Origin of the sequence: Sorangium sp. So ce1504 (genome assembly GCF_051521635.1) — a bacterium.
Lineage (GTDB): Bacteria > Myxococcota_A > Polyangia > Polyangiales > Polyangiaceae > Sorangium > Sorangium cellulosum_B.
In genome coordinates this window covers 9467922-9525142 of record NZ_CP150365.1, presented here as the reverse complement: position 1 = coordinate 9525142, position 57221 = coordinate 9467922, and the positions used below count along the sequence as shown (strand labels likewise).

Annotated in this window: 44 protein-coding genes and 2 pseudogenes; 25 read left to right on the top strand and 21 right to left on the bottom strand. The window is 70.8% G+C overall.

The features are described 5' to 3' along the window. Positions 1–434: 434 nt before the first annotated feature. Both WMF39_RS35930 and WMF39_RS35925 read right to left on the bottom strand, forming a co-directional pair. Positions 435–650: an IS66 family transposase gene (locus tag WMF39_RS35930; RefSeq protein WP_437740984.1), complete on the bottom strand. Its 216-nt coding sequence runs from the start codon at positions 648–650 to the stop codon at positions 435–437. Between the two features lie 137 nt (positions 651–787). Beyond that, positions 788–1456 (bottom strand): annotated as a pseudogene (locus WMF39_RS35925) (efflux RND transporter permease subunit); the annotation flags it as partial. Between the two features lie 88 nt (positions 1457–1544). Between WMF39_RS35925 and WMF39_RS35920 the strand changes: the two are divergent. After that, positions 1545–1838, top strand: a complete 294-nt coding sequence (locus WMF39_RS35920) for a hypothetical protein (RefSeq protein WP_437740983.1) — start codon at positions 1545–1547, stop codon at positions 1836–1838. Between the two features lie 13 nt (positions 1839–1851). Here the strand turns inward: WMF39_RS35920 and WMF39_RS35915 are convergent, their stop codons facing one another. The 3 genes and pseudogenes from WMF39_RS35915 to WMF39_RS35905 all read right to left on the bottom strand — a co-directional run. Continuing rightward, positions 1852–2271, bottom strand: coding sequence for an outer membrane protein assembly factor BamB family protein (locus tag WMF39_RS35915; RefSeq protein WP_437740982.1), 420 nt, complete (start codon positions 2269–2271; stop codon positions 1852–1854). 491 nt (positions 2272–2762) lie between these two features. Then, positions 2763–3824, bottom strand: coding sequence for an aldo/keto reductase (locus WMF39_RS35910; RefSeq protein ID WP_437740981.1), 1062 nt, complete (start codon positions 3822–3824; stop codon positions 2763–2765). Between the two features lie 16 nt (positions 3825–3840). Continuing rightward, positions 3841–4002, bottom strand: a pseudogene (locus tag WMF39_RS35905) (3-beta hydroxysteroid dehydrogenase); the annotation flags it as partial. A gap of 115 nt (positions 4003–4117) precedes the next feature. Here WMF39_RS35905 and WMF39_RS35900 point away from each other — a divergent pair. Beyond that, complete coding sequence (locus WMF39_RS35900; protein ID WP_437740980.1) at positions 4118–5035, top strand: LysR family transcriptional regulator; 918 nt, start codon at positions 4118–4120, stop codon at positions 5033–5035. A gap of 80 nt (positions 5036–5115) precedes the next feature. On the opposite strand, the gene WMF39_RS35895 is transcribed toward WMF39_RS35900, so the two are convergent. The 3 genes from WMF39_RS35895 to WMF39_RS35885 form a co-directional block, all read right to left on the bottom strand. Beyond that, positions 5116–5754: a YdeI/OmpD-associated family protein gene (locus tag WMF39_RS35895; RefSeq protein WP_437740979.1), complete on the bottom strand. Its 639-nt coding sequence runs from the start codon at positions 5752–5754 to the stop codon at positions 5116–5118. A gap of 175 nt (positions 5755–5929) precedes the next feature. Further along, positions 5930–6328 (bottom strand): hypothetical protein, encoded by a 399-nt coding sequence (locus tag WMF39_RS35890; protein WP_437740978.1) that lies wholly within the window; start codon positions 6326–6328, stop codon positions 5930–5932. 22 nt (positions 6329–6350) lie between these two features. Then, entirely contained in the window at positions 6351–7256 is a 906-nt protein-coding gene (locus WMF39_RS35885; RefSeq protein WP_437740977.1) for a LysR substrate-binding domain-containing protein, read from the bottom strand. Positions 7257–7583: 327 nt separating this feature from the next. Here WMF39_RS35885 and WMF39_RS35880 point away from each other — a divergent pair, with 327 nt between their 5' ends. Both WMF39_RS35880 and WMF39_RS35875 read left to right on the top strand, forming a co-directional pair. Continuing rightward, positions 7584–8039, top strand: coding sequence for a DUF6640 family protein (locus WMF39_RS35880; protein ID WP_437740976.1), 456 nt, complete (start codon positions 7584–7586; stop codon positions 8037–8039). A 16-nt stretch (positions 8040–8055) separates the two neighbouring features. Beyond that, on the top strand, positions 8056–8688 hold the full coding sequence (locus WMF39_RS35875; protein ID WP_437740975.1) for a HupE/UreJ family protein: 633 nt from the start codon (positions 8056–8058) through the stop codon (positions 8686–8688). A gap of 554 nt (positions 8689–9242) precedes the next feature. On the opposite strand, the gene WMF39_RS35870 is transcribed toward WMF39_RS35875, so the two are convergent. Beyond that, a complete protein-coding gene (locus tag WMF39_RS35870; protein WP_437740974.1) occupies positions 9243–10238 on the bottom strand; it encodes a TetR/AcrR family transcriptional regulator in 996 nt (331 codons plus the stop codon). Positions 10239–10300: 62 nt separating this feature from the next. Between WMF39_RS35870 and WMF39_RS35865 the strand changes: the two genes are divergently transcribed. Beyond that, complete coding sequence (locus WMF39_RS35865; RefSeq protein ID WP_437740973.1) at positions 10301–11683, top strand: hypothetical protein; 1383 nt, start codon at positions 10301–10303, stop codon at positions 11681–11683. 96 nt (positions 11684–11779) lie between these two features. Here WMF39_RS35865 and WMF39_RS35860 read toward each other — a convergent pair whose 3' ends face one another. The 3 genes from WMF39_RS35860 to WMF39_RS35850 form a co-directional block, all read right to left on the bottom strand. After that, positions 11780–13588, bottom strand: coding sequence for an FAD-dependent monooxygenase (locus tag WMF39_RS35860; protein ID WP_437740972.1), 1809 nt, complete (start codon positions 13586–13588; stop codon positions 11780–11782). Continuing rightward, on the bottom strand, positions 13585–14037 hold the full coding sequence (locus WMF39_RS35855; RefSeq protein WP_437740971.1) for a hypothetical protein: 453 nt from the start codon (positions 14035–14037) through the stop codon (positions 13585–13587). The genes WMF39_RS35860 and WMF39_RS35855 overlap by 4 nt, the downstream gene beginning before the upstream one ends. A gap of 173 nt (positions 14038–14210) precedes the next feature. Continuing rightward, entirely contained in the window at positions 14211–15575 is a 1365-nt protein-coding gene (locus WMF39_RS35850; protein WP_437740970.1) for an endo-1,4-beta-xylanase, read from the bottom strand. 214 nt (positions 15576–15789) lie between these two features. Between WMF39_RS35850 and WMF39_RS35845 the strand changes: the two genes are divergently transcribed. Further along, positions 15790–19026, top strand: coding sequence for a hypothetical protein (locus WMF39_RS35845; RefSeq protein ID WP_437740969.1), 3237 nt, complete (start codon positions 15790–15792; stop codon positions 19024–19026). A gap of 84 nt (positions 19027–19110) precedes the next feature. On the opposite strand, the gene WMF39_RS35840 is transcribed toward WMF39_RS35845, so the two are convergent. Together WMF39_RS35840 and WMF39_RS35835 are read right to left on the bottom strand one after the other, a co-directional pair. Continuing rightward, positions 19111–20349, bottom strand: coding sequence for a winged helix DNA-binding domain-containing protein (locus WMF39_RS35840; RefSeq protein WP_437740968.1), 1239 nt, complete (start codon positions 20347–20349; stop codon positions 19111–19113). A 555-nt stretch (positions 20350–20904) separates the two neighbouring features. Next, a complete protein-coding gene (locus tag WMF39_RS35835; protein ID WP_437740967.1) occupies positions 20905–24231 on the bottom strand; it encodes an outer membrane protein assembly factor BamB family protein in 3327 nt (1108 codons plus the stop codon). Positions 24232–24414: 183 nt separating this feature from the next. Here WMF39_RS35835 and WMF39_RS35830 point away from each other — a divergent pair, with 183 nt between their 5' ends. Next, positions 24415–24702 (top strand): DUF1993 family protein, encoded by a 288-nt coding sequence (locus WMF39_RS35830; protein WP_437740966.1) that lies wholly within the window; start codon positions 24415–24417, stop codon positions 24700–24702. Here WMF39_RS35830 and WMF39_RS35825 read toward each other — a convergent pair. Beyond that, positions 24649–26187, bottom strand: a complete 1539-nt coding sequence (locus WMF39_RS35825) for a hypothetical protein (RefSeq protein WP_437740965.1) — start codon at positions 26185–26187, stop codon at positions 24649–24651. The genes WMF39_RS35830 and WMF39_RS35825 overlap by 54 nt on opposite strands. Positions 26188–26611: 424 nt before the next feature. Between WMF39_RS35825 and WMF39_RS35820 the strand changes: the two genes are divergently transcribed. After that, the gene (locus tag WMF39_RS35820) at positions 26612–27559 is read left to right on the top strand and encodes a glycosyltransferase family 2 protein (protein ID WP_437740964.1); all 948 of its coding nucleotides are present in this window, start codon (positions 26612–26614) and stop codon (positions 27557–27559) included. A 67-nt stretch (positions 27560–27626) separates the two neighbouring features. Here the strand turns inward: WMF39_RS35820 and WMF39_RS35815 are convergent, their stop codons facing one another. Beyond that, positions 27627–28565, bottom strand: a complete 939-nt coding sequence (locus tag WMF39_RS35815) for a UDP-glucuronic acid decarboxylase family protein (RefSeq protein WP_437740963.1) — start codon at positions 28563–28565, stop codon at positions 27627–27629. 104 nt (positions 28566–28669) lie between these two features. Here WMF39_RS35815 and WMF39_RS35810 point away from each other — a divergent pair, with 104 nt between their 5' ends. The 3 genes from WMF39_RS35810 (at position 28670) to WMF39_RS35800 (ending at position 31501) form a co-directional block, all read left to right on the top strand. After that, complete coding sequence (locus WMF39_RS35810) at positions 28670–29758, top strand: radical SAM protein (protein ID WP_437740962.1); 1089 nt, start codon at positions 28670–28672, stop codon at positions 29756–29758. Then, entirely contained in the window at positions 29751–30551 is an 801-nt protein-coding gene (locus WMF39_RS35805) for an SDR family NAD(P)-dependent oxidoreductase (RefSeq protein WP_437740961.1), read from the top strand. Before WMF39_RS35810 ends, WMF39_RS35805 begins: the two co-directional genes overlap by 8 nt. Before the next feature lie 62 nt (positions 30552–30613). Next, a complete protein-coding gene (locus WMF39_RS35800; RefSeq protein ID WP_437740960.1) occupies positions 30614–31501 on the top strand; it encodes a sugar transferase in 888 nt (295 codons plus the stop codon). Between the two features lie 52 nt (positions 31502–31553). On the opposite strand, the gene WMF39_RS35795 is transcribed toward WMF39_RS35800, so the two are convergent. After that, positions 31554–32819, bottom strand: a complete 1266-nt coding sequence (locus WMF39_RS35795) for an oligosaccharide flippase family protein (RefSeq protein ID WP_437740959.1) — start codon at positions 32817–32819, stop codon at positions 31554–31556. 152 nt (positions 32820–32971) lie between these two features. Between WMF39_RS35795 and WMF39_RS35790 the strand changes: the two genes are divergently transcribed. From WMF39_RS35790 to WMF39_RS35765, 6 genes are read left to right on the top strand one after another with little or no spacing between them, the layout of a single operon-like run. Further along, positions 32972–34387: a radical SAM protein gene (locus tag WMF39_RS35790; RefSeq protein ID WP_437740958.1), complete on the top strand. Its 1416-nt coding sequence runs from the start codon at positions 32972–32974 to the stop codon at positions 34385–34387. Then, entirely contained in the window at positions 34384–35163 is a 780-nt protein-coding gene (locus WMF39_RS35785; RefSeq protein WP_437740957.1) for a WecB/TagA/CpsF family glycosyltransferase, read from the top strand. Before WMF39_RS35790 ends, WMF39_RS35785 begins: the two co-directional genes overlap by 4 nt. Continuing rightward, positions 35160–36326 (top strand): DegT/DnrJ/EryC1/StrS family aminotransferase, encoded by a 1167-nt coding sequence (locus WMF39_RS35780; protein ID WP_437740956.1) that lies wholly within the window; start codon positions 35160–35162, stop codon positions 36324–36326. Before WMF39_RS35785 ends, WMF39_RS35780 begins: the two co-directional genes overlap by 4 nt. Positions 36327–36350: 24 nt before the next feature. Next, on the top strand, positions 36351–36977 hold the full coding sequence (locus WMF39_RS35775) for a YdcF family protein (protein ID WP_437740955.1): 627 nt from the start codon (positions 36351–36353) through the stop codon (positions 36975–36977). 2 nt (positions 36978–36979) lie between these two features. Next, the gene (locus tag WMF39_RS35770; protein ID WP_437740954.1) at positions 36980–37390 is read left to right on the top strand and encodes a hypothetical protein; all 411 of its coding nucleotides are present in this window, start codon (positions 36980–36982) and stop codon (positions 37388–37390) included. Further along, complete coding sequence (locus WMF39_RS35765; RefSeq protein WP_437740953.1) at positions 37387–38649, top strand: MFS transporter; 1263 nt, start codon at positions 37387–37389, stop codon at positions 38647–38649. Before WMF39_RS35770 ends, WMF39_RS35765 begins: the two co-directional genes overlap by 4 nt. A gap of 15 nt (positions 38650–38664) precedes the next feature. On the opposite strand, the gene WMF39_RS35760 is transcribed toward WMF39_RS35765, so the two are convergent. After that, complete coding sequence (locus WMF39_RS35760; RefSeq protein WP_437740952.1) at positions 38665–39546, bottom strand: NAD-dependent epimerase/dehydratase family protein; 882 nt, start codon at positions 39544–39546, stop codon at positions 38665–38667. Positions 39547–39638: 92 nt separating this feature from the next. On the opposite strand from WMF39_RS35760, the gene WMF39_RS35755 reads away from it, so the two are divergent. The 4 genes from WMF39_RS35755 (at position 39639) to WMF39_RS35740 (ending at position 45289) form a co-directional block, all read left to right on the top strand. Beyond that, positions 39639–40574 carry an AraC family transcriptional regulator gene (locus WMF39_RS35755; RefSeq protein ID WP_437740951.1) on the top strand — a complete coding sequence of 312 codons (936 nt, stop codon included), beginning with the start codon at positions 39639–39641 and terminating at the stop codon, positions 40572–40574. A gap of 375 nt (positions 40575–40949) precedes the next feature. Then, a complete protein-coding gene (locus tag WMF39_RS35750; RefSeq protein WP_437740950.1) occupies positions 40950–43709 on the top strand; it encodes a protein kinase domain-containing protein in 2760 nt (919 codons plus the stop codon). Positions 43710–43862: 153 nt separating this feature from the next. Then, positions 43863–44558, top strand: a complete 696-nt coding sequence (locus WMF39_RS35745) for a hypothetical protein (protein ID WP_437740949.1) — start codon at positions 43863–43865, stop codon at positions 44556–44558. Further along, on the top strand, positions 44555–45289 hold the full coding sequence (locus tag WMF39_RS35740; RefSeq protein WP_437740948.1) for a ferritin-like domain-containing protein: 735 nt from the start codon (positions 44555–44557) through the stop codon (positions 45287–45289). The genes WMF39_RS35745 and WMF39_RS35740 overlap by 4 nt, the downstream gene beginning before the upstream one ends. Before the next feature lie 85 nt (positions 45290–45374). On the opposite strand, the gene WMF39_RS35735 is transcribed toward WMF39_RS35740, so the two are convergent. After that, positions 45375–46037: a TetR/AcrR family transcriptional regulator gene (locus WMF39_RS35735; RefSeq protein ID WP_437740947.1), complete on the bottom strand. Its 663-nt coding sequence runs from the start codon at positions 46035–46037 to the stop codon at positions 45375–45377. 100 nt (positions 46038–46137) lie between these two features. On the opposite strand from WMF39_RS35735, the gene WMF39_RS35730 reads away from it, so the two are divergent. The 4 genes from WMF39_RS35730 to WMF39_RS35715 all read left to right on the top strand — a co-directional run bounded on the left by WMF39_RS35730 (position 46138) and on the right by WMF39_RS35715 (position 52407). Further along, positions 46138–47490 (top strand): alpha/beta hydrolase family protein, encoded by a 1353-nt coding sequence (locus tag WMF39_RS35730; protein ID WP_437740946.1) that lies wholly within the window; start codon positions 46138–46140, stop codon positions 47488–47490. Beyond that, entirely contained in the window at positions 47487–48533 is a 1047-nt protein-coding gene (locus tag WMF39_RS35725; protein WP_437740945.1) for a DUF6268 family outer membrane beta-barrel protein, read from the top strand. Before WMF39_RS35730 ends, WMF39_RS35725 begins: the two co-directional genes overlap by 4 nt. Positions 48534–48641: 108 nt before the next feature. Next, positions 48642–51476: a serine/threonine-protein kinase gene (locus WMF39_RS35720; protein WP_437740944.1), complete on the top strand. Its 2835-nt coding sequence runs from the start codon at positions 48642–48644 to the stop codon at positions 51474–51476. Between the two features lie 88 nt (positions 51477–51564). Then, positions 51565–52407, top strand: coding sequence for an alpha/beta fold hydrolase (locus WMF39_RS35715; protein ID WP_437740943.1), 843 nt, complete (start codon positions 51565–51567; stop codon positions 52405–52407). Positions 52408–52817: 410 nt separating this feature from the next. Here WMF39_RS35715 and WMF39_RS35710 read toward each other — a convergent pair whose 3' ends face one another. Then, positions 52818–54152, bottom strand: coding sequence for a sigma 54-interacting transcriptional regulator (locus WMF39_RS35710; RefSeq protein WP_437740942.1), 1335 nt, complete (start codon positions 54150–54152; stop codon positions 52818–52820). A 245-nt stretch (positions 54153–54397) separates the two neighbouring features. Further along, positions 54398–56956, bottom strand: coding sequence for an RCC1 domain-containing protein (locus WMF39_RS35705; RefSeq protein ID WP_437740941.1), 2559 nt, complete (start codon positions 56954–56956; stop codon positions 54398–54400). Positions 56957–57221: the final 265 nt, after the last annotated feature.

The following is a 57221-nucleotide window of genomic DNA, read 5'->3' as shown; positions in this document are numbered from 1 at the left end:
CGGTCGCTTCGCCAGCATCGCCGGATTCTTGACGAAATCGTCTCCGGTGGACAGCACCCAGGATTTCACGACAGCCGTCGAACAAACGAGGGCTGTCGCGTCCTCTATTGGATCGCTCTTGGCAAAACGCCGATCACCATCGATCAGCAATCGCTTCCGCGACGACCGCGCGAACAGGATCGGTGTAAAAATCGACTGAATGGATCATATTGACGAAGAGCTCGGTGCTCAGGAGGACCCGAGCAAACCGAAACAAAGGGGTGGTCCTCGACTGGAATGTGAACGCTCACATTGCCGGTGTCAATTCCAATCGACCGGCCCGCGGGTATCTTCGGGCCCGAGGGAGGACATGGCTGGCAGGGCTCCTTCGGAGCGCCGCGTTAAGAGGGGTGGACGCCGGACCGCGGCCATCGCCGGACTGCCCGACCACAATCCTACTGCCAGCCTGTCATGTTGCCGCGGCCGATGCGGAAACCGTGCCGGTCCGACTCCACGTCTTGTCGGTAGCAGGGCGTGTGGTAGTCGAGCTCGTGGACGAACAGGTGGGCCAAGAGGCTCCGATCGGCAAGGCACCTGTCCATCGGGCGCTCCGGCAGCGAGGCGATCATCACCGGTCCGCCGCTGCCCGCGATGGGCCAGACGATCTCCATGGGGCCGCCACGCCGGTAACGCCGCCGGTGGAGGGAAGGCGCCGCTATGGCTGCGGCGTGGCCGGGTGCGCCGTGCTGGCGGGCGCGCTTCGCCCTGCGCGCCGCGTCCGGAGCCGCGCGACGCGGCCCTGCACGTCGGTCTGCCCGGCGAAGAGCAGCGCGAAGGCGGCGCCCGCGATCGACAGGGGCAGGATCGTCAGCACCGTGACCGGGTGCAGGAACGAGTTGAGCTGGGACGCGAGGACCATGTAAGCGACCAGGATCCCGAGCACGAGCGCGAAGAGGAGGCCGCCCATCGACGCGCGGAACGTCACGCTCGGGCCGCCGAGCACCAGGCGGTAGCCGGCCGGCAGGTCCCGGCCGAGCGCCTCGACCCGCGCGACCGCCTCGCCCTGCGAGTGCCCCGGCGCGACGTTGCCGAAGATCGAGATCGCGCGCTCGCGATCGCGGCGCGTGATCGTCTGCAGCGCGGGGAGCTCCTCGTAGCTGACCACCGACGTGAGCGGCACCAGCGCCCCCGACGCGCTCCTCACCTGGATGCGCGCGAGGTCCTCGGGCCGGCTCCGCTGCTCCGCGAGCAGGCGCGCGCGGACGTCGATGCGGCGCCCGTTGTCGTTGTACTTGGCGATGCGCCCGCCGCCGAGCAGCGTGTTCAGCGTCGTCGCGATCGCCTCGACGCTCACGCCGAGATCCGCGGCGCGCGCCCGGTCGGGCACGATGCGGAGCTCGGGCGAGGTCACCAGCCGACTCTCTTCGCAGCGCTCGCACCGGAGCCGCGCGAACCCGCGGCAGAGCAGCCCGCGGTCGAGGTAGGCTTCGAGCTCCTTCTTCGCGTGCTTGGGTATCCGGACGGCGATGGCGCCGTCGTCGATGGCCCCGTACAGCGTGTCCACGTTGTCGCGCACGATCTCGCAGAGCGTCGTCTTCTCGGGGCGACGGCTCCTCGCGCGGCGGCTCCGGGACGCGGCCGAGCCGGAGCAGGCGTTCGCGGCCTTCGAGCGTCTGCGGCGGCCGCGCGTCGAGGCGATCGTCCGCCAGGCGCGGCGGTACGGCAGCCGCAAGGCGGTCGCCGGTCCGGTGGCCGAGTGGTTCCGCGACCGGGCGCTGCCGCTGTTCCTGCGGCTCGGCGCGGCGGCGCAGGCGCGCGTGCACGCGTACCGGATCGACTGGGAGGCGCGGGCGGCGTAGCGCCGGGGGAGCGTCAGTCCTTGTCGTCCGGCTGCGCCACATTGTCCGGCACGCCCAGGGCGACCGGGCCCATCCCCTTGCTCTTGAACTGGTTGTGCCAGAGGCTCTTTCCGGTGAGCGAGAAACACTCCACCTCGCCCTGCTTGGCGACGAAGAGCCGGTCTCCCTCCAGGAGGAGCGTGGCGCGGCCCTGCGTGGCGGCCTTCACCTCCCAGAGCAGCTCGCCCGTCGGGTAATGCAGACAGGCGACGCGGCTGAAGCTCGCCGCGTAGATCGCCGCAGGCGTGATCAGGAGCGCTGTGGAAGAGAAACCGACCCCGGCCTGCTTGTACCCCCAGAGCACGCGCCCGGTGGCCGGGTCGACGCCGAAGATCTGATCCCGGAACGCCGCCACCAGCACCGGCGCCGCCGCGATTGTTCGGTATTCGCTCATACGTCCCCTCGCTTCCTGATTGCGCCCAGCGAGCTATCAGCGGGGGGGCGGCGCGGCAAGCTGCGAGCGCCTGCAGGGTCGCGAGCCGCGCGCACGGCGAAGATGCGAGCTCGCATGGGCTCCTGGCGGAAAGGTGATGCGGGGAGCGAGCTCATCTCGAGCGGCTCCTCGCTGCGCTCCTCCGGCGCAATGGTAGTCCATCGGAACACCTCGGAGAGCGCGGGGGTGGCTCCGCTCGCGAGGGCTCGGCGCCGCTCGCGGAAGATCGACAGGTCGCCCGCGTTCGCTCCACCTCCTCCGCCTCCCGGGCTTCGATGAAAGACACTGCACCGACGCAAGATCAGGCCATGTGCTTCTATCGAGCCGCGCTCCCGGCGGCGCAGCTGATCGACCGGGCCGCCGAGCCCCGCGCCCCGGGCGCTCGCCGAGCACCCGGCTCGCGCTCTCCCTCTGGACGCGCGAGGTAGCTCAGGGCGGCGGCGCCCGGCCCTTCAGGGCCCTTGGCCGCTCGATGCGCTGCTCGACGGCGCAGGCCGCCTCTGCTGGGAGCGCTCGCTGTCGAGCATCGCCATGTGGGCTTCCGGGTAGCGCGCGCCGACGATTTCGCTCGCGGGCACCGCGGCCTCGAGCGCGGCGACCTCCGACACGTCGAGCGAGACATCGAGGCCCGACAGCGCCTCCACGAGCTGTTTGCGCGTGCGAGCCCCCAGCGTCGGGACGATCGTCACGCCCTGAGCCGCGCCCTTCGCGCGGACCCACGCGATGGCGAGCTGCGCCGGGGACACGCCCTTTTCCGTCGCGAGGCGCGCGAGCGCATCGACGAGGGGCTGGTTCCTCTCGGCGTTGCCCGCGGAGAAGCGGGGCATGTGCGCGCGGTAGTCGCCCTCGCCCGAGGGCTTTGCGCCCGTGAGCAGCCCGCGGGACAGGACGCCGTACGCTGTCATCGCGATCCCGTGCTCGCGCAGGGCCGGGATGATGCTGGCTTCCACGCCGCGGCTCACCAGCGCATATTCGATTTGCAGGTCGCAGATCGGATGCACGTCCGCCGCACGCCGGATCGTCTCCACGCCGACCTCGGACAGGCCGATGTAGCGGACGTACCCCGCCTTCACCATGTCGGCGATGGCGCCCACCGTCTCCTCGATCGGAACACGGGGATCGAGGCGCGCCGGTCTGTAGATGTCGATGTGGTCGACCCCGAGGCGCGACAAGCTGTGCGCCAGGGCGTTCTTCGTCGCGGCCGGACACGCGTCGTGCCCGAGCATCTCGCCGTCCGGCCCGCGGAGCGCTCCGAATTTGACGCTGAGGAGCGCCTTGTCGCGGCGGCCTCGCAGCGCCTTGCCGACGAGGAGCTCGTTCTTCCCCATGCCGTAGAAGTCGCCGGTGTCGAGGACGTTGACGCCGCGCTCGAGCGCCTCGTGGATGGTCGCGATGCTCTCGGCCTCGTCCGCTGCCCCGTACCAGCTCCCAGCCCCCATGCCCATGCACCCGAGGGCGATGGGAAACACCGAAGGACCGCCAGTGCCCAACCTTACTTCGCTCGTCGTGGTCATGTGATGCCCTCTCTTTTCAGGTTTCGAAATAACGCCCCTGCTCGAGGTCGGCGATGAGCCCAGGCTGCCGCGGACTCCATCCCAGCCGCTCTCGCGTCCGCGTGCTCGAGGCCGGGTTGTCGAGCGCAAAGAAGCGCGCGAGCCAGGCAAAATGCTCGGCCGCTCGTGACAAAGACACGCATGGTGTGCGTCCCCTTGTAGAAGAGCTGTCCGCCGCGCTGCCGCGGCGCCGGTCGCAGGAGAGATTGGAGTTCCGTCGAGCCTGCTGCACGTGTATCCTCGGAAGCCTGAGCATGACCAAGAGTAGGTCTCGTGGTTTCGACACGCGCTCGCTGGACGGTCTCGGCGTCCTCCGCGCGGTCGTGGAGGCCGGGAGCTTCGTGCGCGCGGGGGAGGCGCTCGGCCTCACGCAATCCGCGGTCAGCCGTGCGATCGCGCGCCTAGAGGACCGCGTCGGCGTACGCCTGTTCCGCCGCACCGCCCGCTCCATCTCGCTGACCGACGAGGGCCTCCGCTACTACGAGTCGGTGGCGCCGCACCTGGCCGCCATCGAGGACGCGACGATCGAGGCGGGGGGCTCCTCGGCCAAGGTTCGCGGCCTCCTGCGCGTGAACGTCGACGGGAGCGCCGGGCAGTTCGTGCTGACACCCCACCTGGGACCGTTCCTCGCGCGCCACCCCGACCTCTCCGTGGAGATCGCCGAGCGCGATCGCATGGGCGATCTGGTCCGCGATGGCTTCGACGTCGCCGTCCGGTTCGGTCGCCCGGAGCCGTCGGCATTGAAGTCTCGCCTGCTCCTGCGAACGCGCGTCGTCACCTGCGCATCGCCGGCGTACCTCGCGCGCCACGGGGTGCCACGCCGCCCCAGCGACATCGAGAAGCATCCGTGCGTTCTGATGCGAGATCCGGCCACGGGGAGCCATTTCGCCTGGGAGTTCGTGCGCGGGAAGAAGGTCGTCCCCGTGAACGCCTCTGGACAGCTGATGGTGAACGGGGTCGCGCTCCTCGTGGCGTGCCTCGCCGGACATGGGATCGCGCAGGTGCTCGAGGTCCACGCGCGCGATCTCCTTGCCGACGGACGGCTCGTTCAAGTGCTGCCGGAGTGGGCCGAGGAGACGTATCCCCTCTACGCGTACCATCATGCCGCACAGCTCATGTCGGCCAAGGTCCGCGCCTTCTTGGAGTTCGTCGTCGCGCTGACGCGCGCCTAGGCGGGCGGGCGGGCCGTGCGCGTCGATGCGACGGGCACCTGCGCCGACGTCTGCAAGGGCAGCTGATCGGCCCGTCTCGCCTACTCTGTCGCGGGCCGGGCCGCCTTTGACGGCCCACCGCGCTCCGGCACGATGGTCTCACCGCGCGCCAGCATCGCCACCAGCGCAGCGATCTTCCTCGCGCGACCCGCGGGCGTCTTCATGTTGTTCGTGCGGAACGCCAGCGCGAACAGGTTCTGGCGCCCCAGCGTCTGGAACGTCTCACGCGCTCGTGGGTCCGCCTCGATCGCGGCGCGGAGGTCGTCGGGGATGGTGGCTTCGGTCGCGCTGCGGATCGGCGCGTACGCCGCATCCCAGCGACCATCGGCCCTGGCCGCGTCCACGTGCCGCTGCCCGTGGGGCGTCATGCGCCCCGCGGCGGTCAATCGGGCGATGTGGTCGCGGTTGATCTGGCTCCAGACGCTCCTCGCCTTGCGCGGCGAGAGCCGCTGCAAGAACGAGGATTCATCCAGGGCTTTTCGAGTCCCGTCGATCCATCCCCAGCAGAGGGCCACGTCGAGCGCTTGCGCGTAGGTCACCGTCGGTACGCCGGAGCCCTTCTTGTAGATCCGGAGCCACAGCTCCGTCTCCCGCGCGTGGTTTGCGGCCAGCCACGCTTCGAACGCGGCCTCGTCAGGGAAGCTCTTGATCTTCTTCTTGTCGGGGACGATCGGCGCCATCCGGTCTGCCTCGCAGCGCGGCCATCCTACAGCGAACCGGCCGAGACGTCAGCGCCCGGATCGTCGAAGGCCGACTCACCCGACCCGCCGCCCTGGTCCCACGGCCGCCGCCGCACCGGGGTACGCCCGAGCTCGGCGCGCGGCACCTCGACATGGCGCCCTTCCCCCATGGGTTTCAGGGATTGAACGTCGCGACGAAGATGTCGGAGCCGTCGGCGTGGGGGATGGGGCCGGTCCCGAAGTCGACCGCCGCGCTCGCAGCCCCTGTGAGGGCGATCACGCCGCTCGGCGAGATCGTGATGCCATGAGCGCTGGCGCCGAAGCTGAGGGTCCAGAGCACGGCGCCGGTCGGGTCGCGCTTGCTGACCGCGAGATTCCCTGCGGCGGACTCCGGCGCGGTGACGGTCAGCGCGTTGCCGGCGCTGTCGATCGCGAGATCGGCGTTGTAGAGCGGGTGGTCGTACTCGTCGGGAGGGGGTGTGATCTTGTGGTTCCAGAGGACATCGCCGCCAGGGCTCAGCTTCAACAGGTAGGCACCGTCCGTCCAGACATCGAATCCGTTCTGTGCGTGCATGACGACATCGACGAAAGGGAGCTTACGACCGTGAGGTGGCCCGATCCGAGGAGCCGGATGCTAGCTTCACGAAGGCGCGTACAGCGCCGGCGGTCTCGTCAGCGCGGCCGAGCAGGAGCAGCTCGGCGAAGACGTTCTTCGGCGCGACGAACGGACGATAGACGATGCGGGGAACCTTCACCTGAATCAGCGGTTTTGGAGCCAGCGCCACGCCCAGGCCTGCGCCGGCCAACGACAGCATGCTCAAGGTGGTGTCGGCGCGGTGGACCCGGCGCGGCTCGCGTCCTATCACGAGAATCAATCTCTTCAGCACCTCGTCACCGGCCTCTTCCGATGGGAACATGATGAGCGGCTCTCCGGCGAGCATCTTCGGCGTCACGCGCCTGTGCGCCGCGAGCGTGTGCTCCTCTGCCATCGCGACCACCAGCGGCCAAGCGCCGATCGGTTGGACGCTCAACCGCGGATCTACCTTGAGAGCGAACGCCGAGCAGTAGCCGACGTCAACCTCGCCGGTCAACACGGCTTCCGCCTGCCTCGAAGGTGGCATCTCGCGCAGCTCGATCTCCGCGGCAGGATGGGCTTTGCGGAACGCTCGCAGGTGGTCCGTCATCTTGCCAGTGAGGATCGCGTTGCCCGCGTAACCGATGCGAACTTTGCCGATGTCGCCGCGCAGCGATTGCTGGACGATCGCCTTGGCCCGCTCCGCCTGCGCGACCGCCCGCTGCGCCTCGACGACCAGCAATGCGCCGGCTTCGGTCAGCTCGACGCGCCGACTCGTCCGCACGAACAGCGCGCCGCCGATCTCGTTTTCGAGCGCCCGGATCTGCATGCTCAGCGCCGGCTGAACGATGTGCAGTCGCCGCGCGGCGCGGCCAAAATGGCGCTCTTCGGCGACGGCCAGGAAATAGCGAAGGTGTCGTAGGTCCACGACATTCGACCGTACCATGGATCAATCAGACGATCAAATCGATCGATTGGATCAATATATTGTTAGTTGGGTGAATGGGCGGCTATGATCTCCGTGATTCACCGCGGAGAGCCCATGGATCATCATGTGCGGAAGGAAAAGCTCGGGCTCACGGCCATGTCGGTCGCATCGTTTTCAGGGACGTTGGCTTCGTGCAGCTGCGAAGACTGCACTGTCCCAGTCAGCGCCGCGGCCACGTGCCATCGTTACTATGAATTCAACGCAAGGTGGCCGCGCTGATGAGGGAAGCCGGCTATTTCCACCAACGAGAGTCAGGAGCCTATCACCATGGACCGAAGTACCCTGGGAAGAGTCGTTCTCACGTTCGTTCTGGCGAGCGGCGCCATCGTCGCTGTCGGCGTGGACTGGAATAAAACCCACCTGTTCAACCCTGAATGGCATGAGCATGCGCGCTTTCATGACGCCCTCATGCTGCTCATCCTGTGTGGCGTGACGATCGTCGGATTGTGGATGGTGTGGCGGCGGTCCATGGAGCCGCAGGTCGGGTTCAACGTGGCGGCCTGGATCGTCGTCATCATCTGGACGCCCTTCTTCTACATCACGTGGCTCATCCCGGGGACCAGCCTGCTCGCGGGACCCGACGTGCCGCTCCCGGTCGTCGCGGGCGTCCCGCTCTACCCGAACGTGCTCATCGCAGGTACCGAGCTCTTGCTCGCGGCGCTCGCCTACAAGCTCTTCCACAGCGATCCTGCATCGACGGCGGCGCGCGTGGCGAACGCCTGACGAGGAGAGGCGCTTCATGAGATCCACGATCCAGAAGACGATGGGATGGGCTTCATGTCCCGGCGCGCGCGCCCTGCTCGTCGCCACGCTCGTCTCGTGGCCCTCCGTGAGCTGGGCGCACCCGGGCGGCGCCGATGCGGGATTTCTGAAGGGCCTCTTCCATCCGGTGTTCGGCGCGGACCACCTGCTCGCGATGGTGAGCGTCGGTGTCGTCAGCTCGCAGCTCGGCGGAAAGCACCTCCTCCGGATCCCCGCCACGTTCGTCGCCGCGATGCTGGTCGGCGGCCTCCTGGGAATGGCGCAATGGCCCATGCCCCTGGGCGAGCTTTGCATCGCGGCGTCGGTCGCGGCGCTCGGTCTCGGCATCGTCACCACGACCCGTGGCTCCTCACCGTTCCTGCTCTCCGGATGCGTGGCGATGTTCGGTGTCTTTCACGGACATGCCCACGGCCTGGAGATGCCTCATGCGGTAAGCCCGGCGCTGTATGCCATGGGCTTTCTGCTGAGCACGACCGTGCTTCACCTCTGCGGTCTCGTCCTCGGCGAGCTCGCCGCCGGTCGAGAGTCCCTGTCGCGGGGGCTGCGCTATGCCGGCGCCGCCGTGATGGGGACGGGGATGGTCCTTCTGGCGCGCGGGGCCGGCATCTGACTGGAAGCGGCTCGCCGCGACGGATGCGGCTTCAGCGGGGATGGCCGCGATTGGAGCCACGTGGCCGACGCCAACAGCTGCCTGTTCATGCAGGGCGGGGCCTACGACGAGGCGCACGATCGGGTGGTGGTGCTCAGCGGTCTCGCGGCCGACCACGTCGGCGCCGACCGCTCGCGGAGCACGAGCACGCGTCGCCGTGGTCGTCGGGCGCCACGTACACGCTCGCGGGGGCGCGCGCGGGCCGCCGACGTCGTTGCCGCCGCCGCTGCCACGGTTGCCGCCGCCCTCGTTGCCGGCGCCGCCGTTGCCCGCACTGCCGCCGCTGCCCCACCATCCGATGCGAGACGGCACATCGATGCCTCGACAGCGCTGCATGCAACTGCACCATACCCCTGCTTCCTGGCACGGCTCGCTACTGGCCACAGCCGGAGTGCGTCAATGCATGCAGGAAAAAATCTCAGAGACGAGTGGTCGCCGAAAACAGTGGGCCTGGATGCTGACGGCGCGCTGAGGGGTACGGCCACGCTCCGGCGTCAGGCGCACAGGGGCGGCGATCACCGCCCGTCGGACGCGTTGCGCGCCCGGTATGCGCGCTGCTGGCACGCCCGCGAGCAGTAAGCCCGCGGCCGCCCCGTGGCAGGCTGGGCGATCTCGCGGCCGCACTGCGCGCACGTCGGCCCCTCGTCACGCCGGGGGGCGTCGCCGGGAGTTTCGTCACCAACGCGCGCCGGGGGTCGTGACGTTTCGGGACTTTCGTCACACTGACCGGAGCGCGACCGGACGAGCGCCTCGATGCCGTCGAGCACGCGCTGGAGGCCGAACAGGAACACGTCCTCCGTGAACGGGTGGTCGTCGAACGCGCCCGAGCGCATCAGCTTCGCCATCGTCGGGTGGCGCCCCGGGTCGAAGAGCTTGTCCCAGAAGTACGCGCGCTCGGACCACCACTGCTCGTCGGTGACGCCGGTCTCCTGCTCGGCCTCGACCGCGTCCACCGAGAGCCTCGCCGCGCCTCGGACGTACCCGTCGACGAGGTGGACGGCGGCGAGCACCTCGCGGGCGGTGAGGCCGATCCCGCAGACCGCGCGGAGCTCCGCGTCGTACGCCGCCATCCCGTTCGGCCCCATCACGGGGCGCACCGGCGTCACGTGCAAGAACCACGGGTGGCGGTGGTAGAGCGCCCAGTCGGCGTGCGCCGCCGCCTCGAGCTTGGCCCGCCATCCCCCGGGGACGCTGTCCACGAGGGGCAGCTCCCCCGCCACGGTGTCCAGCATGAGATCCAGGAGCTCGGCCTTGCCCGGCACGTACCGGTACAGCGACATCGTGGTGAACCCGAGCTTCCCGGCGACCCGCTGCATCGACAGCGCCGAGAGCCCCTCGCCGTCGGCGAGCTCGATCGCGGCCCGCACGATCTGATCGAGGCTCAGGCCGGGCCTGGGCCCCCGGCTCGGCCGCTTCCTGACCCCCCAGAGGAGCTTGAGGCTGCGCACGGCGTCGCCGCCCCCGCTGTACTCCGTCGCAGTTTTTCGCCGTCTCTTTGGTTTGACAGCCATCCTTCAACTGCGTATACCACACACAATACCGTGTACGACGTAAACAGTTGCTGGAGGTCCGCTTGAAACAGCACGACGAGAGGCCATCGAGGCGAACGACGACCCTGCTCCTCCACGCGCGCGGCCTCGCGGCCTCCGTGCCGCTCCTCGCGCTTTCCCTCGGATGCGCGGCGCAGGAGGCGGAGACGGCGCAGGAGCCGACGTTCTGGCAGGACGTCGCGCCGATAACGGCGTCCAAGTGCACCGCGTGTCACCAGGAGGGCGGGCTCGCGCCCTTCCGCCTCGACGACTACATCTCGGCGAAGGCGCGCGCCGGCGCGATCGACGACGCGGTGCGGGGCGGCCATATGCCCCCTTTCCTTGTGAAGCACGACGGCTCGTGCGGCGACTTCAAGGACGACGAGACGCTCACCGCCGAGGAGCTCGACGTCATCCATCGCTGGGCGACCGGGGCGCGCGCCGAGGGTGATCGCGCGGGCGCGCCGCCCACCCCGCCCGTGCCAACGCTCGAGGGCGGGGTCGACTACATGACGCCGCCGATCACCCCCCTGGTCGACCCCGCCGATCCCCTCGCGGCCCACGACGAGTGGAGGTGCTTCCCCGTGGACCCGAGCCTCGACGCGGACCGCTTCATCACCGGATATCAGGTGACGCCCGGGGTCCGGTCCATCGTTCATCACGTCACGGTCTATCGGGTGACCCCCTCGGAGGCGTCGCTGGCGGAGGGCAAGACGAACCAGGACGTGATGACGGAGCTCGACGATGCCTCGCCGGACCGGCCCGGCTGGGAGTGCTTCGGCGGACCGGCCGACGAGCTGCCGTTCCAGCCGCTGTTCGCCTGGGCGCCCGGGCAGGATGTGGTCGAGTTCCCCGGCGGCACCGGGGCGCCGGTCTCCGCGAAGGACGCCTTCGTCGTCCAGGTGCATTACAACATCCATGACCACGCGGGCGCCTCCGCCGAGGACTCGACGCGGCTCCGGCTCCGCTACGAGGACACCGTGGAGCGGCGCGCGGTGTTCGTCGGGGACGACGGCTTCATGACGACCCTCTTCGAGCCGGACGGCCCGGACACGCTGCCGCCCGGCCAGCAGGACGCCGCCTACACATGGCGCAGGACGCGGGCGGAGCTCGCGCTCGACCCGGGGCTGCCGCCGATCGAGGTGCTCGGCGTGATGCCGCACATGCACGAGCGCGGGCGCACCTTCGACCTGCGCGTGGCCTCGGGGACGCAGGAGAGCTGCATCGCGCGCGTGAACGACTGGGACGTCCACTGGCAGGGCGTCTATTGGTATCGCACGCCGCCGCTGCTCGACCCGAGCTCCTCGCTCGAGGTGACATGCACCTTCGACACGCGCGACGCCGAGGCCCCGGTGCTGCCGGGGTGGGGCACGCAGAACGAGATGTGCAACCTGAACCTCCTGGTCGCGCTGCCGATGACGCCGTGACGCCGCGACCGCCCCTGATTCATTCCTTTCTGCGGCTTTGCGTCTCTGCGTTGAAACCTCTCTCCGGATCCCTGGCAGGACTCCTGGTGGGCGGAGCTAGACCCCGTAAACTTGCTCCACGATCGACGCGATCAGATCCATGGATAGCGTCACGCCGCGCTGCTGGCGCCACGCGACATGCCCGTCCGGCCGGATCAAGAGCGCGCCGTCCTGCTCGATCTGCGAGAGCGCGTGCACCGCGGCCTGGTGACAGGCAGGGATGTCGGCCGCGCCGAGCCTGAACAGCCGGACGCCGTGGCGCGCCTCGACATCCTCCAGCGCTTCGATGTCCGCGGGCAGCGCCTCGACGGCCGCGCCGAGCAGCAGGATCGACGCGCCGTAGTCGATCATGGAGCGGCTGCCGCGCTGTCTCCTGTTGCCGTCCAGCCAGAAATGGGGGAATCGCGCGCCCGGCCGCGTCGACGGGAGGTACGAGGACACCCGGTCATCGACCTCCGGCGCCCTGGTGCCGTCGCCGAGGAGCGCGCCCTCTTCGTACGTGTAGCCGAGGTCGAGCCCGATCCGGTCGAAATGGGACCTCTGCTGCGCGATGGCCGCGAGGACGCGCTCTCGCACCGAAGGATCGCGATGGTACCGCGAGAGGATGCTCTCGCCGTAGTGCTGGACCTGCCGCTCGGTCCAGGCGCGGAGCGGGGCAGGCAGCGCGCGCATCGTGGAGCTCGCCAGCTTCTCGTTGACCCACTGGGCTTCCTCGACCTCGATCCCGAAGGCCTCCGCGACCTCGCTCATCCTCTCGAAGTTGAGCCGGCTCTCGTCGCAGTTCGTCTCGATGACCGGGCGGCGCTCGGCCTCGTAGCTGTCGAGCAGGCCGGGCGCGGCCCGCCGCTCGATCACCATGGCGAGCTTCCAGGCCAGGTTGTGCGCGTCGCCGATGCCGGAGTTCATGCCGAGCCCGCCCGTGGGCGGGAAGCGATGGGCGGCGTCGCCGACCAGGAAGACGCGCCCGCTGCGGAAGCGCTCCGCCACCTGCGCTGTCATGCGCCAGTGGCTCATCGAGGTGATCTCGATATCGACGTCGTCCCGCCCGAGCGCCGCCTTGATCTTCTTCTGCATCACCTCGGGCGTGTACTCCTCGATCTTCTCGTGCGGCGTCGCCACGGGGAGGTGAAAGACCCAGCGCTTCTCGACGTGGTGGGCGATGAACACGCTGCCCGGCGCCTTGGGGGAGAAGATGAAGTAGAGCTTGCCCCGGGTGCGGACCACGCGGCGCAGATCCGCCTGAAAATACGCGTTGACGACGTCGAGCAGCTTGTCCGGGCCCTTCATCTCGATCCCGAGGGCCTTTCGGCTCCGGCTCCCGGCGCCGTCGGAGCAGATGACGTACTGGCTCCGGACCGCGAAGGTCTCACCCGTCGTCCTGCTGGTGATCCGGCTCGTGACGCCCTCCGCGTCCTGCTCGAAGGACTCCCACTGGTGGTGATGGAGCGCCTGGATCCGCGGCGACGCCGAGACGCGCTCGCGGAGGAGCTTCTCCAGCTCGACCTGCGAGATGTTGAGGTAGGGCAGGGGCGCCTCGAGGTGCTCTCGGTACTTGCGCCCGACGCCATTGGCTCGCAGATCGATGCAGCCGAACTCCTCGCCGATCGTGCCGCAGAACAGGATCTTGGCGGCGTCCTCCTCCGGCGACGCCTCCGCGGACAGCTCGCCATGACCGAGCCCCAGCTCGTGGAGGATCTCGATCGAGCGCGCCGAGAGCTCGTGGGCCTTGGGGTGATTCTCCAGGCCCGGCCGGCGCTCGATGAGCACGCAGTCGACGCCGCGCCTGGCGAGGCACAGCGCGCTCACCATCCCCGAGGGGCCAGCGCCGATGATGAGGACGGGAGCAGAGACGGTGCGATGGCTCATGTGGCGGCCCCTTTCCTGTGACACAGGGAGACGCCGGCGAAGAGCAGGGCTGCAGACGTGCCCAGGTGCAGCATGTTCGGCGGGAGGAAGCCGAGCAGGACCCGGCCACCGGCGTCGAACTCGGCGCCGGCGGCGCTCGTGAAAGCGGCGGCCAGGATGAACCCGCCGATATGGAGGGCACCCAGGAAGGTGCCTGTCCGGACACGCTCCACGGTGCGCGGCGTGGCCGTCCAGAAGAGGTAGATGGAAGCGAGCGCGCCGAGGGCGCCGGCGCCGATCTGCCAGAGCAGGTGGAACCTCGCGTGTCCGGGCCAATCGGGGTTCCGGAGGTGATGAGGATCGAGGATGTCGATCAGCCCGGTCAACAGGCCGTAAGCGACGGCCGAAAGGATGCAGAGGGCCTTGCCCACGGCCCACGCCGTGGAGGATGGCGCGTGTTCGGAGCTCATGGCAGAGGGATAAAGCACGGGAATCACGTGCACAATGGCCATGAGTGGCCATGGGGTGGCCGGAAATGGCCACGCCCGTGGGAGGCGGGAGGCTCAGGTCATCGCCCGCTGTGCGGGCGCGCTTCGGCGAGCGCGAGCCGGGCCACGCCGGCTCGTCTGGCCATCATGACCCCTCAGAAGCCCACCACGGCGTCGTAGGCGGGCTTGGGGTTGTGGTTGCCATCGAAGAGCAGGGGGAAGTCCTTGCGCCCCGAGCTGAACTCCGACAGCCAGGTGTTGTCGTCCGCGATGCCCCAGAAGGTGACGCCCGTGATCACGGACTTGTGTTTCCGGAACAGCTCGAAGAACTCCCGGTAGCGCGCGGCCTGCTTGGCCTTCAGCGCGTCGGTGAAGGTCGCGGTCGTGTAGAACGTGCTCTGGTTGTACGTCACGCCGGGGATGTACAGCGAGATGTCGAGCTCGGTGACCTGCACATCCAGGCCGAGTGATGAATAGAGCTCGATCGCCTTTCCCATGTTGGCCACGTTCTGGTGAACCGCCTGGTTCGTGGTCACCGTGGAGGGCTCGATGTTGAGGTGGGCCTGCAGCCCGACGCCGTGGACCGGCACGCCCTGATCGAGCAGGCCCTTGAGCATGTTGTAGATGCCCTGCTGCTTCGCGGGGATGTAGTTGTAGAAGTCGTTGTAGTACAGCTTGGCGTCTGGATCGGCCTCGTGCGCGGCCTTGAAGGCCTCCGCGATGTAGCTCTCGCCGAGGATCTCGTGCCAGCGGCTCCTCTGGCCATCGGCCAGGTTGCCCGTGCGGTACGAGCCGTCCTCCATCATGGCCTCGTTCACGACGTCCCACGCGTAGACCTTGCCCCGGAAGTGGCGCACGACGTTGCTGATGTGGTTTTTCATGCGTGTCAGCAGGGTCTGCCTCGACACGGTGCCGCCAGAGCCGTTCGAGAACAGCCATGCCGGGTTCTGGCTGTGCCAGACAAGGGCGTGCCCGCGGACCTTCATCTTGTTCGTGACCGCGAAGTTCACGATGCGATCCGCCGCGTCGTAGGTGAAGCTGTTCTCGTTCCTCTGCAGCGACTCGAACTTCATCTCGTTCTCGGCGGTGATGCTGTTGAAGTGCGTCTTCAGCAGCGCGGCGTGCGTCATGTACGACTGCGAATCCACCGCTGCCCCGATCGGGAAGAGGCTCGCGTACTTCTCCGCGAGGTTCTTGGGGCCTTCATCAGGCATGCCGCCCGTGCCCGCGCCGCCTGCCCCCGCGCCGCCCGTGCCTCCGGAGGTAGCGCTGTCCGTGCCGCCGCCTCCACCCTCGTTCGTCTCACCCCCACCGGCCGACGTGCTGCCGCTGCCTCCAGCGTCGCTGCCGCCCGCGCCACCCCCGGCGCTCGCCGATGTTCCGCTCGTTTGAGCCGTGCTCGCGGCGCTGCTGGTGGTGGTGGCGCCCGTGGCCGCATCATCGTCCGGAGCCGACGTGGACGAGGTGCAGGACCAGAGCAGGCAGCTGAGCAAACCAATCGAAATCAAATTCTTGCGCATCGGTGCGATCCCTCGGACACGCACCCTACCCGATACGTGCCGGCGACAGCGAGTCAGGGCGTCCAGTACCGTTTGTTAAGTAACGCTACTTACAAAGTGTCTCGGTGTAGGTGTTCTTTTCTCCTTCCGCACGCGGGTGAACCCGGACGGGATCCAGCTTTCTCGTGAATGTCCTGCCGAGCTGGCGCAACAGAGCGAGCTGGGTGGAGGATGCATGTGCGCGAAGGATGAGTCGCGAGGGCGGTGTCGATCGGTCCGCGGGGCGCGACGGCTGACAAGGACAGCTGTCCTGCTGGCCATCACCGCGCCCGCGCTGGCCTGCGACGTCGGTGAGCAGGGCGGCTCCAGCACCGGAGCGGGATCATCTCCGGCTGCCAGCGAGGCGAGCGCAGGGGGAGCGGGCGGCGGTGCCAGGGGCACGGCCGGCGCCGGCGGTGCGGGCGGAACGGACGGTGTCGGGGGAACAGGCGGCGCTGGCGGCGCCGGCGGCGCTGGCGGCACCGGTGCCGTCGGGGGAACAGGCGGCCCCGGCGGCGCTGGCGGAACAGGCGGTGTCGGGGGAACAGGCGGCGCCGGCGGTCTGCTGTTCTGCACGCCAGGCAGCGAGCGGGCCTGCTACGCCGGACCGAAGGGAACCGAAGGCGTCGGCCTCTGCCGTGCGGGCACGCAGCAGTGCAATGCCGCGGGGGACGCTCATGGTCCCTGTGTCGGCGAGGTCCTTCCGACAGAGGAGCAGTGCGAAACGGCGTCCGATGAGGACTGCGATGGAGTCGCGTCGGCGTGCCCGCCCGCGGGAGGCCATCTCTGGAGCAAGCGCTTCGGCGGCGCCCACGCGCAGGTCGCCGCCGACGTCGCCATCGATCCGGACGGCGGCATGATCGTCACCGGCCACTTCGCGGGAGCCATGGATCGCAACGGCTGGCGCTCGATGTACAGCGCTGGCGGCGATGATGCCTTCGTGGTGAAGTTCGTGCGCGACAGCGACGATCCCGAATGGGAGTACATACCCCTCTGGTCCCGGCGGTTCGGCGGCCCCGGCGGACAGCGGGCGCGCGCCGTCACCGTGGACGCCGCCCGGAACGTCGTCGTGGTCGGCGTGTTCCAGGGAACCGTGGATCTCGGCGGCGCCCCGCTCACGAGCGCCGGCGGCGACGATATCTTCGTCGTCAAGCTCGACGCCGACGGCCAACACGTCTGGAGCCGGCGCTTCGGCGACGCCGCAGATCAGCGCGGCGAGGCGATCGCGGCGGACAGCGAAGGAAGTATCCTCGTGACCGGCCGGTTCCAGGGGACGGTGGACCTCGGCAGCGGCCCGCTCGTGAGCGCCGGCGGCGACGACGTGTTCGTCGCCAAGCTCGATCCTGACGGCAATGCCGTCTGGAGCCAGCGGTTCGGCGACGCCGCGGACCAGCGCGGCGAGGCGATCGCGGTGGACAGCGCGGACGACGTCATCGTGGCCGGCGATCTGCAGGGGCAGGCGGAGTTCGGGGGCGGCCCGCTCGTGAGCGCGGGCGGCGATGACGTGTTCGTGGCCAGGCTCGATGCCCATGGCGAGCACCTCTGGAGCAAGCGCTTCGGCGATGCCCAGGACCAGCATGTCGGGGACCTCGACGCGCGCGAGACGGGCGAGGTGCTGCTGATAGGCGACCTGGAGGGACAGGCAGATTTCGGCGGGGGGCCGCTGGTGAGCGCGGGAGGCCGCGACGTCTTCGTGGCCTGGCTGAGCGTGACCGGGGACCACCTCCACAGCGCGCGCTTCGGAGACGAGGCCGATCAGCGCGGCAAGGCCATCGCCCCTGCAGAGGGGGACGTGTCCCTGCTCGCGGGCGAGTTCCAGGGCCAGATCGATCTCGGCGGGGGGCCGCTCACGAGCGCCGGCGGTGACGACCTCTTCTACGCCGCGCTCGACGGGAGCGGCGCGCCTCTCTGGAGCCGCCGCGCAGGCGACGCCCAGGACCAGCGCGCAGCGGGGCTCGCCTGGAAGGTCACCGAACAAGGTCCGCGGGGGATGCTCGCGGGCCGCTACGACGGTCAGTTCCAGCCAGGCGATCTCATCGAGTGCCGCGATCACAACTTCCCCGGCTGCTCCCCCGGCTGGGATGACAGCTTCGTGGTGGAGTTCGCGCCATCGACCGGCGGGGATGCGTCGCACTGCCACCTCGGCGAAGGGAGGCAGGACAACGGCGTGCAGCACTCCATCCTGGAGGTGGCAGCGGACGGCGACGGCAACGCGGTGTTCCTGGGCGCGCTCGGCGGCGCCGTGGATCTCGGTGGCGGAGAGCTCGCGCCGGGGGGCCCCGCGATCTTCCTGGGAAAGCTCTCTCCGGCCGGCGAGCATCTATGGAGCAGGGCCTTCGACGTGGGCTCGCCGCTCTCGCCAACCCCGATCCGGCGCATGGTCGTGGACAGCGCTGGCAACATCGTCGTCCTCGTGGGCGCCGAGGCATCGCTCGACCTCGACCTCGGCGGCGGGCCGGTCGGCCGCGGCATCCCGGCGATCGCCATGGCGAAATACGACCCGTCCGGCGCCCACCTCTGGAGCAAGCGCTTGAGCACCGGCGGCGTCAAGTCGCTCGATGCGCTGGCGGTCGACGGCGCGGGGAACATCTTCCTGTCCGGCAGCTCCGACACGGGCATCGATTTCGGCGGCGGCCGCGTCCCTCCGAGGAACACGGTCGGCCACTATGCGTTCCTCGTGAAGCTCTCTCCGGGCGGCGAGCACCTCTGGAGCAGAGGCTTCGTGGGGACGGACTACATGCACCCGTGGAGCGCGACCGCTGATGGGGCCGGCAACGTGATCGTGGTGGGCGCGCTGCGGGGGAGCGCCGATTTCGGCGGTGGGCCGCTGTCGAAGGCCACGCGGCGCTCGGACGACGTCTTGATCGTGAAGTACGACGCGCTCGGCAATCACCTGTGGAGCAAGAACTTCGGCGACGACGCGTGGCAGTCCGGCCGGGCCGTCGCGGTGGACGCGGACGACAACCTCTTCGTGATGGGCAAGTTCGGGTCGACCCTGGATCTCGGCGGCGGGCCGCTGTCGAGCTTGCCAGAGGCCAACGAGTCCTTCCTGGCGAAGCTCGATCCGCTCGGCAACCACCTCTGGAGCAAAGGTCTCGGGCTGCACGTGTGGGTATCGAGCATCGCGAGCGACGGGGCGAACGTGCTGCTCGGCGGCAGCTTCTATGGGTCGGGCGAGCTCGCCGGGAGCCCCTTCTCCACCGGGAGCCAGAGCGACTACGACGCCCTCGCGGCCAGATTGAGCGGCGCGGGCGACCTGCTGTCGGTCGTACAGCTCGCCGGTCCCGACGTCCAGCTGGGCTTGTCGATCGCCGCGGACAGCGCGGGTCACGTGTTCGTCGCTGGCAGCACGGTGGGGGAGGTCGACCTCGGCGGGGGAGCGCTCGCCGCGGACGGCACGGAAGACGCTTTCCTCGTGAAGCTGGCGCCGTAGGTCGAGCGACTCAGCAGGTCGGTTGCAGCGACCCGAGTCATCGTCTATCGCCCGGGAAGCCACGTCGATGCGACGCCCGGCGCTTCATCCCTTGGCCTTCGCCCGTGCAGCCGGCGCCTTCGCGGCTGCGCCGCTCTTCGCCTTCGCCCGCGCCGCCTGCGCCTTCGCGGCTGCGCCGCTCTTCGCCTTCGCCCGCGCCGCCGGCGCCTTCGCGGCTCCCGCCTTCCCGAAGCGCACCTCGAACGTGCCGGCGTCCTCCTCCATGAATCGGAGGAGCGCCTCGCCTTCCTCGGCGAGCTGCTCGCGCGCCGCCTTGCCAAGCGCCTCGAACGGCTCGACCACGAGCGCGGCCGTGGCCTTCTTCCGCTCGATCGTCCATGTGCCGGCCACGAAGCCGTCCACGAGGAACGTCGGCAGGATGCGCAGGTTGGCGGACATGACGATCCGCGGGCGATGCTCGTCCGCGATGACCCGCGTGCGGTCGTCGTGCGCGAGCAGGAGGTTGTCGTAATCGGGTAGAAACCGGGCCGGCGCGGCGGTGTCCGCGGGCGGCCGCGGCGCGTCGGGCAGGTCGAAGAGCTCCCGGCCCCGCTCGTCGCGGAACACGCAGAGCTGCTCTCGCAAGGCGTGGAGCACCTCCTTGACGCGGGTCAGGCCGGACCACGTTTGCACATCGGTCGCTGTCGCCGGGCCGAACGACGCGAGAAAACGGAGCACGAGCGCCTGCGGCGCGCCGCCGTCGCGGAGCGGCTTGCCGAGCCAGGACGCCGCCGGGGCGAAGTCCGCCGTTCCGGGATATGCCCACGGGGTCTCGCCGGGCACCTGGACGACCGGCAGGTGCATGCGAACCGCGAGGGCCATGGCCCGCACGTCGCCGCCGGCGTGGAGCTCGGCCAGGTGATCGCGCAGCTCGTCCATGGTCCGCGGCTCCGCGTCGAAGTACGCGCGCGCCTCGGCGACCAGCCGAGCGACGTCGAGGGCGTCCGCGCGCTCGCGGAGGACCGATCGCATCCCGGCGTGGAGCACCGGCGCGATGACCGGGTGCAGATCCAGGTAGTCCCTTGCGCTCACGAGGTGCAGCGTGCCGCGCAGGAACGGCGCCCGGACGACCTCGCGGCGCACGACGAGCTGGACGAGCTGCTCGCGCCGGAACGCCGCGAGCCGGGACCACAGCCCGATGAACGGCGGCCGAGCCAGCTGGGCCTGGAGGGCAATCAGCCGCTCGATCCCGTGGACGGCCGAGGACTGCTCCCGCGCGAGCAGCATCTGCCGCGCGAGCGTGGCCCGGTTGAGGTCTCTTCGTGTCAGCGTCGGGGTGGGCATGCAGCCCGCGAGCTTACGCGAACCGAGGTTCGCACTCCACGGGCCGCATGCGGCTATCCGCCCGCGGGCACGGTGTAACCAGGGCGTGGCGCCGCGCGACACCACCGACTCGCCCCGGATCGTCCCGCCGGGCGCGGTGCCGGGGCGGTGTGGCTCCGTCAGAATCGATAGAGCACGTCAGCTCGGTCGCGCGGTCGACGATGCCGAGCTGGTAGTACTGATCGAGGAACACGATGCGTGTCGCGTCGAAATCGACGATGGCGCCGGGGGCGCGCTGCACCACGGTGAGCTTCGGGCTCTCGACTCATGGAGACTCGCGCGAGAGCAGCCGTCGTCGCGAGGGATGTCAAAGATAGAACCGCCAAACCCATGAGCGCGCGGGGCATGGTCATGCGTCCTCCATGGATCCATGGTTACGCCCAGCTTCGATGCCGGCTCTGCCCGTCTCATTCAAGCGCTCGACGTGGGGATGTCATGGGCGGGAGCAATCCAGGCGAGGGGAGCGATGCTCCCCGCACCTCGCGCGCTGCCGGAGCGTGCGATGGAACGGTGTCGTCAGGGATTGAACGTGGCGACGAAGATATCGTCACGCCCCGCGTAAGGGATCGGGCCGGTGCCGAAGTCCACTGGCGTGTCCGTCGAGCCGACAATCGCGACCGTGCCGTTCGGAGACAGGACGATGTCCTCCACTGTAATGCCGGAGATACTGCCCGAAAGCGGCTCGAAGTCGACCGACCAGAGCTCTGTCCCGCTCTCGTCGAGCTTCGCGAGCCCGCCGGCCCCTGCGACGAACATTCCGCCGGAAGGATCGAGCAATATCCTTTCGTAGAAGGGAACCGAGCGGCTGGAGACAACCTCCCCTGCAGCGTCCAGCTTGAGCAGCACGTATTCCAAACTCTCGCCGTCGCCAAAGTCGACGGTTCCATCCGTGATACCTGTCACGAGGACTTCGTCCGCCGCATTGACCGCCAGTGAGTAGGCCCACTGCACGGGGGTAGTCGACCTGGAAGCGAACTCCCGTCGCCACAGCAGAGCGCCCGTCGGATCAAGCTTGGACACGGTAAAATCCCCCCAGCCGAGGTTCATGCCGTTGTGGAATGTTCCGGTCGACACGAGCACATCGCCGGCGCTGTCGACCGCGAGGCCGCCCCCTCCTCGCTCGTAGCCGTAGTATCCTGGCAAGCGTGTTGTCCATAGGAGGGCGGCACCTCCGGCGCTCACCTTTGCCAGATGGTAGCCCTCCTCGATGAGGTAGAGCATGTACACATTGCCCGCGCCATCGACGACCGTCCGCTGCACTCTCCAAGGGAATACGGGGACTCCGACAGAAAAACCGTTGCTCCAGACGTGATTGCCTTCGGGATCGAATTGGGCCGCGAAGAGTGCGGAGCCTTCGGCTGGCGGAATCCGGCCCCCGCCGAAATCCGGGCCTGGCTTAAAGGGCATTAGATCGCCGCCGTAGACGCCGGTGAGAAGAATGTTTCCGCTTCCGTCGACGGTCATGGTTGCGCTCCCATCGTAAAACTCGGTCCCGAAGCGCCTGTTCCAGATCACCGCGCCAGCGGGATCGAGCTTGAGGAGGAAGATGTCGGATCCCCCTGCGCTCGTGAGAGGTACGGCGCCGAAGTCGACCGTTCCTACGAAGTCACCCGAAACGTAGTAGTTGCCCGAGGCGTCGCTCACGATGGACCTGCCGCGATCGTAGTCAGGGCCGCCGTATCCCCGTGCCCACGGCGGGAGCCGAGGGCAATGAGGCACACCGTCGCAGCTCTCGTCCACCGGCGTGGCGCAGCGCTCTGCGGCGGGAGTCACGTCATCTGTACAGGGGCCGTACCCGAGACCATCGGAGCGACAGGTCTGCGTCCCGGTAGCACACTGGCCCATGCCAACGGTCCCGGCGGGGCCGGTGTAGCAGACGAGGACCGAGCCCGGCGTGCACGAGCCTGGCATGCCGCCGCCGCCGCCCTCACCGGAGCTGCCACCCGCGCCGCTGCCGCCCGCGCCGCCGCCGCCCGCAGCTTCGCAATCGCCCTCGCCGTCGTCGCAGACATGGTTGAACGTGGCGACGAAGACATCGCGATCCGCCGTATAGGGGATCGGGCCGGTCCCGAAGTCCACCGGTCCGAGCATGCTTCCGGTGATCGCAACCGTGCCATTCGGTGAGATCGCGACATCCTCCACGAGAGGATCGAAGTCGACCGACCAGAGCTCCGTTCCGCTCGCGTCGAGCTTGGCAAGGCCGTGCCCGGCGGCGAACAATCCACCCGCGTGATCCAGGCTGATCTTGTCGCCGAAGCGAACCGAGCGGCTGAGGAGATGCTGGCCTGCAGCATCCAGCTTGACGAGCACGGGCCCTTCGGGAAGCACGCCGCCGCCGAAGTCGATGGTCCCGTCCGTGAAGGCCGTCACGACGACCTCGTCCGCCGCGTCGACCACCACCGAGGCGGCCGCTGCCACCGCGGATCCGTCGGTCGAGCTGGACGCGAACGATCGTCGCCACAACAGGACACCTGTCGGCGCGAGCTTGGAGACGGTGAGCTCGAGCGGACCGGGGTGCAGCTCGGTCGTTGGGCTCTCGTTCGCCACGAGCACGTTGCCGGCGCTGTCGATCGCGAGGCTTGCTGCTCCATTGACGACGTCTCCTGACAGAGTCTCTCGCCAGGAAAGAGCGACACCTCCGGTGCTCACCTTCGCTAGATAGGTGGTATCGTGGAGAGTGTAGGTGTGATCGGTGAGGCTGTAGAGCACGTATGCATTGCCGGCGCCATCGACGGCGACCTGCGCTACCTTCCCGGGGAAGGCGCCGGATATGCCGGCCTGGAACCCGTTGCTCCAGATGTGGTTGCCTTCGGGATCGAATTGAACCATGAAGAGCGCGGCGCCCTCAGCGGCCGTGATGGGATTCCCTCCGAAATCTGGGCCCGGTTCCCAAGGATATACATAGCCGCCGTAGAGGCCAGCGAGGAAGATGTTTCCGCTTGCATCGATGGTCATGGTGGCGCTCTCGTCTTCGAACTCGGTCCCGAAGCGCCTGCTCCAGATCACCGAGCCAGAAGGATCGAGCTTGAGCAGGAAGATGTCCGACTCCCCTGCGCTGGTCAGAGGTCCGGCGCCGAAGTCAATGGTTCCTTCGAAGTCGCCCGAGACGTAATAGTTGCCCGAGGCGTCGCTCACGATGGACAGGCCGTTGTCCTGACCTGGACCGCCGTATCCCCGCGCCCACGGCGGGAATCGAGGGCAATGAGGTACGCCGTCGCAGCTCTCGTCCACCGGCGTGACGCAACGCTCTGCGACGGGCGTCACGTCACCTGTACAGGGGCCGTAGCCGAGGCCATCGGAGCGACAGGTCTGCGTTCCGGTTTCACATGCCCCGATGCCAACGGTCCCGGTGGGGCCGGAGTAGCATGCGAGGACCGAGCCGGGGACGCACGTGCCTGGCACGCTGCCGCCCGCGCCGCCGCTGCCGCCGTCACCGATGCTACCGCCCGCGCCGCCACCGCCTACGCTGCCACCGCCCTCACCGGTGCTACCGCCCGCGCCGCCACCGCCTACGCTGCCACCGCTCTCACCGGTGCTACCGCCCGCGCCGCCACTGCCCGCCACGCTGCCGCCGCCGCCCGTACCGTCGCTTCCGCTGCCGCTCACGGAGTCGCAGTCGCCTGCGCTGCCATCGCCGAGCGCGCCATGAGCGCTTTCCGCTCCAGCGCCGCCGTCGTCCACCGCGCCTCCACGCACAGCCGGCTCGCACGCCGTGGAGGCCAGGACGGCCGCGATGATCGAGGCGGTCGAAGCGCCTCGGTTGGGCTTGAATGACACTGAATCCATTCCCTCAAAGTCTCTGGTCATGCCGTCTTCGTTGCTCGGCGGGGGCAGCACGTTCATGCTCCGCCGCGGGATCCCAACGAGCGGAGGCGAGGTGCTCGGACATGAGACGTTGTCGGGCGCAGCGGCCGCGATCTCTGCGTCGGTGCCAGGTGCCGGCCATGACGCCGCACGCAGGCTTGACGCGCGGCGGCCGCGGGTCGAAGGACAGCGACGACTGGCTTCACGAGCAGGGAGAAGAGCATGAGCCTTTCCGACAGTTCGTTGCCGGAGATGGCGCGCATGCTCGCCCAGGTGCTGGTCTGGCTCGACAAGGCCCAGGCCTACGCCGAGCAGAAGAAGGTCGACCCGGAGGTGCTCCTGACCGCGCGCCTCGCGCCCGACCAGTCCTCGCGGCGCAGGACCAGCTGGACGAGCTGCTCGCGCCGGAACGCCGCGAGCCGCGATCAGAGCCCGATGAAAGGCGGCCGCGCCACGTCAGAATCGATAAAGCACGTTGTCCTTGTCGCCAGAGACATAGATCGTCCCTGACGGGCCCACGGCGACGCCGCTCAACGCATAGGTCGGCACCGTCCCCGTGACCGCCTCGAGCCCCACCTTGAGGTGCTTTTTCACGACCCAGGTGTCCCCCGTCGACGGGTCCACGCGCAGCAGGCGGCGCTTCCCGACCTCCACGACGAGCAGGGTGCCGTCCAGATCGACCGCCATCCCCTCCGGCTGATCCAGGCCGTCGGCCACCACGAGCGGCGGAGAGAGCGTCACGCCCCCCGCCGCCACATGGAGGATCTGGCCCGTGGCCCAGTCGGCAGCCCAGAGGTCGCCTCCCGACACCGCGAGGCCCGAGGGCACGGTCATCGGCGCGAGCGTCACGGGGCCGCCGCCCGTCTGGCGGGCGACGCGCGCCGCGCCCGGCCCCGCGCCGAGCTCGGCCACCACGAGATCGCCCCGGAACCGGACCGCGTTGAGCGGCGAGACGAAGTTGCTGTACGTCTCGAGGACCGTCGCCGTCGCCGGGTCGTAGGTCTGAACCACGCTGCTGAACCACGCGGTCAAGATCAGGTTCGAGCCGTCCGCCGACACCGTGGCAGGCGCGTGAAACTCCGACTCTCCGAGGAACGACCGCTCGACGCCCAGCGGAGCCCCCGTGTCTCCATCGAACTTCCGGAGCGACGACAGATCGCCCACATAGACCGACTCGGCCCCTCCTTCGGTCGTCACGGCCACGCCGCCGGGCATGATCATGCCGCCGGGCATGATCGTGCGCACCTGGCCGTTCGGCCTGATGCGGACGAGGAAGCCGTCGCTGGCGCTCGACACGTAGAGATTGCCCTGCGGGTCGAAGGCGAGGTTGTCGAGCCCCGGCGTGAGCTCCGCGATGACCTCCTTCTCGCCCGTCTCGATGTCGATCCGCACCACCTCGCCGTTCTGATCGACCACGTGGAGCCGGCCGAGCCCGTCGAACTTGGCCGCCGCGGGGATGAAGAAGCCGTCCGCGACCGTCTGGAGGTCGCACTCGACCTCCGGGTCGACGGCGCCGGTGCAGGAGTCCACATCGATGCTGATCACCCTGCCTTGCGTCCAGATCGGCCCATACAACCTGCCGTCGGGCCCCCAGTCCATGCCGTTCAGGAAGCCGAGGTTGCTCGCGATGTGGCGCGGCGGAGCCGACAGCTCCGGATCGACCTCGTAGAGCCCGTCACCGAAGAAGTCGAGCGCCACGAAGAGCCGCCCCGTATCGGAGAACGTGATGGGGTTGACCCCCGGCGCGACGAACTGCTGGGTGATCTCGCCCGACGGCGCGTGCCGCACGACATTGCCAGGGATGAGCGAGGTCCAGTAGAGCGAGCCATCCGGGCCGAACGTGAGGTCGTCCGGGCCATCGATCCCGTCCGACGCGTCGAGCCGATCCACGATGGCTCCGCTCTTGCGGTTCACGATGGCGATCTCATTCCCAAGGAAGCTCGCGACGTACAGCCGACCATCCGGCCCCACATTCATCCCATTGGTGCCGTGCATCGGCGACCCCTCGGCGAGGACCGGCCGCTTTGCATGCGCCGGCGACGAGGCTCCCAGAAGCACCGTGCTACCCAGCACGAACGCAAAAAGCCTGTGCATAAGCTCTCCCTTCAGCGCCGCGCCTGGACCGGCACACCCAAGGATCACGATGACGTCAGGCGCGAAACCAGCGCGACGGCGCGAACCTCCGGCGGACTTTGTAGTCACGCGGGGTTGTTCTTACGCTAACATAATCAGGAGCCTTCCCCAAGCATAAAATTCGTGCAATGGATGCGGACGCGCCGGCATCGTTAGCGTCGTCGGCGCCGCTGGCATCGTCGTCGGCGTCGCCGGCATCGCTGGCATCGTCAGTTCCTCGGTGGCCATCCCGCGTGGCGCGCGCCGCGTGACACCCGAGCCGGCGTGGTGGTATGCGTCGGAGTCGATGGCTGCCAGCATCTGCCTGCCGGCGTACAACGAAGTCCGCACCATCGAGGTGACCCTCACCGAGCTGTCGCGGCTCGGCCCCGAGGTGGACGAGATCCTCGTCTGTCTCAACGGGTGCACGGACGGCACCGAGCGTGTCGTCGAGGCGTTCCGGGGGCGGGAGCCGCGGCTCGCCGTCATCGAGAGCGAGCTCGGAAAGAACAACGCATGGAACGCCCTGGTGGCCCGGGCGCGCAACCGTCGCCTCGTGTTCACGGACGCGGACGTGCGCCCGGCCGAGGGCTCCATCTCGGCCCTGCTGCGCGCCCTGGAGCGCTCTCCGCGCGCCGCCGTCGCCGCGGCCTTCGAGCAGCCGCGCGGGGCGCCGCCGCCGCCGCTCGGCACCGTCCTCCGCCTGCTGACGACCAGCCTCGGTCAGGACTACATTTCCGGTCGCCTCTATGCCATCGATCGCGATCGGCTGGGCGCGGTGATGGCCGATCGTGGGCTCCTGCCTGCGGGGGCGCTCCCTCGGCTGCCCGTCGACCTCGTGACCGAGGACTCGTGGCTCACGGCGCTCGTCGCCGGCGACGCGCTGGTCGTGGTCCCCGAGGCGCCCATCCACTTCGAGGTGGACAGCATGGCCGACGTGGTCCGCGCGCTGGCGCGCAATGCCGCCGCGAGAGAGCAGCTCCGCTCGAGCTACCCGGAGCTCTACCGGCGCGACGGCGCCCGCCTGCTCTCGGCGCAGTCGGCGCCGAGGATCCTCCTGGACCGGCTGCGATCGGCGCCGGGGCCTTTCGCGGTCACGCGCGGGCTCGGGGGAATGGCCCTCAGGGCTGCGATCCACCGCGTGCTCGGAGAGCGGATCCGGGCGCAGCGCGATCGCATCCTGGCGGACGTCAGCGCCGGCCGCGGCGGGCGCGTCATGGCCACCTCCGGCCGCCTCCCGTCGAAGGGCGGCTGAGCGCCTGTCCCGGTAGGGGGCCTATCGCGGGGCGCAGGTTCGTGCGCCCCGCGATCATCGCCGGACGTCAGACGCGCGGGCGGAACCAGTCGATCGTGCGATCGAGGCCCGAGTCGAGATCCACCATCGGACGCCAGCCGAGCAGCTCGGTGGCCCGGGAGATGTCGGGCCTGCGCCGCTGGGGATCGTCGATGAGGGCATCGCTCATCGTCAGCTTCGCGCGCCCGCCGGTCTTGCGGATGATGAGCTCGGCGAGGTCCTGCATCCTCGTCTCGGCCGGATTCCCGAGGTTGACCGGCCCGGTCAGGTCCTTGGCGTTCATCACGCGAACCAGCCCCTCGATGAGGTCGCTGACGAAGCAGAACGAGCGCGTGCGGTGGCCTCCGCCGTACAGCTCCAGCGCCTCGCCGCGCAGCGCCTTCACCACGAAGTTGGCGATGACCCGGCCGTCGTTCCGGTCCATGTTCGGGCCATAGGTATTGAAAATGCGCACGATGACGGTATCGACGTTGCGGGTCTGGCGGTACTCCCAGAAGTACGTCTCCGCGACCCGCTTGCTCTCGTCGTAGCAGGCCCGAGGCCCGATGGGGTTGACGTTCCCCCAGTAGTCCTCGTGCTGAGGGTGGACGAGCGCGTCGCCATAGACCTCGGAGGTGGAGGCCTGCAGGACCCGGGCCCCCAGCTCCTGCGCCAGGCGGAGGACGTTGATCGCGCCGAACACGTTCGTGTTGAGCGTGTGCACCGGATCGGCCCGGTACTTCACGGGCGACGCCGCGCAGGCCATGTTGTAGATCTGGTCGACCTCGAAGCGGAGCGGCTCGCTCACGTCGCAGCGGTGCAGCTCGAACCGCGGGTTCTTCAGCAGCGGCCCGAGGTTCTCGTCACGCCCCGTCACCATGCTGTCGACGCAGATCACGTGGTGCCCGTCGGCCAGAAGCCGCGCGCAGAGGTGCGATCCGAGGAAACCAGCCCCACCCGTGACCAGGATTCGCTTGCTCGCACTCATCGGAAAAATACCTCCTTGACGCGCTGTTCGGTAGAGCTCTGGGCCGTGGCGCCGTGATTGGTCGAAAACCCATTACCATAGGAAATAGGTATTACAAAGACCGGATGACATCTGGAGGCGAGTTCCTTATCATGCAGCGCGTGCACCGCTCACCTCGTTACCTGGGTTCGCTCGTCCGCGCAAAGCTCGCCCGCGAAGCGCGTCCCATATGGGTGGATGTGTGCGTCACCAACCGATGCCACCTGAGCTGCGAGTACTGCTACGGCGACTACCACCACCGGCACGACGACATCGGACAGCTCAAGGTCGAGCAGCTGTTCGCGATCGTGGACGAGGCGGCGGCGCTGGGGACGGCGGTCCTGACGCTCACGGGCGGCGAGCCGATGCTGCACAAATCCATCGGCCGCATCGTCGAGCGCGCGGTGAGCCGAGGGATCTCGGTGGGAATGGTCACCAGCGGATTCCGCGTCAAGGAGCGCGTGGATGAGCTCGCCAACCTGAGCTCGATCGTGGTGAGCGTCGACGGTCCGGAGCCGATCAACGATCTGAACCGCGGTCAGGGGACCTTCGCCGTGGCCATGGCCGCGCTCGAGGCGTGCCAGGCGCGCGGCATTCCGCGCATCGTGAAGGCGGTGCTGAACCGCCGGAACAAGGACCAGGTGCCCTGGCTCCTCGAGCTGGCGGGCCGCTTCGGCGCGCGGCTCGAGGTCGTCATGACCTACGCCCCGCAGTCCGATCGGCAGCTGCGCATCCACGGCGACAACTCCCTCGACGCGGGCGAGCGGCAGGCCCTGGCGGACGCGCTGCTCGAGCACAAGCGGCGGGGGGCGCCGATGGTCTTCCGCGAGCGCGTCTGGGAGAACATGGCGCGCTGGTGGCAACACCACGGCGGGGATCGCGTCACCCGGGAGGAGCGGCGGGAGCATTTCGAGTACCTCCCGTGCAGCGCGGGCCGGTACTACGCCTTCATCGACGGCGACGGCCGCATGTACCCGTGCAACCAGCGGCTCGCGGACTTCCCCGCCAGGAGCGTGCTCGAGGTCGGCGTCCGGGCCGCGTGGGAGCACCTGCGCGATCACGGCTGCTTCGCCTGCGCGGCGCCGTGGCTCAACCAGCAGCACCTCGTGAGCAGCGAGCGGCTCCTCGCGCGCAGCCTGGGGCGAGATCTGCTGGCGCGGGTCGCGCGTGCCTGAGCGGACGCTCGCCATCGTCGTGCTCGGCGGCTCGCGCGGGATCGGGCGGGCCATCGTCGCGCGCGCGCTCGCGGAGGGGCACCGGGTGTTCGCCGGCGCGCGGGACGAGCGCGCGCTCCTCGCGCTGCAGCAGAGCGCCGCGCCCGAGGGCGCCGGCCGCCGGCTCGGCACGGGCACGGTGGACGTCGGCGACGACGCCTCCCAGCGCGCCTTCTTCGGCGCGGCGCGCGCGTTCCTCGGCGGGATCGACGTCGTCGTCAACAACGCCGCCCGGGAGGGCTACGGGCGCCTCGACGAGATGGCGCTCGAGGACGTCGAGGCGATCGTCCGCACCAACCTCCTCGGCGTCATCCTCGGATGCCGGCACGCGGCGCAGGCGATGGGGGACGGCGGAGGCCACATCATCAACGTCGGCTCCGAGGTCTCGTTCCGCGCCGTGCCCATGAAGAGCGTCTACTGCGCCACGAAGTTCGCCGTCCGCGGGCTGAGCGACGCGCTCGAGCTCGAGCTCGCGCCCCGGGGGATCCGGGTCTCCCAGGTGCACCCCGGGTGGGTGGACACGGGCCTGCACGAGGACGAGCGGCGGCGCCGGGGCTCGGTGTCCCGGCCGCACGACGGCGGCGTCCCGGTGGAGCGGGTCGCCGAGAGCGTGGCCGCGCTCTGGCGCGCGCCGCGGGCGCAGGGCGGCGCTCCGCTGCGGCTCCGCCTCCGCAGCGTGGTGGGAGAGCTCTTTCCGGCGTGGGCGCGGTGGCGGACGCGCCGGGCGTTCGGGGAGCAGCTGAGAGAGGGCTGAGGCGAGACGGCAGGGCGGGGGAGCCGCCGCGACGCCGGAACGGAGACCACCAGGAGGTTTTCTTGACCTGTGCAACGACGTCCTTCCCTCAAGGTGCAACCGCGCCGCCTCCTCCGCTCGATCCGGGCGCCCCCGTCGTCGTCGAGGGCCTCGACGCGGTGGGGGAGGTGCTGCGGCGGGCGCGCGGGCGGGCGCAGGCGGTCGCGATCGCCTCGCGGGACCTCGAGTGGCTCGCGGCGCGCCTCGGCCTGTCGGAGCGGACCGCGGAGGGGCTCCCGGTGGTCCGGTTCGGCTCGGGCGAGCGGGGCGGCCTCGACGCCGCGGCCACCCGGGCCGTCGAGAAGCTCGTGGCCCTGTCGGTGCTGCTCGGGGGCGCGCCGCTGTGGCTGACGATCGCGCTGCTGATCCACCTCGAGTCCCCCGGCGGGCCGTTCCACGTCGCCCCGCGCGCAGGGCTGCGCGGCAAGCCGTTCCTGTTCTTCAAGTACCGGACGATGCGGACGCGGCGACGAGACGGCGAGGACAGGGGCGACGCCGCGCGGCTCTCGGTCATCCGCGGCGAGATCCCCGGCTTCGTGCGCGACGACGGGGTCGTCATCCCCAAGCACCCCAGGGATCCGCGCATCACGCGGCTGGGCGGCGTCCTGCGCTGGCTGTGCCTCGACGAGATCCCCCAGCTCCTCCACGTCCTCACGGGCGAGATGGCCCTGGTGGGGCCGAGGCCCTATCCGATGGCGGAGTTCGACGCGCTCAAGCCGTGGCACCGCCTCCGGACCGAAGGCCGGCCCGGGATCACCGGCCTGTGGCAGGTCGTGGCGCGCAACCAGGTGACCTTCGACCAGAGCGTCATCCTCGACATCTACTACCTGACCAACGCCAGCTTCTGGGGCGACCTGAAGATCATGGCGATCACGCCGCTGCGCATGCTCTTCGGCGTGGGGAGCTACTGACGCCGTGCGCCGGGTGATCGACGACGCCGTGAAAGGACCGCTCCTCGGCCGCTCAGGAGGCCCCGAGGTGGTCCCTGACGCGAAAGAGGACGATCACCTCGCCGGCCACCAGGCCGAGCGTGACCACGAGCTTCACCGCGGCCGCGCCGGCGGCGCCGTGCGCGGGCACCGCCCACAGGTCCCCGGCCGCGATGAGGAGCACGGTGACCGTCCAGAGGGCCGCGTACGGGCGCTGCTGGCCCGCGGCGAAGAGCATCGGGCCGATGGCGAGCTCCGGCACCATCCACACGAGCGCCGTGGTCAGGAGCTGCAGCGGCAGCACGGCGCTCGCGTAGTCGGGGCCGAACACGAGCCGGACGAGCGGCCCGCCCATCCACCACACCACGGCGCTCATGAGCGCGCCCGCGGCCATGAGCCCGACGAAGGTGAGCGTGGCGAGGCGCCTGCGGGCGCTCGCGGAGCGGCTGGCGACGAAGGCGGGGAAGACCGCCGCGCGCACGACGCCCGGCAGCATCATGGCGCCGCCGATCAGGCGCTGGACCGCGCTCATGTCGCCGACCGCGTGGGGGGTGCTCATCCAGCCCAGCATCAGGAGATCGAGCTGGAAGTAGAGGGGGCTGGCGAGCATCACCACCGCGAGCGGCCCGGCCTCACGGAGGAAACCCTGCGGCAGCGCCGCGCCCTCGCTGGACCACTGCCGGCGATCGAGGAGCTGGGCGGCGAGGGCCAGGGCCAGCGCGAGGGCGACCAGGTGGCCCGCGACGAGGGCCCACGCCAGGCCGAGCGCGCCGAGCCCCGAGAGCAGCGCGCCCGTCCCCAGCCCGAAGGACGTGACCGCCATGGTGACCGCCACCAGCACCTCGCGCTCCATCCGCTGGTGCCCGCGGAACACCTGGTTGAGCATCTCGACGAACGAGGCCATCAGCCAGGCGGCCGTCAGCAGCCACACGAGCGTCCGGCGTGGCGAGGCTGCGCCCGCGAGGAGGCCGACCACGAGGCCGACGGCGCCGGCGGCCAGCGTCACGGCGAGCTTGAGGCGCACGAGCGGGCCGATGGGAGCGCCGGGATCGCGGGCCACCTCCCGCGCGATGAACAGGTGCAGGCCGAGGTCCGCGAGCTCGCCGAGCAGGAAGCCCACGGCGAAGGCGTAGCTGTAGTCGCCGAAGCCCGCGGGCCCCAGGAGCCGCGCGGCGACGACGGCGAGGAGCATGCGGACGCCGCGCGAGACGAGATCGCTCGCGGTCTTCAGCGCCATGCTGCCCGAGACGCTTCGCCTCGCCGGCGGCGGGGCGTCCTCGCGGAGCGCCGACGACGTCATGGATGGAGGAGATCCTTCACCGGAGGTCGCCGCGCGCGCATGCCGCTCCCCTATCGCCCCGATCGCGGTGCGGTTCAACTTCCCATCAGCGGTCACGTGGAGCGGCGGGGCGCCGCGCCGCGCGTGAAGGATCCAAGTCAGGAGAGGACCACGTGAAGACCAGCACGGATGGCAACGTTTCGTTGGTGCAGCTCAGGCGAAAGGAGTCGCTGGTCTCGGCGGACATCGAGCCGCCGGAGATCCTGCTCGAGCGGGCCCTCGCCCTGGCGGTGCCGGCGACGCGCCCGGCCGCCGCGCCGCGGCCCCACGGCCAGACCCGGGAGCTCACGCGCCGCGGCGTGCTGTGGCTCGGGCAGACGTGCAACCTGCGCTGCCACTTCTGCTACTTCCTCGATCGGATCGAGGACAAGGAGCACCCCGAGCACCCGTTCATGTCGCTGGAGAAGGCGCAGGAGATCTGCCGGACCCTCGTCGAGTTCTACGGGAACGACGCGATCGACATCCAGGGCGGCGAGCCGACCATCTGGCGCGACATCCATGCGTTGATCCGGTACTGCGCCGGGATCGGCCTCGCGCCGACGCTCATCACGAACGCGCTGGTGCTCGACAAGCGCGACAAGGCGCAGCAGTTCAAGGACTCCGGCGTCGCCGACTTCCTCGTCAGCGTCCAGGGGCTCGGGAAGGCGCACGACCTGGCCGTGGGCGTGAGCGGGGCGCACGTGCGCCAGATGCGCGCGCTGAACCACCTCATCGCGCTCGACGTGCCGTTCCGCGTGAACTGCGTGATGTCGAAGCTCGCCGTGCCGCAGCTCCCGGCGATCGCGAGGCTCTCGGTGGAGCTGGGGGCGCGCGCCGTCAACTTCCTCGCCTTCAACCCGTTCGCGGATCAGCGCAAGGAGGGCGCCCGCACCGCGGAGAACGTGCCTCGTTATGGCGACCTGCGGGGCCCGCTCGACGAGGCCCTGGACGTGCTCGCGCAAGCGGGCGTGGAGGCGAACGTCAGGTACCTGCCCCACTGCATCGTCCCCGAGCGCCACTGGCCGTCGGTGTACAACTACCAGCAGCTCTCGTACGACCCGCACGAGTGGGATTTCGCGAGCTGGACCTGGACCAACAAGGGCCCGCAGCGGATGCGGGCCGGCGCTGTGTCGCCGCCCGTCCCGCTCGGCGCGCGGCCGCGCCTCGGCCGGCTCCGGCAGCCGCTCCTCCGCCTGGCGGACGCGATCGACCTCCGGGGCCGGATGCTCCGCGCCGACACGGACCCGCGGCTCGGCCCCATGATGAGGAAGCTGGAAGGGCTGTCCTACCGGCTCTTCCGCCGCCGCGGGGATCGCGACGCCGCCTACCGCCACGACGCGCTGAACCGCGTCGAGCACAACGGCTACCAGAAGGGCGCGGGGTGCCAGCGCTGCGCGCTCCGCGACATCTGCGACGGGTTCCACGGCGACTACGTCGCGATGTTCGGCACCGACGAGGCGCGGCCCGTCCTCGATCGCGCCCCGGTCAGCGATCCGCGCGCGTTCATCAGCGCGCAGGACAAGGTGGCGCCGGCCAGGGGCGAGGCATGACCGTCGCTCCGCCCTCGATCGCGCCCCGGGTCGACGTCCTCGGCGTCCCCGTCACGCGGCTCTCCTTCGAGCAGCTGCTGCGCCGCCTGGACGAGGCCTTGCGGGCGGAGCGCGAAAGGACCGACTACTACACCTATGTCAACGCGTACTGCGCCACGCTGGCGGCGCGCGAGTCGCCGTACCGCGCCTCGGTTTCCCGGGCCGACGTCGTGTACGCCGACGGCATCGGGGTGGTCTGGGCGGCGCGCCTGCTGGGCGGGCCGTGCCCGGAGCGGATCAACGTGGGCCCGATCGAGCTGGGCCGGATCGTGGATCTCTGCGCCGAGCGCGGGGCCTCGGTCTTCCTGCTCGGCGGCGCGCCCGGGATCGCCGACGAGGTCGCGCGCCGCCTGGTCGCGGAGCGTCCGGGGCTCCGGATCGCCGGCGTTCACCACGGGTACTTCGCCCCCGAGGAGGAGGCGGCGGTGGTCCGGGAGATCAACGGGTCGGGCGCCGCGTTGCTCATCGTCGGCCTCGGCCCGCCCAAGCAGGAGCTCTGGGTGAGCCAGCACCTCGGGGCGCTCCAGGTGCGCGCCACCTGGTGTATGGGGGGGCTGCTGGATCAGGTGGCGGGCGCCGTCGCCTACCCGCCCGAGTGGGTGCGCCGGAGCCACGTCCAGTGGCTCTACCGCCTGGCGGTCGAGCCGCGGCGGCTCTGGCGGCGGTACCTGCTCGGCATCCCGGAGTTCATCGGCCGCGTCGTCCACCAGCGCCTTCGTCCGGAGAGACAAGCATGAGCGACCAGCGACCCTTCATCCCCATGGTCTCGCCGCAGGTGGACGATCCGGACGCGATCGCGGCGCAGATCGCCGACGTCCTGCGCTCGGGGCGGCTCAGCAACGGCGGCCCGCTCGCCGAGGGCTTCGAGCGGGCGATCGCGGCGTTCCTCGGCGTCGAGGAGGCCGTGGCCGTCTCGAACGGCGCCGTCGCGATCAGCCTGGCCATCGAGGCCGCGGCGGTGCGGCGGGGCAAGGCGATCCTCCCGGCCTTCACCTTCATCGCGACGCTCAACGCCGCGGTGCACGCGGGCTTCGAGCCGGTCTTCTGCGACATCGACCCGGAGACCTGGACGCTGGATCCGGGGCACCTGCGCCGCCTGCTCGTGGAGCACGGCGCGACGCTGGTCCTCCCGGTCAACGTGTTCGGCGTCCCGCCCGATCTCGCCGCCATCGCGCGCGAGGCCCGCGGCGCGGGCGCGGCCGTGATCTACGACAACGCGCACGGCATGGGCACCGAGGCGGCGAGCCGGGACGCCGAAGCGCTCCTCACCGCGACGACCTACTCGCTGCACGCCACCAAGGTCCTCGTGGCCGCGGAGGGCGGCGTGGTCGTCGCCCCGGACCGCGAGGTGAGCGCGGCGATGCGCCGGCTGCGCAACCACGGGCTCGCGCAGCCGCTCTCGGCGTCGGTCCCGGGGATGAACGCCAAGCTGGACGAGCTGCGCGCCGCCCTGGCGCTCTCGTCGCTCCGCCGGCTCCCGGAGGCGCTGGCCCGCAGGCGGACGTACCTCGATCGGCTGCGCGCGGCCCTGTCCCGGCACCCGCAGGTGTACCGCACCCAGCGCATCCCGCCGGGCGTGAACCCCAATGGACAGAACCTCGGCGTCGGGTTGATCGACGCCCCGATCGACGACGTCATCGCGGCCTTCGCGCGGCGCGGCGTCGAGGCGCGCCGGTACTTCTACCCGCCCCTGCACGCGCTGGACTGCTTCCCCGCGGGCCTCGCCCTCCCGAACACGGACCGGCTCTGCGCGGGCCAGGTATGCCTGCCCCTGCACGGCCGGATGAGCGAGGAGACGCTCGAGCGCGTCGAGGCCGCCATCCACGGCGTCGCGGAGGAGCTGGAGGCGCGGCGGCCGTCCGCGCGCTCCTCGAGGCCCGCGCTCCTGGGCGCCACGTAGGGGCTCTTCCAGGGATCCGACGCCATGCGCATGGAAGGAGCGTGGGACCGCGTGAGCACCGCGGCCGGCGTGATCGGGCTCGTGGCCTTCGCCGTCGCCGCGTTCACCCCGGCCGCCGCGCCGCTCGATCGCTGGATGGCGTCGGCGCCCGACGCAGGGCAGGCCGACGCGGTGGTCGCCCTCGGCGCGGACGTCGATCCGGACGGGCGGCTCCCGGAGGATTCGCTCCGGCGCGCCGTCGAGGCCGTCGCGCTGTACCGTGAGGGGCGAGCCCCGCTCGTGCTGATGCTCGGCAGCCGCAACGGGCCGGCCAGCGAGGCCGAGTCGCGCGCTCGCCTCGCGCAGGGCCTCGGCGTCCCCGCGTCGGCCCTGCTCACGGAGCCGCGCGGGCTGACGACCGCGGTGGAAGCCCGGCGCAGCGCGGAGCTCCTGCTGCCCAGGGGCGCAAGGAGGATCCTGCTCGTCACCGGCGCGCACCGCATCGCTCGCGCGCGCCGGCTCTTCGAGCGCGCGGGCTTCGAGGTCCTCGCCGCGCCCGTCCCGGAGGGGTCGCCGGCCTCGAACACCCCGGGGGAGCGCCTCTCGGCGATCGGCCGGCTGCTCCAGGAGCTCGCGGCGCGCGCGCTGTCGCGGCTCCGCGGGGAGGTGTAGAGGTGTCGGACACGCTCTACATCCTGGGCGTCGTCGCCGCCACGTCCTGCGTGGTCTACGCGGCGGGGCGCCGCCGGGGGATGCGCGCCGGGCTCCTCCCGCCCGCGCTCCGGCGCGCGATCCGCTGCGTGGGCGTGTGCCTCCTCTTCTGGGGCGGCAACGTCGCCGTCGGGGCGGCGGTGGCCCTGCTCGTGCGCGGCCTGGGGCTTGGGTTCATCTGGCTCTACGTCAACACCGACGTCTCCGTGCTCGTCCTCTCGGCGCTCCAGGCGCTGGCCTTCGAGTCATGGCGCATCGAGCACGAGCGGCAGCGCGCGGCCAGCGCCCCGCGCGCCGACGATCTCCCCGGATCCCCTGCCGCGCCGGGGCCGGCACATGAGTCCCCGCATCGGGTAAAAGGAGCGAAGCGATGAGCACTGCAGCCGTGGAGGAGCGTCCGGTCTCGAGCCGGTGGAGCGACAGGGCGCTGCGCCAGACGGCCGGCTACTACGGGCTCTTCATCTGCCTGGGCCTCATCACGGCGATCACCGGGCCGACCCTGCCGGACCTGGCGCGGCAGACGGGCTCCAGCGTCGGGGACATGGGCTCGCTGTTCCTCGGCGGGGGGGTTGGTTACACGCTCGGTACGCTCTGGGGAGGCAAGCTGTTCGATCGCGTGCACGGGCACAACCTGCTCGGGGGAGCGCACCTGATCGCTGCGGCGTGCCTCGCTGTCATCCCGGCCGTCCCGTGGTTATGGCTGCTCGTGGTCGTGGCGTTCTGCCGGGGTCTCGCGGAGGGGCTTGTCAACACGGGCGCGAACGCGCTGCTCCTCTGGACGCACGGGGAGAAGGTCAGCCCTTACATGAACGGGCTGCACTTCTGCTTCGGGCTGGGCGCGTTCGTGTCGCCGCTCCTTGTCGCGCGCGTCCCGGGCGCCTGGGGCGGTTACCACGCGGCGTACTGGGCCGTGGCCGCCTTCTCGGCGCTCGTCGCCCTGGGCATGCTCTCGATGCGACACTGTCCCGAGCCCAAGGAAAAGGCCGGGAAGGACGCCGCGGCGAAGGGGGCGGATCGCGCGCTGCCCCTCCTTCCGGTGCTCGTCGCGGTGCTGTACCTGTTCGCCTATGTCGGCGGGGAGATCTCGTTCGGGAGCTGGATCTACACCTATGCCCTCACGCTGGGCGTCGTCTCGGCGACCGGGGCCGCGTACCTCACCTCGGGGTTCTGGCTCTCGTTCACGATCGGGAGGCTGCTCTCGATCCCGGTGGCGATCCGCTTCACGCCGCGCCAGGTCATCCCTGTGGGGCTGGGCGGCTGTCTCGTGCTGTCCGCGATGATGCTGCTCCTGCCGCCCTCGAGCGCGCTCCTGTGGGGTGTCGCGCTCGGGCTCGGGCTCTTCATGGCGCCGCTCTGGCCCAGCGGCTTCACGCTCGCGGGGCAGATCGTGCCCATGACGGCGTTCGTGACCGGGCTCGTGCTGGTCGGCGACAGCCTCGGCGGCATGGTCCTCCCGGCCCTCACAGGCAAGCTGATCGAGGGGGCGGGTCTGGAGCGGCTGGCCTACTCGCTGCCGATGCTCGTCTTCGGCAGCCTCGTTGTCTGTGCCTTTTCTTATCTCGTGCTGCTCGCCCTCGACAGCAAGCGAGCAGGGGAGGCGGCGAGCGCCGCGCGCGACGGCGCCTTGCCCTGAAGCCTGCGGCGCGTCTCATGGCGCGCGATACCCCTGCGCCGGGTCGCGCAGGGCGCCGCAGATGCCTCCGAGCGCCGCTCCGACCTCCGGGGACCAGCCCAGGCCGCGCAGCCTGGTCGCGTCGAGGGCGGCGTCCATGGCCAGAAAGCCGGCGATGGGGCCGTGCGCTGCGAGGGCTTCCGCGAGGCTCCACGAGCCCACGGGGACCCCGGCGGCGTCGCCTATCGCCGCGAAGAGCGCCGCCATGGGCTCGGGCGCCGCCTCGGCGGCATGGAACACGCCCCTTGCGTCCGACTCCAGCAGCATCGCGTAGGCGACCGCCAGATCCCGCACGTGGACGGTGGACCAGCGGTTCTCGCCATCGTCGATAGTACGCGCCACCCCCGCGGCGCGCGCGCCCTGCACCAGGCCCGCCACCGGACCTCCGCCGTCGCCATAGACGAAGGGCGGCCGCACGACCAGGCCGCGGACGCCCTTCGCGCCGAGCACGCGCGACTCGGCCGCCACGAGCCACTCGAGCGCTCCGCCGGGGTTGACGCTCTCCTCCTCCGGCACGGGCACCCGCGAGGATCGCGCGCGCGGCGCCCCGGTCGTCGTGATGAAGACGCCGCCGCTCATGGCCGAGAGCATCGCCGTGACCGCCGCCTCGTCGGTGGCCGGGCGATCCTCTCCCGTCGTCGCCGCGGTGTGCACAACCCCGTCGCTGGCCGCCGCCGCGCGCGCGAGCGTGTCGACCTGCGACAGATTCCCCCAGATCGGCTCCGCGCCCGCGGCCCGCACCTTCGCTGCCGACGCGTCGCTGCGCGCGAGCCCGCGCACCCGGTGGCCGCGCGCGACCAGGGCGCGGGCGACCGCAGATCCGATGAAGCCGCTCGCGCCGGTGATGAAAACGTCCATGGTTGCCTCCTCGTGAATCGGTGGCTGAACCATGGCGACGGACCGGGGGACCCTCCATGTGATAGCGTCCAGCGCTCTTTTGTGATCGTCCAATGCCCGATGTCCTGACAGCGCTGCTCCGCCACGTGCGCATCGAGACCAGCCTCTTCGGCCGCGTCGAGCTCGGCGCGCCGTGGGGGGCTCGTATCGGCCCCCGAGAGGTCGTCCTGCTCCACCACCTCCTCGAAGGCGAGATGTGGCTGGAGCTCGGCGACCGAGAGATCCGCGTCGGCCAGGGCGATCTGCTGCTCTTGCCCCACGGCGTCCCGCATTGCCTGAGGCACCGGCCAGGGGCGGCCGTCGTCGACGAGGAGCGCTGGCTCTCGCCTCCTCGGCCGGGCGTGCAGACGGTGCGGCGACGGCTGGGCGGCGACGGCGCGAGGACGGTGGTGCTCTGCGCTGCCATGCACGTCGCGGGCGCCGGGCGGTCGCTGCTGCTCCGCGCGCTGCCCTCCGTGGTGCTCCTCGACGGCGGGGCCGGTGAGCCGGTGCCCGGTCTCGGCCGGCTCCTGGACGGCATCCGCGACGAGGTGAGCGGCCGGCGGCCGGGCGCGCCGGTCATGGCCGCTCGCTTCGCGGAGCTGCTCCTCCTGCAGGCCATCCGCGCGGAGCTCGAGCGCCCCGCGCCTCCTGGCTCCTTCCGCGCGGCGCTCGCGGACGAGCGCGTCGCCCGCGCCCTCGATGCGCTCTACAAGGCCCCGGCCCGCGCGTGGACCGTGGCCTTGCTCGCGCGAGAGGCCGGCATGAGCCGCTCGGGCTTCGCCCTCGCCTTCCGCGAGCACGTGGGAGAGGGCCCGCTCCGCCACCTGACGCGCTGGCGCATGGAGCTGGCGAAGGAGACGCTGCGAGAGCGCCGCGGGCTCGCGCTCGCCGAGGTGGCGTCGTCCGTGGGGTACCAGGACGAGGCGGCCTTCAACGTCGCGTTTCGCCGGGAGGTCGGGATCCCGCCGGGGGCGTACCGAGCCGGGGGCCGCGAGCCGGGATACTGAGCTTCAGAGAGCGCTGCGTCTCTTTGGTCGACCGCGCTATCTGGTGAGACGATGTCCTTGGAGCCACGGCGTTATGGCTCGGCAGACGTCGAGCGAGCGGATGGATCGGGACGCATACGCGATGAGCTGTGGAGAGACCGAGAAATTACCTCACTTGCAGCCCTTTTCAGCGGGCAAATTGAACAAGAAGGGCGGGGAGGATTTGCCGTCGGGCGCATTGTGATGCTGTTCGCTGCACAGAGATATTTGCAGGGATGCGGGAAGATCCTTGTGAACGTGTCCTCGCCTTACCGCCTTCCTGTTGAGCGGACAGCACGTCGGGCGCGTTCGTTTCCGATCTGGACAGGGGGGGCCGGTCGGGTAGTGTAGGCTGCCGTGCGTATCGCATCGAGAGCGGACCTGACGCAGGGCCTCGAGGCGACCCAACCCGCTGCGGGAAAAGACTCTCTGCCGGGTGAGGGCGACGAGCGCGGCGAAGGCGACGAGCGCGCACGGCATACGTGGCGTCCAGGCGCCGTCGTCGCCGGCCGGTACCGGCTCGATCGGCTGCTCGGTGAAGGGGGCATGGGCGTGATCTGGGCCGCGAGCCACACGCTGACTGGCAAGCCGTTCGCGCTCAAGTTCGTGAAGGGCGGGGCCGTGCGCGGCGCGGTGGGCATGCGCCTGCTGCGTGAGGCGAAGCTCGCGAGCAGCGTCCGCCACCCCAACGTCGTCGAGGTTCACGACGTCGAGATCGAGAGCGGGGCGCCCGTGATGGTCATGGAGCTCCTGTCCGGCGAGTCGCTCGCAAGCAGGCTGCGTCGCGAGCCGAGGCTGCCCCTCGGCGAGGTAGCCTCCATTTTCCTGCCGGTCATCTCCGCCGTCGGGACGGCGCACGCGCTGGGCATCGTCCACCGCGACCTGAAGCCGGAGAACATCTTCCTTGTCGACGGATCGAGCGAGCGGGTCAAGGTCCTCGACTTCGGCATCGCGAAGCTGACGGCCACGAGCGGACAGGACGCCCAGACAACGGGGCTCACCGAGAGCGGGACGAGGCTTGGCACGCCCTGCTACATGTCGCCGGAGCAGACGTTCGGAGACCGACAGATCGATCACCGTACCGACAACTGGTCGCTCGGCCTCATTCTTTACGAATGCCTCTCGGGCGTGCTCCCGACCCGGGCCGACAACGTCGGCCAGGTGTTCAAGATCATCGTGACAGGCGCGATTCCCCCGCTGGAGAAGGTCGCGCCCGACGTGCCCCGGGAGCTCGCCAGGGTGGTTGGCCGGTTGCTGTCGACGGACCGCCAGGCTCGGCTCTCCGACCTGAGCGAGGTCGCTCGCGCGCTCGCGCCGTTCGCGCAGGGCGCGGCGCCGAGCTTCGGCGCGCCGGAACCGCCCGCATTGGTCATCTCCGAGCCGCCCAGGGCGCCGGGCAGCGAGGCGGCGGATGGGGACGTGGTGGACCCCCTGGCCGCGACCGAGCGCCTCGGCGCCGCGGCGCGCCGCGATGAACTCCGCTCGACCGAAAGACGCCTCGGCTTGCGGGCGGCGGCCTGGAAGATCGGCCTCGCCATGGCGCTCGCGGCCGTCATCGCTGGGGCGCTCGCGCTGCGCGGAGGGCCTCGTCCGGTCGGGGCCACCACCCGTCCCGGGCCGCGCTCCATCCCTATGGCGCTCGCCCTGTACAGCGCCGCGCTGAAGGCCGCTCGCGATGCCAACGAGGGCAAGGCGGTGGACGGCCTGCGGCAGGCGATCTCCGTCGATGACTCCTTTGCCGAGGCGCACCTTCGCCTCGCGATCTACGCGCCGGAGCCCGCCGAAGCTCGGGATCACTATCAGCGCGCAGAGGAGCTGAGCGCCGCGCTCGACCCCCGCGATCGAGCGCTCCTTGCGGCCATGGATCCCGCGCTCGGCCGCGACCCCGCGGATACGGCGCGCTGCGCGGAGCGGCTGACCGCGCTCACGGCGCAGCACCCGTATGATCGCGACGCGGAGCTGTTGGCCCTCCTCGCGCGGTGCGCGCTGCGATCGGACGTCCATACCAGCGTCGCTGCGGCGAGGCGGGTCATCGGGATCGACCCCGAGTACGCGCAGGGATGGGCCACGCTGGCGCAGTCGTTGTGGCAGCTCGGGAGCTTCAACGACTCCGCTGCCGCCCTCGACCGGTGCCTCGCGATCTCGCCCACGGCGGCCAGCTGTTACGAGATCCGGAGCGAGCAGCACAGCGCGCTCGGACGCTGCGCGGACGTCGAGCAGGACCTGTGGCTCACGCGGCCCACGACGAGCGGAAGGGGCCGGCTGATCTTTCGCAGGCTTGCGTGGTCGAGCTATGCGCAAGGGCGCTCTCTCGACGCGGTCCGCGAGGCGATGCGGCAGAGCCGGGTCTCGCTGCCGCACAAGGAGCAGCGCTTTACCGCGCTGCTCGACGAGTCGAACCTGAACGCGATCCTGGGCAATTTCTCGCAGGCCGAGGAACAGCTACGGCAGGCGCGCATGTACATCAGCGCGGAGTCCAGGGGGCACGCCGATGTCGTCCGCGCGCTCATCGATGTCTGCCTCGAGACCGATCGCAGGCGCGAGGCAGCGGACATCGCCAAGACGTGTCTTGACAATTATAGCGCCTGCGCCGGCGGCTCGCCGGACCTCTTGCGGGTCATGCTGCATGCCGGCCTCATCGCCAGGGCCGAGTTCCAGGAGAAGGTGGCCGAGCTCCTGTCGCGGCCCCGCGTGCAGGGTGCGGCCGACCCTGCGCGCTCCGCCGTGGTGCAGGCCTACGCGCGGTGGATCGAGCACCCCGAGGAGGCGGCGGAGGCCGTCCCCGTGCTGCCGCTGACCGCGCTGATGAGCAATCAAGTCGGGCAAGAGGTCCAGGCGGATGTCGGCGCGGTCTTTTATCTCGCGGGCATGCCTCTCCATGCGATCCCCACGCTTCGCAAGGCGGTCACGACGTGCGATATGCTGGGCTGGCCCGTAAGGTACGTCCGCTCGTTCTGGTTTCTCGGTCAGGCACTCGAGCAGATGGGCGAGATCTCCGGCGCGTGCGAGGCCTACGCGAGCGTGATCGAGCGCTGGGGGAACGCCAGCCCGCGCTCGATGACCGCCGAGCAGACGCGGGCGAGGATGAAGGCGATCGCCTGCGGACCGGTCGAGTGACCGGGCGCCATTGTTCTGATTTTCGGTTCAATGGTGTGCGGAAAATGCAGATTCTCTTCGCTGTGCTGCGCGCCTACGCTGGTGCACATGGGCCGAGTGCTCGGCCCGCGCCGCGCCCTGCGGCAAACAGCCTATTTTACTGGAGGAGAACTTATGCGTGAGGAGACGAGACGGGCAGCATTGCGTGCAGCCGCGAGGGTCGCGCTGGGGGCGCTGGCCTGTGGCGCCCTGGCGGGCTGCAGCGGACGTTACGTCTCTGGCGGGCAGTCGTCACCGCTGGATCCCGATGAGGAGATCCCGGCGGAGGAGCCGGATGCCCCGCCGCCGGCGGGCGGCGGCGCGACGACCGGAGTCGGGGCGACGGCCGGAGTCGGCGCGACGACCGGCGGCGGTGGGGAACCTTCGACGGGGAGTGGGGTCATTCCGACGCCCGATGAGGGCGGCGCGGGCGGCGCGGGTGGCGCGGGCGGCGCGCCGCCCATGCCGACCGGGCTCGCGTGCGCCGAGCAGGTGAGCCTCGACGACACGGAGGCTCGCCCTCGCGCGGAGCTCGAGTGCTGCGTCGACTATGGCGCGCAGCGCCTGCCCGCCCCCGGGACGGGGATCTCCGAGGAGCAGTGGGCGGCCCTCGCTGGAGACGCCTCCTTCGTGAACTGCTGCACGGCGCTGATCGTGGGCGTGGACGCCGACGCGATCTCCTACAGAGAGGCCGAGCCCGTCCGGCACGCCTGCTGTTTCGGCGACGTCGTCGCTCCCGAGGCGGAGCTCTATACGCGGACGTTCTGCACGCCCTGGGGCCCCCCGGTCCCGCCGGCGCTCGACGCCTATGCCCCGTCGGAGGTCGCATGAACGCCGCGACGCTCGATCTCCGCGGCGAGGCGCGCGCGCGTGCCTTCGACGTGAGCGGGTATCCCGCGGCGCTGTTCCCGTCGGCGATCGGCACCTGGCACGCGCGGATGGTGAACGAGCACGGGTCGTCGGCCGTGTTCGAGGCGCTCGCAAGCCAGCTCGCCGAGGCGGGCTTCCCGCCGGAGCTCGCCGAGGCGTGTCGGGGCTTCGCCGACGAGGAGCGCCGTCACGGGATCCTCTGCGGCGCCGTCGTGGAGGCCCTCGGCGGGACGGCGACCGCGAGCGTCCCGGAACGCCCGGAGTTCCCCCTGCACCGCGACGCGCCCCCCCGCGCGGCCGCGCTCCGCAACGTGATCCACATCTGCTGCATGAGCGAGACGGTGGCCGTGGCCCTCATCGGCGCGGAGCGGCTGGAGATGCCGCCCGGGCCGCTGCTCGATCTGCTGACGCGCATCTACGCCGACGAGGTCGGACACGCCCGCTTCGGCTGGCGCCTCCTCGAGCAGATCGCGCCGGATCTCTCCTCGGCGGAGCGGCGAGCGGTCGAGCGCTATCTGCCCGTGGCGTTCCGGCACCTCGTGGAGCACGAGCACGCGCACTTGCCGGCCCACGACGCTCCGCCGGACGGGGAGCAGCTCGGGCTGTGCAGCGGCCTGAAAGCCCGCGTGTTGCTCGATGAGACCATCGAGGAGGTCATCCGCCCCGGGCTTCGCCGCTTCTTCGATTGCTGATCTCCCGCGCGCCCGCCCGCGCCGCCGGGACACCCCCGTCGCCGGCGGCTCGCCCCTCCAGCGGGTCCCCGCGATCCCCCGCGGGTCACCCGCGCTTCTGCGGCCTGCCGCGGGGCGCGGGCGGAGCCGGCTCCGGGACCGCGACGGGCGCCAGCGTCTGCCGCGCCAGCTCTCGCGCGTAGGCGAGGCGGTCGGCCGGCGAGCCGAGCGCGTTCAGCCCCTCGTAAAGCCCCGCGAAGAACGTCGGGAAGAAGACCGCCGAGAGCGCCGCCACCACCCGGCGCGCCGCCGCCCGCTCCTCGAGCCCGGGCACCGCCGCCCGGACGAGATCGCGCAGGCGCTCCATCACCGGCGCGAAGAGCTTCGGGAAAGGACCGCTGTAGTCGTCCGCGTGAAACGCGTCGTGCAGGAGCGCCCTGCCCACGTTCGGGTACCGCATCCCGCCCTCGAGGTAGTAGCCGAGCAGCCCGCTCAGCGCCTCCAGGGGATCGCCCGGCATCCGGGCGAGGAAATCCTCGCTGTCCGACAGCATGTTCCCGATCGACCCCTCGAGCGCCGCCGCGACGAGCGCCTCCTTCGACCGGAAATAGTAGTTCACCGCGGCGATGTTGACGCCGGCCGCCGCCGCGAGCTTCCGCACCGTCAGCTGCCCGATGCCGTGCTTCTCGATCTGATCGATCGCCGCGACCACGAGCCGCTGCCGTGGATCGAGATCGTCCGCAGGGGCGAGGGGGTCACGGTCGTTCATACGATTGTTTGAAACACACCTTGACGATGCGCCTGGCGGGCGTCAATGCTTGAAACACATGTTTCAATCACTTGTTTCGTCAGGCGCTGGAGGTGCACCGATGCTCGATCGGCGGAGCTTTCTCACCCACACGGCGGTCGCGGGGGGCGCGGCGGCGGTCGGGTTCGCGTCGGGCCGCCGCGGGGTCGATCAGGAGGTCGCGTCCGCGCGGTTCCACGGCGACGACACGCTCGGGCAGGGCCAGGCGGCGCCCGTCTGGCACCGGTTCAAGTTCATCGGCCAGCCGGTGATGGACGCGCAGATCGTGTTCTGGCTCGGCCTCGCGTCGATGGGGCTGACCGACGTCGGCGAGGTGCTCGACACCGCGACCCGCATCCGCCCGGGCGACGAGCGCTCGTGGTTCGAGCAGTGGCTGGCCACCGCGAAGCGGGTGCAGGGCTACGGCGAGGAGGCGGAGGCCCGCGGCCACGCGCGGAGCGCCGCGTCGCACTTCCTGCGCGCGGGCGCCTACCACCGGGCCGGGCTGATGCGCTACGCGGATCGCTCCGACCCGCGCCTTGTCGAGGCGACGATCGCGGGGCTCGACCTGCATGACCGGGCGCTCCGCCTGCGGGGCTACGACTCCCGGCAGGTCGATATTCCCTACGAAAACGGCGTGCTCCACGGCCGAGTCCACTACGCGCCCGGGGTGGCGCGCGCGCCCGCGATCGTGCTGCAGCAGGGCCTCCACGCGTGGCCCGAGGACACCATGTGGGTCATCGACGGCGCGCTCGAGCGGGGCTACCACGTCCTCTCGTTCCACGGCCCGGGGCAGGGCGCCTCGCTGCGCCTCCACGGGCACCCCTTCCGGCCCGACTGGGAGGTCCCCGTGGGGCGCGTGCTCGACTTCGCCGAGCGCGACGAGCGGCTCGACGCCGGCAAGTTCGTCCTGATGGGCCTCTCGTTCGGCGGCTACCTCGCGCCGCGGGCGGCCTCGCGCGAGCACCGCCTGCGCGCCCTCGTCGCCAACCCGGGCGTCGTCAGCTGGCGCGACGCGATGCTGCGCCACTTCGCGTCGATCCCCGGCCTGCTCGAGCTGCACGAGCGCGGCCCCGCGGCGTTCGACCGCGCCATCGACGCCGCCGCGGTTGTGATGCCCGACGCGCGCTGGTACTTCGACGACGTGACATGGAAGCACGGCGTCTCGACGCCCCACGAGGTGATCGACGAGCTCCGCAAGTACGACAACGAAGGCGGCGTCGCGAGCATCCGCTGCGAGACGCTGATCATGGAGGGCAGCGCCGAGGACGCGTCTCCAGGCGAGTCGGAGCGCCTCTACGGCGCGCTCACGTGCCCGAAGCACATGATGGTGTTCGACGCGGGCACGGCGTCGCAGGTCCACTGCCAGGGCGGCAACCAGCTCCTCGCCCAGGCGCGGCTGTTCGACTGGCTCGACGAGCGGGTGGCGCGATGAGGCCCGCCGATCGCGCCGCCGCGCGCGCCACGGACGAGCGCCCCGGCGGGGGCCCCTCCCGCCGGGGCGCGCGCCCCCCGCGGCTCCTCGCCCTGGCGCCGCTGCTCGCGGTCGTCGCGGTCCTCGCGCCGGGCGCGGCGTGGGCCCAGCTCCCCGATCTCGTGGACCTGAGCGCGCAGTACATGCCGGGCGCGGCGATCGAGGACCCGCGCCCCGTGCGGGCGCAGATCTCGTCGTACGAGGTCAACGCCAACGTGCCGATCCCCCTCGGGGAGAGGACGTTCCTGATCCCGGGGGCGACGTACCACGTCGAGGCGATCTCGTACGCCGGCGCCCCGCCCGGCTTCGACGAGCTCCGGGCCTTCCACGCCGTCGACGTCCCGGTGCTGTTCGTCCAGCTGCTCCCCCACGACTGGTCGCTCTCGCTGCGCGTCGCGCCGGGGCTCGCGGGCGACTTCGAGGCCTTCGACGGCGGGCTCGTCCGCGTCAGCGCGCTCGGGCTCGTGACCCACACGCTCTCGGAGAAGCTCGTCCTCGGCGGCGGCGCGCTCGCGTCGTACAGCTTCGGCTCGTTCCTCCCGCTGCCCGCCGCGTACGTCGAGTGGACGCCGAGCCCCCAGCTCCGCGTCGAGGCCTTCCTGCCGGGCTTCGCGTCGGCGAAGCTCCTGTTCTCGGATCGCGTCGAGGTCGGCCTGCGCGCGGACGTGGCGGGGAACGCCTACGCCGTGCGCGACCCGCGCGTCACCGGGGCGTGGCCGTGCGCGGCCCAGCCGGCCGACGACCCGGCGACCGAGCAGGACGAGCGGGCGGCGCGGCCCGAGCTGTGCCTCGATCACGTCGCCTACTCGGTCGTGACCGCGGGCGTGACCCTCGGCGTGCGCGCCTTCTCGTCGGTGTGGGTGACCGCCCAGGCGGGACACAGCCTGTTCCGTCGCTACGAGCCGATGAACGACGAGGACGATGCTATCCCCGGAGGCGGGCAGAGCATCCCGAACGTGCTCTTCTTCCGCGCCGGCGTGACGTGGCGCATCCCGAAGAGCTGAAGCGCGACTCACCGCCTGGCGCGCCGCGCGAGCGTATAGCCGCACACCGACGGGCGGGTGCCCGCCGGACCGTTGAAGACGGCTCGACGCCGGTGCATCCTCCGCCTTATGCGCCCGGGAGAGGTCATCGACAGCCGCTTCCAGCTCGAGCGCGTCGCGGCCTCCGGTGGGATGGGGACGGTCTACCGCGCCGTCGACCGGGCCACGGGGGCGCAGGTCGCGCTCAAGCTCCTCGGCCAGCCCGACCGGAGCGCCGCGCACCGCTTCGAGCACGAGGCGCGGATCCTCGCCGAGCTCGATCACCCGCGGATCGTCCGGCACGTGGCCCACGGCATCACCCCCGACGGGGTGCCCTACCTCGCCATGGAATGGCTCGAAGGGGAGAGCCTCGCGCAGCGCCTCGCCCGGCAGAAGCTCGATCTCGAGGAGAGCCTCGCCCTGCTCCGCGCGGCCGCCGAGGCGCTCGGGGCCGCGCACGCGCGGGGCATCGTCCACCGCGACGTCAAGCCGAGCAACCTGCTGCTCGTCGGCGGCGAGGCCGCCGGCCTCAAGGTGCTCGACTTCGGCATCGCCCGGATGAAGCGCACCATCGGCGCGCTCACGCAGACCGGCTCGGTGATGGGGACCCCCGGCTACATGGCCCCGGAGCAGGCCACCGGCGAGCGCGACCGCCTCGACGCGCGGGCCGACATCTTCTCGCTCGGCGCCGTGCTCTTCGAGTGCCTCACGGGCAGGCCCGCGTTCCAGGGCCAGCACGTGATGGCCCTCCTCGCGAAGCTCCTCATGGAAGACCCGCCGCGCGTGCGGAACCTCCGGCCCGAGGTGCCGCAGGAGCTCGACGAGTTCGTCGCCCGCATGCTCGCGAAGGACCCGGATCAGCGGCCGCGCGACGGCTCGGCCGTCGTCGAGGCGCTCGACGCCCTCGAGCGCGATCCGACGAGCGGCCTGGCCGCGCCCCCCGTCCTGTACGAGGCGATCACGGCGTGCGAGCTCCGGCTGCTCTCGCTGGTGGCCGCGCGGGAGCCGCGCTTCTCGCCCTGCGACAGCGCGGCCAGCACGCTCGTCGCCGCGGCGCCGAGCGACCTCACGAGGAAGCTCTACACGAGCGCGCAGCCGTTCGGGGCGCGCGTGGACGCGCTCGCCGACGGGACGATCGTGCTCTCGATCGCCGGCGTTGGCGACGCCGCCCTGCAGGCCGCGCGCGCGGCGCGGTGCGCCCTGAAGCTCGTCGAGCTCGTGCCGGAGGCCTCCGTCGTGCTCACGACCGGCCGCGCCGAGCACACCGGCAGCCTCCCGGTCGGCCCGGTCATGGACCGCGCGGCCGCGCTCCTCGCCCTCGCGGAGCGCGACGCGCGCCCGGAGCGGAGGCCCGCGCCCGTGTGGATCGACGACGTGACGCGGGCGCTGCTCGACGCGCGGTTCGAGATCGAGCCGGCGCGGCCCGGCTCGTTCTTCCTGCTGCAGGAGCGCGAGGTGGGCCGGTCGGCGCGGACGCTCCTCGGCAAGCCGAGCCCCTACGTCGGCCGCGACAGGGAGCTCCGGAACCTGCGCGAGCTCCTCGAAGACAGCTTCGGCGGGCCCGAGCCCCGCGCCATCCTGATCACCGGGCCGCCCGGGATCGGCAAATCCCGCCTGCGGTACGAGCTCATCGAGATCCTGCGGGAGCGGCACCCCGAGCTCACCGTCGCGGTCGGCCGCGGCGACTCGCTGAGCGCGGGATCGCCGTTCTCGCTCCTCGGCTCCGCGCTCCGGGGCGCGGCCGGCATCACCGGCGGCGAGCCCGCCCCGGCGCAGCGGGAGCGGCTCCTCTCGCTGGTCGCCCGCGCCCACGCGCTGACGCCGGGCGAGAGGACGAGGATCGCCGCGTTCCTCGGCGAGATCGTCGGCACGCCGTTCCCGGGCGAGGCCGATCCGAGGTTCCTCGAGGCGCGGCAGAGCCCGGCCCTGATGGCCGACCAGATCCCGCTCGCCTACCTCGACTTCATGGAGGCGGCGTGCGCGGCGGGGCCCTACCTGCTCGTGCTCGAGGACATCCAGTGGGGCGACGCGGCATCGCTCAAGCTGATCGCGCGGGTCCTCCGGGAGCTCCGCGACCGGCCCTTCGCGGTGCTCTACCTGGCGCGGGTCGAGGTGCGGAAGGTCTTCCCCGTCCTCTGGGAGGGCAGCGAGGTGCACGAGATCACGCTCGGCGCGCTGCCGCGCCGCGCGGCCGAGGAGCTCGTGCGGCAGATGCTCGGCGACGGGTTTCCGCCCTCCGAGGTCGCGCGCCTCGTCGAGCGCGCGAGCGGCAACGCGTTCTACCTGGAGGAGCTCATCCGGGCGGTCGCGGAGGGGCGCGCGGACCGGCTGCCGGAGACGATCCTGGGCATGGTCGAGGCGCGGCTCGAGGCCATCCCCGCGGAGGCGCGGCGGCTGCTCCGGGCGGCGAGCATCTTCGGCGAGGCGTTCTGGAAGACCGGGGCGCTCGCGCTGCTCGGCGACGCCGGCGGGTCGACGCTCGCGGTGGACTGGCTGCCCTGGATGCTCCAGCGCGAGCTGCTCGAGCGCCGCGAGCAGAGCCGCTTCTCGGACGAGGAGGAGTATGCGTTCCGGCACGCGCTCATCCGCGACGGCTGCTACGCGATGCTGCCGGACCACGATCGCGCGCTCGGGCACCGGCTCGCCGCCGAGTGGCTGCTGCAGGCGGGAGAGCACGACGCCAAGGTGCTGGCCGAGCACTTCGAGCGGGGCGGCGAGCCGCGGCTCGCGGTGGAGTTCTACCTGCACGCGGCGGAGCAGGCGCTCGCCGGGAGCGACCCGGCCGCCGCGCGCGCGCTCGCGGACCGGGGGCTCGCCCTCGGCGCGGAGCGGGACGTCGAGGCGGTGCTCCGCGGGATCCGGGAAGGGGCGTCCCGCGCGCTGGGCGTGGCGGACGAGCGCGCCGCGCCCTCGTCGCGGTCGTGAGCGCTCAGGGAGGCCGCTTCCGAGGCCGCGGGTGCCGACGGCGCGAGGCCTGGCGCCGCGCCACGGTCCGTGATTTCACTCGATCACGATGAGAGTGCAGACAGGCGATGTCCGGCTGTTCTTCGATGTGGAAGGGGCGAAGCTCGTCCCCGAGGGGCCCGCGATGCGGGAGCGACCTACCGTGATCCTGCTGCACGGCGGGCCGGGAGGCGATCATACCGAGTTCGTGCCGTTCGGCTCGGCGCTCGCCGAGGTGGCGCAGGTCGTCTATCTGGATCACCGCGGCTGCGGGCGCAGCGATCGCAGCGGGCCCGAGCGGTGGAACCTCGAGACGTGGGCGGACGACGTGCGGGCGTTCTGCGACGCGCTCGAGATCGAGCGGCCCGTCGTGCTCGGAAACTCGTTCGGAGGCATGGTGGCGCAGGCGTACGCGGCGCGATACCCCGATCACCCCGGGAAGCTGATCCTGACGAGCACGACCGCGAAGCTCCGCCTCGATCGCATGCTGCCCGTCTTCGAGCGGCTCGGGGGCGCGCAGGCGGCCGACATCGCGCGCCGGTTCTTCGCGGAGCCGATGCCCAATTTCCACGACTACATCCGTGTCTGCCTCCCGCTCTACCGCCAGTCGCCGCCGGAGGAAGACGCGCTCCGCCGCGCGGTCCTCCACCTCGACGTGGGCGGCTATTTCGTGGCGGGTGAGATGCAGACCTACGACCTGCGCGCGGACCTCGCGCGCGTCCGGTGCCCCACCCTCGTGCTGTCCGGCGATCTCGACCCGTTCGCGACGACCGCGGATGCGCGCGATCTCGTCGCCGCCTTGCCCCGGGAGCTCGTCCAGGCGCGGAGCTTCCCCCGCGCCGGGCACGCGGTGCTCGACGACGCGCGCGACGAGGCGCTCGCAACGATCCGGGAGTTCCTCGGCGCGCCCTGAGCGACGGACGCCCGGGAGCCGAGCGCGCGGGTCCGACCCGCATGGGGCGGAGCCGCCTGCGCCCCCCAACAAGGCACAAAAAAAAGAGCGCCCATTCGACGGCGGGGGGGAAGCCGTCACGGGCGCTCTGGTCTACGTACTTAGCAGGATGCGGGCCAGGGTCATCCTTCAGGCTTTCCCCGGGTTTCCCCTGAGGCAAACGTCCGATGCCTTTCATTCGTGAGATCGGGCCTTGCAGACATGGCAGCTCGGTCGCCCTGAAGGCAGGGGGTCGCGCTCGCCAGCCGCGCCCGCGCTTGCCAGGGCCGGGTGCATAGCGCCGCACAGCGATCGTTGCGGCGACACGCCCACGCCGCCGCGTCACCTCCGAGGCACCCGCGCGACGCCGGCCAGGGCGGCTCTCTCAGGGGTCACCCCTCCGCGTCGTCGCCGCCGGCGGCCTCGTCGGTCGCCGTGCGCCGCCCGAGCCAGCGGCGGAGCTGCGTCCGGTGCACGCCGAGCTCGCGGGCCGTGCGCGCCACGTTCCCCCCTTCGCGGCGCAGCACCGCCTCGATGACCTCGTCGGCGGGCAGCGACGCTGCCCGCCGCGTCTGCCGCTCGCCGGGCGGGGGCAGCGACGATGGCTGGCACCTCCACGCGGATTGCTCCGGCGCGCTCGCCTGTGGCGCGACGAAGGCTTGCCCCGCCGAGGGCGACAGGTGCCGCGCCTGGACCACGGGGCTCATCTCGAGCTGCGCCGCATGCGCCGCTGCGCGGATCTCCGCCATCATCTCCCGCACGTTGCCGGGCCACGCCCGCACGAGGCACGCCTCGATGAGCGACGCGTGGGCCACCAGCGGCGCGCTCTCCTGGCCGCGCTCGACAGCAGCGACGGCGCTCCGCAGCGCCACGTCCACGAGCCACGGCACCTCCTCGGGCCGCTCGTGGAGCCGCGGAATGCGGACCGCCGGCTGCGCGATGCGGAAGTAGAAATCCTCGCGGACCTTCCCTGCGGCCACCTGCGCGCGCAGATCCTTGTGGCTCGCCGACACGAGCGCGAAGTCCACCTGCACGGGCCGCGCGGCCCCGAGCGGGATCACCTCCTTCGCCTCGAGCGCGCGGAGGAGCTTCGCCTGCACCCCGAGCTCGAGCTCGGCCACCTCGTCGAGGAAGAGGACCCCGGCGTGGGCGGCTTGCACGTACCCGTCGGAGTCGGCCACGGCGCCCGAATAGGCCCCCTTGCGCGCGCCGAAGAGCAGCCGCTCGGCGAGCCCGTTGGGGATGGCGGCGCAGTTCACGGCGACGAACGGCCCCCCGCGCCGCGCGCCGAGGGCGTGGAAGGCCCGCGCCGCGTGCTCCTTGCCGGTCCCGCTCTCGCCGGTGATGTGGAGCGTCGCTCCCAGGTGCGCCGCGCGATCGATCGCGTACCACGCACGGGCGAGGGTCGCCCCGAGGATCGTGCCCCCGGCCGTGGAGATCCCCGCCCGGAACGGCGCCACGTCGGCCCGGAGCACGAACACCGATGAGCCCGTGCGCACGATGCGCAGCTCACCGCCCGCGCGCGCGCCGGTCAACGGAACGCCGTCGAGCGACGTTCCGTTTCGGCTATCGAGATCTTCGACCTCCCACTGGCCCTGGGTCCAGCGCACGCGCGCGTGTTTGCGCGACATCCGCAGGTCGTCCAGGGGGACGCCGCCGACCTCGCCGCGCCCGAGAGCGAGCTCGCCGTCCTTGAGCGGGAGGACATCGCAGCGAGGGCTGTCCACGGAGAAGACCAGCACCAGCCCCGGTGTCGGCTTCGTGGCACACAAGGGTCCCGAAGCCGCTCCGAGCGCGTCGTCCAGGGTCGTCGTGAATGTCGTGGGCGCCACGTCGCCGACGAGTGTAACGTGGACCCGCAGCGAGAGCGACGCCGTTGCCGGCGCGCTTGCCGTCGACCCGCAGGCCCGCCGCGCTGCGAAAGCGAAGATCCACAGGCTCACGCCGCCGGGCGCGATCGAGCCGAGCGCCGTCAGTTCGGCAAGGGGAGCCAGAGCTGGCCGTCGACGCTGTGCCCCCAGCAGTAGACGGTGCCGTCGGCCTTCACCCCGCAGTTATGGCTCCTGCCCACGCGGAGCTCCACGAAGGTCCCCGCGGGGTCCGTCGCCTTGTCGCTGTCATCGTACCCCCAGCAGTGGATCGTGCCGTCCGTCTTCAACCCGCAGCTGTGGGAAGAGCCCGCGCCGACCTGGGTGTACGTCCCCTCCGGAGCGGTGGCCTGGCCGAAGTTGTTGTATCCCCAGCAGTAGACGGTGCCGTCGGTCTTCACCCCGCAGTTGTGATTCAAGCCCGCGCTGACCTGCTGGTAAAGACCAGGAGGCGTGTCGGTCTGGCCGAAGTCGTTGTACCCCCAGCAGTGCACGGTGCCGTTCGTTCTCACCGCACAGCTGTGACTTTCGCCCGCGCTGACGCTGAGGAAGTCGCCGTCCTGATCCTCGGCCCTGCCGTTGAGATTCTGGCCCCAGCAGTCCACATCGCCGAGCGTCGTCACCCCGCAGTTGTGGTAGGAGCCCGCCTCGATCTGAACGAAGGGGCCAGCGGGCGCGGTGATCTGACCGTACATGTTGTCCCCCTTGCAGTCCGCTGTGCCGTTCGCCTTCAGCCAGCAGGTGTGCTGGAAGCCCGCGCTCACCTGGGTGAAGGTGCCAGTGGGCGCCACGCCCCAGGAAGAAGTCGTGTTTCCCCAGCACTCCTCCGTGCCGTCCGCCCTGATGCCGCAGCTGTGATCGTCGCCCACGGCGACGTGCGAGAACGCCATCGTCGGCGGCGCGGTCCGCCCTGACCCGGGATATCCCCAGCAGCCCACACGGCCGGTCGCCGTCACGCCGCAGGTGTGATCTCTCATCGCGTTGATCTGGATGAAGTAGGCGTCGGGCGGTGAGGCCTGATCCTCGGTGTCCCTCCCCCAGCAGTCCACGTAGCCGGCCGTCCGCAGGCCGCAGCTGAAGTCGTGGCCCAGGGTGACCTGGGTGAAGGTGCCGGCCGGATCCGTGGCCTCGCCGTAGGTGTTGCTCCCCCAGCAGTGGACCGCGCCGTTCGTCCGCACCCCGCAGCTGTGGTGATCGCCCACGCTGACCTGGGTGTAAACGTACGGGGGGGCCGTGCTCTGTCCCTGGGCGTTGAGACCCCAGCAGTGGACGCTGCCGCTCGTCCTCACCCCGCACGTGTGGAAATCGCCCGCGGCGACCTGGGTGAAGGTCCCCGACGGATCCGTCGCCTTGTCGTATTCGTCGTTCCCCCAGCAGTGGACGGTGCCGTTCGTCCTGATCCCGCAGTTGTGGTCGTGGCCCGAGGCGACGTGGGTGTAGCTGCCCGGCGGATCCGCGTCCTGTCCATGGCTGTCGTCTCCCCAGCAGTTGACCGCGCCGGTCGCCGTCACCCCGCAGGAGTGACGGGTGCCCGCGCTCAGCTGCCGGTAGGCGCCGGCCTGCGCCGTGGACTGGCCGTACGCGTTGTCCCCCCAGCAGATCATCGTGCCGTTCACCCGGAGCGCGCATGTGTGCAAGGCGCCCGCCGCGACCGTGACGTGCCCGAAGGCGCTCCCGAGCGCCGGATCCGCCTCGTCGGTGCCCCAGCAGTCGACCGTGCCGTCCAGCCTCAGTCCGCAGGTGAGCCCGCGTTGCGTGCTGATCTGGGAGAAGAAGCCCGGAGGATCGATCGCCCCGCCATGCGCGTTGTCTCCCCAGCAGTCGACGGTGCCGTCCGGCTTCAGCCCGCAGCTGTGATAGACGCCCACGCTGACCTGGACGAAGGTGTCCGGGGGGGCGTCGAGCTGACCTTCATTGCTGCGCCCCCAGCAGTGGACCGTCCCGTCGGTCCTCAGCGCGCAGCTATGAAACGAGCCCGCGCTGACCTGGGTGTACGCGCCCGTCTGGTCCGCGCCCTGACCATAGGTGTTGTTGCCCCAGCACCTGATCGTGCCGCTCCGCCGCACCGCGCAGTTGTGGGAATCGCCTGCGCTGAGCTGTGTATACTGCGACAGCTGATCCAAGCTCTGGCCGTGGTTGTTGCGCCCCCAGCAGTCGATCGTGCCGCTCGTCCGCAGCGCGCAGGTGTGATCCCGGCCAGCGCTGACCTGGACGAAGGTGTAGTCGGGACTCGGGGGATCCCAGGGGTCCACCGAGGGATCCACGGGGGCAATGGCCTGACCATCGGTGTTGCGGCCCCAGCAGTGGACCCTGCCGTTCGTGCCGACCGCGCAGCTATGGGCGTCGCCCGCGCTGACCTGGAGGTAGTTGCCCGCGGGATCATCGGCCTGGTGCTCGTCGTTGAGGCCCCAGCAATCGATCGTGCTGTTCGGCCTCAGCGCGCAGGCATGGCCGCGGCCGGCGCTCACGATCGACTCGTCGAATGCGGCGTGGAGCGGCGTGTCGTCGTCGCGGAGGGCTTGCGGGACCGCGGCGAGCTCGTCGCCGACGTCGGCGCCGGGAGCGCCCGGCATCTCGCCGGCGCACCCGAGCACGGCGAGCGCCGAGGCGCCCAGCGCGAGCGAGAAGCCGAGCCTCCGGCCCCGGCTCGCGCGCGAGCTCACGGCAGCAGGTTTTCTGGACGTACGGTGCAACATGGTTCCTCGATGATGATGTGTTAAGGTTAGGAGAGAAGAGCGGCAGGAGCCCTCTCCGACCCTTGTCGTGGCGGAGGCAGGAGGTCGCCCTCGGCGCAGGCTCGTGCGAAAGGGCTCATGGCAATCGGTGTGCCCGGAACGATCGCCGGGCGCGCCCCCGGGCCACCCCCGAGCGGCGCGGCAGGCGGCGTCCGCGGCGTGCACTGCTCGAAGGGCGGGGCTCACGGCGCGG

Excerpts from the sequence above, each read along its gene's own strand:
- WMF39_RS35930 (WP_437740984.1), bottom strand. The coding sequence starts at position 650 with ATGGAGATCGTCTGGCCCATCGCGGGCAGCGGCGGACCGGTGATGATC.
- WMF39_RS35915 (WP_437740982.1), bottom strand. The coding sequence starts at position 2,271 with ATGAGCGAATACCGAACAATCGCGGCGGCGCCGGTGCTGGTGGCGGCG.
- WMF39_RS35910 (WP_437740981.1), bottom strand. The coding sequence starts at position 3,824 with ATGACCACGACGAGCGAAGTAAGGTTGGGCACTGGCGGTCCTTCGGTG.
- WMF39_RS35900 (WP_437740980.1), top strand. The coding sequence starts at position 4,118 with ATGACCAAGAGTAGGTCTCGTGGTTTCGACACGCGCTCGCTGGACGGT.
- WMF39_RS35895 (WP_437740979.1), bottom strand. The coding sequence starts at position 5,754 with ATGGCGCCGATCGTCCCCGACAAGAAGAAGATCAAGAGCTTCCCTGAC.
- WMF39_RS35890 (WP_437740978.1), bottom strand. The coding sequence starts at position 6,328 with ATGCACGCACAGAACGGATTCGATGTCTGGACGGACGGTGCCTACCTG.
- WMF39_RS35880 (WP_437740976.1), top strand. The coding sequence starts at position 7,584 with ATGGACCGAAGTACCCTGGGAAGAGTCGTTCTCACGTTCGTTCTGGCG.
- WMF39_RS35875 (WP_437740975.1), top strand. The coding sequence starts at position 8,056 with ATGAGATCCACGATCCAGAAGACGATGGGATGGGCTTCATGTCCCGGC.
- WMF39_RS35870 (WP_437740974.1), bottom strand. The coding sequence starts at position 10,238 with ATGGCTGTCAAACCAAAGAGACGGCGAAAAACTGCGACGGAGTACAGC.
- WMF39_RS35860 (WP_437740972.1), bottom strand. The coding sequence starts at position 13,588 with ATGAGCCATCGCACCGTCTCTGCTCCCGTCCTCATCATCGGCGCTGGC.
- WMF39_RS35855 (WP_437740971.1), bottom strand. The coding sequence starts at position 14,037 with ATGAGCTCCGAACACGCGCCATCCTCCACGGCGTGGGCCGTGGGCAAG.
- WMF39_RS35850 (WP_437740970.1), bottom strand. The coding sequence starts at position 15,575 with ATGCGCAAGAATTTGATTTCGATTGGTTTGCTCAGCTGCCTGCTCTGG.
- WMF39_RS35845 (WP_437740969.1), top strand. The coding sequence starts at position 15,790 with ATGTGCGCGAAGGATGAGTCGCGAGGGCGGTGTCGATCGGTCCGCGGG.
- WMF39_RS35840 (WP_437740968.1), bottom strand. The coding sequence starts at position 20,349 with ATGCCCACCCCGACGCTGACACGAAGAGACCTCAACCGGGCCACGCTC.
- WMF39_RS35835 (WP_437740967.1), bottom strand. The coding sequence starts at position 24,231 with ATGAACGTGCTGCCCCCGCCGAGCAACGAAGACGGCATGACCAGAGAC.
- WMF39_RS35830 (WP_437740966.1), top strand. The coding sequence starts at position 24,415 with ATGAGCCTTTCCGACAGTTCGTTGCCGGAGATGGCGCGCATGCTCGCC.
- WMF39_RS35825 (WP_437740965.1), bottom strand. The coding sequence starts at position 26,187 with ATGCACGGCACCAATGGGATGAATGTGGGGCCGGATGGTCGGCTGTAC.
- WMF39_RS35820 (WP_437740964.1), top strand. The coding sequence starts at position 26,612 with ATGGCTGCCAGCATCTGCCTGCCGGCGTACAACGAAGTCCGCACCATC.
- WMF39_RS35815 (WP_437740963.1), bottom strand. The coding sequence starts at position 28,565 with ATGAGTGCGAGCAAGCGAATCCTGGTCACGGGTGGGGCTGGTTTCCTC.
- WMF39_RS35810 (WP_437740962.1), top strand. The coding sequence starts at position 28,670 with ATGACATCTGGAGGCGAGTTCCTTATCATGCAGCGCGTGCACCGCTCA.
- WMF39_RS35795 (WP_437740959.1), bottom strand. The coding sequence starts at position 32,819 with ATGACGTCGTCGGCGCTCCGCGAGGACGCCCCGCCGCCGGCGAGGCGA.
- WMF39_RS35785 (WP_437740957.1), top strand. The coding sequence starts at position 34,384 with ATGACCGTCGCTCCGCCCTCGATCGCGCCCCGGGTCGACGTCCTCGGC.
- WMF39_RS35780 (WP_437740956.1), top strand. The coding sequence starts at position 35,160 with ATGAGCGACCAGCGACCCTTCATCCCCATGGTCTCGCCGCAGGTGGAC.
- WMF39_RS35775 (WP_437740955.1), top strand. The coding sequence starts at position 36,351 with ATGCGCATGGAAGGAGCGTGGGACCGCGTGAGCACCGCGGCCGGCGTG.
- WMF39_RS35765 (WP_437740953.1), top strand. The coding sequence starts at position 37,387 with ATGAGCACTGCAGCCGTGGAGGAGCGTCCGGTCTCGAGCCGGTGGAGC.
- WMF39_RS35760 (WP_437740952.1), bottom strand. The coding sequence starts at position 39,546 with ATGGACGTTTTCATCACCGGCGCGAGCGGCTTCATCGGATCTGCGGTC.
- WMF39_RS35755 (WP_437740951.1), top strand. The coding sequence starts at position 39,639 with ATGCCCGATGTCCTGACAGCGCTGCTCCGCCACGTGCGCATCGAGACC.
- WMF39_RS35745 (WP_437740949.1), top strand. The coding sequence starts at position 43,863 with ATGCGTGAGGAGACGAGACGGGCAGCATTGCGTGCAGCCGCGAGGGTC.
- WMF39_RS35740 (WP_437740948.1), top strand. The coding sequence starts at position 44,555 with ATGAACGCCGCGACGCTCGATCTCCGCGGCGAGGCGCGCGCGCGTGCC.
- WMF39_RS35735 (WP_437740947.1), bottom strand. The coding sequence starts at position 46,037 with ATGAACGACCGTGACCCCCTCGCCCCTGCGGACGATCTCGATCCACGG.
- WMF39_RS35730 (WP_437740946.1), top strand. The coding sequence starts at position 46,138 with ATGCTCGATCGGCGGAGCTTTCTCACCCACACGGCGGTCGCGGGGGGC.
- WMF39_RS35725 (WP_437740945.1), top strand. The coding sequence starts at position 47,487 with ATGAGGCCCGCCGATCGCGCCGCCGCGCGCGCCACGGACGAGCGCCCC.
- WMF39_RS35720 (WP_437740944.1), top strand. The coding sequence starts at position 48,642 with ATGCGCCCGGGAGAGGTCATCGACAGCCGCTTCCAGCTCGAGCGCGTC.
- WMF39_RS35715 (WP_437740943.1), top strand. The coding sequence starts at position 51,565 with ATGAGAGTGCAGACAGGCGATGTCCGGCTGTTCTTCGATGTGGAAGGG.